Genomic DNA, 57,671 nt, shown 5'->3' on the forward strand with positions numbered 1-57,671 from the left:
CTTTTGACGGTGTTCGTCGACACGAACAGGTCCTTGGCGATGCGCGTGTGCCCCTGCCCGGCAGCGAGCGCCACGAGCACTATTCCCTCTCGCTCGGTCAGCTCCACGTAGCGAACCGATTCGGGGAACACCGAACCCGATCCACTCGAACAGACCCGCCGGAAGGACGTTGAGCGACCTGGAACCAACGACGTCAGGGCTTCGACATCCCTGCTCGCCAGGTAGGTCAAGCTGCGGGGAAGCTCGAGATGATCGATCAGAGTGATCGCACGGGTCCACGCGGCCGCTGCCGTTCGGAGTTCGCCGAGGTGTAGTGCGCTCGATGCCTCGATCAAGAGCGAATCGATCAACAGACGTGGACTGACGTCGGCCGACTGAGACAGTGAACGACTCAGCGACACCGCTTGCGAATCCCTTCCGGTCAGACTGTAGACACGAGCACGCAGGATCATCGCCCAGTCTTCGTCTCCAGCCCGCCCCGCGGCGGCGTCTGCTTGATTGCCCAGACCACACGCGAGTAGCAGTTCGATTTCGCTGGTGAGCAACAATCGTGTCGCCAAACCTGCGGGCTGTACGCTTCGGACATTGTTGGCCTTGGCACGGCGAAGCTGATCGAGGGCCAGTGCCGGTCGTGTGTTGAGGAGTTCGAATCCCGCTCGCACGTGGGCGATCACAGGCCACATCTCGGAACGCTCACTGAGCGTGTTCAGCTGCTCGACGATCCACCTGGCGTAGTCCAGATCGAGCGAATCGAGCGCCCCGAGACCCCGAGCTGCGAGACCGGCCGTACGCACGATTGGCTCCAGCCAGGAATCCGGAAGCCCCTGCTGCACTTTACGTTCCAGCCACTGATTGGCCCGCGCATGCTCCCCGATCAGCGCCCAGTTCAATGCTGAGGTGCCCGCCGAACCGCGTGCCACGAAACTCAGTTCGTCGACGCTGGACCCGCGATATGCCACCGCAGCCTCGATGCCGGACTCTTGCAGGCTTCCAGCAAGTTGATGACTCACGCTCCACTGGTAATGCAACAGTGCCACCGAATCGATCTGGACTTCGGGGGAGGTGTCGTGCATGAATCTGCGCAGTATTGCGAGCCTCCGACACAGCTCAGCCGATCCGGTGAAGTCCCCAGCCAGGCGTATCAATACGGCATGTACGGTTCCCGCCAGCAATGCCTCGGACCCCTGCGGCGACGACGCAAGCGCGCGCAGTGCATCCATCGTGGCAGGGATCAGCGATTCGGAGGTGGTGGATGCCGAGTCGGCACCGGTCAGCAGTTGTCTCGCCGCCAGCATCGCTGGACGTGCCGAGATGCGACTGCCAGGGATTGCGACGAGCGCTGCCCTGAACATCGAGACATCCTGGCTCAGCAGCGTGATCCAGTGCGAGTCGATGATGTCGATGACCAGTGGCCATTCCTGCGCCTGCACGGCGTGTAGAAGTGCATCGCGCTGATGGCCGTGGTCACGATGCCAGCGCGCGACGAAGATCAAACGCGGAGTTGGATCGTGTCCCTCGTCGCGCTGACGTTTGAGGATGGCCTCCCGCAACGCCGGCGGGAACAGCCATCTGCCCGGCCGGGTCGTGTTTCTGTCGACCAGAAGAAGCCCATGGTCGACGAGCTCGGCAACGGCCTGGTCGGTGCCCGCCCGACCGGTCAGCGCCCGAGCTAGTTCCGAGTCCACCGACTCGGCCGCAGCGATGGCGTCGATGAACTCGTGCAGGTGTCGAATTGCGTCGTCGCGGTAGATCCGTGCTTCGACATACACGTCCAAGGATCTCGACACGGTCCTGAGGTAGTGATCGCCGCGAGGTGCCGTAGGAAGCAGATTACGAAAAGCCGCCGTCGCATATTTCATCAAGCCGGGAAGGCCCGAGGTTACCGTGCGTGCAATCTCGGCGTCCCCGTGACTGTGCGCGATGTTCCGCTCGGACAACGCCTGCTCGGCGTCCTCCGTGGTGAACAGCAGATCCTGTTCGCCGATGACCTCGTGCGAAAACCGCAGAGACGCAATCGTGTCGAGCCAACGTCTGTCCGTCGTGAGTAGCACGATGTCGACGTGCTGACAGAGGTCCAGTAGTTGCTCGACCTCGCCCTCAAGGACCCCCGTCGTACCGGCGGAATCTCCAACGTCCTCGATGACGAGCACGATCGGCCGGTCCATTCGGTTGAGCAGTACGATCGTCGATTCGAAGGAACTGTACGTCCCGCCGGTGTCCTCGCGTGACACCCCGGCGACGAAGCCACGCATGTACAGCTGGCGGATCAGCTGGGACCACGGATCGGACCCGACGATGGAAGCGCTGCGGGACGGCACCCGCAGGGCCGTCCGAGCGCGGTCCGAATTCGATCTGGTCCAGGCATCGACCAAGGGAGACTTCCCGAAACCGACGGGAGCGCACACCAGGTGGAGCCGGACCGGGACGTCCAACCAGGAAAGCAGCTGGTGCCGCCCGTGGACGACACCATCACCTGCAGGTCGCCCCGAACTCCGAGTGGACATCATGGTGTGTGGGACTGCCTTTTCAGAGTCTCGATGTGCCCGCGTAATTAAAATATCAAGCATTTCTATCCTGAAGCAGCGCGCGAACAAAGCCGGGACCACACGAGACACCCGAATTCACCATCGCATTCACCCACCCCGCACGTCATCACCCCGACGTTCACCCTCGACGCTCTCCGTGAGCGCGCTCGGTCGGTGGTTGGCTTCGGACCAACCGACGGTGAAGGGCACCCCCATGAAAACGTGTATCGGAATATCGACGTGCTGCGACAGTGCACTCCGAGGTGTGTTGATCGACGCAGACGTTCCCACGGCCGAACCCCTCGACAGACTGACGATCCCACGCCACACGCCCGACGACGACACCGTCGACGCGCTCGTCGACGCGCTCGTCGACGCCCTGCACAGTCGCGCCGAGTCGGAGGGCATCGAGGTCTTGGCAGTGGCAGTGGCGTCATCAGGGTGGTCGAACCGCAGTGTGCCGAAGACGGCACGAAGCGACGGAATCGACGTCCAGTCGGTCCGCACGGGCAAAGCTCTCGCCGCCTACCTTGCAACGCACGAGCTCTTACCGCACGCGCATCACCACATCGTGGTGGAATCGAACGACACCGGGTGCACAGCGCTCCTGATCGAGTCGTCGATCTCGCTGATGCTCGGTAAGGCACGCATGCCGAGCTCGGGACCGACCGTGTCCCAGTTGAGTTCCGCGATCCGGCAACTCTGCGCTCACAGCGACGTCGATGGTGTCGAATACATCGTGGCGTCGAACATGCCGACAGGGACAGTCCCGGTGGTGACGGCAGTGGCCGCTCGCGAGTCGTCTGAGCTGATCCTGCTCGACGACGCGATCGACGACCACCATGCAGTCGGTGCAGCGCTCTACGCAGCCACGCGTCCGCGGCACAACAACACCAGGCTCACGAAGAACATCGGCCCTGTGAACGTCGGGCCCGGAGCCGCCGAGCGCCTGTCCGGAATCGGTATGCCCCGCCGGCTTGCACTCGCGTGGGGCGCGGCCGTCGCGGCCCTGGTAGCAATCGGTGTTGTTGCGGCACTGGCGGGTGCCCAGGGCCAACGGACGTCGGTTCGCGCTCCCGCGACGTCACCGACGTCGGAAAACTGCGTTTCGTATCGAGTCGACAGTTCAGCTATCGCGAACCGTCGATCCGATCCCGATCGGTCGCCACCCTCGACACCGGCGGTACTGCCGAGCCTCGATGTCCAATCGACCGGATCCTGCTGAAGAGCGGCTACATCACTCCGCAATGCTGGACGAATCGGGCATCGTGGGTATGGTCGGAATCGCACGGCGTACCCGACGAGTAGGAGCAGGCATGACCGACGACGCGGACAAGCTGTTTCACCGCTACGACGAGTGGTGGACAACGCTGTCACCCGAGGACCGAGCTCATGTCGAGAAGTGTTGCGAATCCGGCCGCACCGACGAGCGACTCTGCGCACTGATCCTCGAGAACGACGGCCCGTCGAAGGCGGCGTTCGAGGCAGGCAGCAAGTTGTCCGTAGGCAACAGCAAGTACTGCGCCATCCCCAGCGCGCTGCTCGAGTTTCTCGAGGCGAAGCGCGCACACCCACCTCTCAGCTAGCGGGACGCCACAGCTCCAACTCGGGGATTCCGGGCGGTGTGAATCCCATGACCTGGCCGTAGAAGGACAGTTCGGACTCTCGTGCGTTCACCTGAGTTTCGAGTTTGCGGAATCCGTGCGACTCACCCGCGTAGGCGAGGTATGCGTGCGGAATTCCCTTCTGCACCATGGCGTCTCGGAATCGCTCGGCCTGTGACGGGGGCACGATCGGATCGTCCAGTCCTTGCAACAACAGCACCGGGCACGAGAGTCCGTCGACGTTGTTGACCGGTGCGCGGGTGCGGTACAGATCGATGGCCTCGGGCAAGGGTCCGATGAGCCCGTCGATGTAGCGCGACTCGAAGTCGTGGGTCTCGGCGACGAACAGCTCGAGCTCGGCGACTCCGAAGTACGAAGCTCCGCAAGCGAATACGTCCGAGGACGTCAGTGCTGCCAGCACCGTCCAACCGCCTGCGGAGCCACCTTCGATGGCCAACCGGCGCGGGTCGGCAAGACCGCTGTCGGCGAGCCCCTGCACGGCCGCAATAGTGTCTTCCACATCGACGACGCCCCACTGCCCGCGCAGGCGATTTCGGTACTCGCGGCCGTACCCGCTCGACCCTCCGTAGTTCACGTCGACGACGCCGATGCCGCGGCTGGTGAAGTACGCGAACAGCGGATTCAGCGCGGGTGCCACGTGCGCCGTCGGACCGCCGTGGACAAACGCGACGTAGGGCGGGAGTTCGCCGTCGAGCCCTTCGTAGGACGGGTTGCGCGGCGCATAGGCGATGGCGTGCACCTCACGATTCGGTCCGTGGAACGTCACCTGACGTCCCTCCGGCAGATACCCAGCGTCGGGGACGGACTCGAAACCCGAACGTACAGCGGTGAGTTCACGAGTGTCGAGATCGAGAGCGAACAGTCCGCTCGCCACCTGCGCTCCGCCGCCCTTGATCAACACGGTCGATCCTCTGCGCCCACCGAGGCCTACCGACGTCACACCGTCGAGCGCGATATCGTCCAGAGCGCCGGATACAGGGTCGAGGACTGCGAGAGTGTCGGTACCGAAGGTCCGCACGGTCAGTAGCTTTCCCTCGTCGAGCACCTCGTACGAACTAGAACCCAAGCGCCACAGCGGGGCGCCGAAATCGGCATCGAGGGACAGCAACGGTGTGACAGCGCCATCGAGAGTCACCGAATACAGGTTCCACCAACCACTTCGGTCGCTGACGACATACAACCGTTCGTCGTCTATCCACTCCGGCTGCATCACCGACTCCTCGGTCGAACCCAGCAGCACCGTCCAGGACGACGGATCGGCCAGCGAAGCCACGCGCAGTTCCGTTCCGTCCCAGGGCATCTGCGGATGGTTCCACGCTATCCAGGCCATGCGGGTGCCGTCGGGCGACAGCCGCGGGAACGCGAGAAAGTCCGAGCCCGCCACCAACGACCGCACCCCGCCGCCGCTCAGGTCGATCGCCACGATGTCTCTCGATACCGCGCCGGCGTCGTGCATCTCGCGGACTGCGATGACGTCGTGACCGACCACCGACAGTTCGGCGTACCGGATGCTCGACGCCACAGCCGGTTTCGGAGTCAGCGGCACGGGTGCCCCGCCTGGGGTGAGTCGGTAGACACGTTGATCGGAGAACTCGGCGAACACCAGGTCGCCGTCTTCCGTCGCAGTCCATGCCCCACCGCCGTATTCGTGGACTCGGGTGCGGGCGTTGAATGGTGCGGGCAGAATCGGCTGCACTTCTCCGTCGACGTGGCGACAGATCGCCGTCCGCCCTTGTTCGGCAGGTCGCAATTCCGACCACCAGATCTCGTCGCCGACGTAGCGACCGCCCTCGACGGGGTGGCCCGCGGACGACAGGTCCGCTGCAGTGATGGGCGAAGGCCAGGATCCGAAGGCGAGTGCAGTCACGAGCTCCACCCTAGTGAACTGACGTGGCCGTAACGCGTTGTTCACGAGCCCTTCAACAGTGACCCGGATGATGGAGGACAAGCAGCAGTAGGGGGAACACCATGCGCCGGACCACTACCCAATCGGTGGACCACGAGATTCTGACATTCGGCCGAACCTGGCAGGGATACGGCGGCGGCAGCGACGAGGACATCTACGTCGCATTCGGCGTCGACGGGCGCACCTATTTCCAGCGCTTGCGTCGAATTCTCGATTCGCCGGTGGCCGGGGATCTGTCGCCGGACGAGCGGTCCGCGATTCTCGACATCTGCCGGACCAGACTGACCTGACCCACCGTCACACCGGCGTCAACAGTTCCGGGCTGTTGTTCTTCACGCTGTTCACTGCGGTACTCACCTCGTAGGGCGCGAGCCGGGGTTCCGGGATGGCAGCCAACATGTCCTGTACCGCCCCCAGATCGGTCACGGTGGGATCGAGCCAGCTCGCGCGGAGATCCGGTGGGAGCACGACCGGCGAGCGATCGTGAATGTGGCCGAGTGCATCGGCTGCCGGCGAGGTGAGCACCGTGACCGACCAGACCCACCTGTCCTCGTCGTCGTCGGCCTTGGTTGGGTCTCGCCACAATTCGTACAGGCCTGCCATCGCGAGCACGCCTTCCGTATGCAGGAAGTACGGCACCTTGCCTCCGTCGCGCTTCTCCCACTCGTAGTACCCGTCGGCGGGCACGATGCAGCGTCGACGGCTTGCGGCCTTCTTGAACGACGGCTTCTCGGTGATGGTCTCCGACCTGGCGTTGATCAGCCGGGAACCGATTTTCGCGTCCTTCGCCCAGGACGGGATCAGACCCCAGCGCACCGAACGCAGTTGCCGCACAGCGTCGGACTCCGGTTCGTCCTTGTGGGCGCGTTCGAGCACCGTCCGCACCGTCTGCGTCGGGGCCACGTTGTACGACGGCGGCACCTCCTCGCCCACTGTTTCGGCGATGTCGAACACCGCCTGGAGGTCGGTGTCACTCCGGGTACTGGCATACCGTCCGCACATGAGTCGATTGTTCCACTCGCCACCGACAACCCGGCCGAAACAACCTTGTGGAAACCGAGACCGCTCGCCTGGCACGATGTGACGGGTGACCACTCCACAGATCAACTCCCAGCCGCGTTACCGCACGTTGCAGCAGTCGACCAAGCTGCAGAACGTGCTGTACGAGATCCGTGGACCGGTACACGCCCATGCCGCCCGACTCGAAGCCGAGGGGCATCGCATCCTCAAGCTCAACATCGGTAATCCGGCTCCGTTCGGTTTCGAAGCCCCCGATGTGATCGTGCGAGACATGATCGCCGCCCTGCCCGTCGCCCAGGGTTACTCGGAGTCGAAGGGCATTCTGTCGGCGCGACGTGCCATCGTCACGCGCTACGAGCTCGAACCGGGCTTCCCCGAGCTCGATGTCGACGACATCTACCTCGGTAACGGGGTGTCCGAGCTCATCACGATGACGATGCAGGCGTTGCTCGACGACGGCGACGAGGTGCTGATCCCGGCCCCGGACTACCCGCTGTGGACGGCGATGACGACACTGTCCGGCGGCAAGGCCGTGCACTACATCTGCGACGAGGAGAACGGGTGGAATCCCGATCTGGCCGACATCGAGTCGAAGATCACTCCGAAGACCGTCGCGCTGCTGGTGATCAACCCCAACAACCCGACCGGCGCGGTGTACTCGAAGGAAGTTCTGCAGGGCATCGTCGATCTGGCGCGCAAGCACCAGCTGTTGTTGCTCGCGGACGAGATCTACGACCGGATTCTCTACGACGACGCCCAGCACACCTCGCTGGCCAGCCTGGCTCCCGATCTGCTGTGCCTGACCTATAACGGGCTGTCCAAGGCGTATCGCGTGGCCGGGTACCGCGCGGGGTGGCTCGCGATCACCGGACCGAAGAAGCACGCAGCGGGGTTCATCGAAGGAATCGACCTTCTCGCGTCGACGCGACTGTGCCCCAATGTGCCTGCGCAGCATGCCATTCAGGTCGCACTCGGCGGCTATCAGAGCATCGAGGATCTGATCCTGCCCGGCGGACGCCTGCTCGAGCAGCGCGACGTCGCATGGGAGAAGCTCAACGCGATTCATGGCGTCTCGTGCGTGAAGCCTCGGGGAGCGCTGTACGCGTTTCCGCGACTCGATCCCGAAGTGCACGAAATCTACGACGACGAAAAACTGGTGCAGGATCTGCTGCTGCAGGAGAAAATCCTCGTGGTTCAGGGCACCGGTTTCAACTGGCCCGGCCACGATCACGTGCGCATCGTGACTCTGCCGTGGGCGAGAGATCTGGCCGTGGCGATCGAAAGATTCGGCAACTTTCTCGCCTCCTACAAGCAGTGACGGCGGAAGTTACGCTCGAGTAGTTGGAAGTGATGCAAAAAACTTCGGTGTGATCGCGCCCCGAGGCCGAATGATCTGTAGATTGGCGGACGGCACTTCGGTGCCCGCGAGCCCTGGTCGTCCCCTCCCCCCCGGGTCGGTCAGGTGGTGGCGGGGGACGCCCCCCCTGCTCCCCGCCACCGAGCTCCTCGCATCGGCCACCGACGTGGCCCTCGTACTAGCCTTGCACCGTGGAACCACACGGCAATCATCCCGACGGCACCAAGCCGGGCCTCGACTCCCATGTGGGCCACGGGCACGGACACGGGCACAGCGACACTCCGGCACCGCTGGGCCCGGTAGCGGCCAAAGTCGTCGTCGGACTGCTGCTCGCCATCGGCATCGCCGTCATCGCCGGGGCATTCGCGCTGTGGCCCAGCAAACAGAGCATCGACATTCCGCTGCCGTTCCAGACGGCCGGCGGAGGTGCGGTGTCCACCGAGGCGGGCACCATCACGTCGCAGAGCATCGGGCCCTGCGGAAGTCCCGACGCGGGCAGAGCGTTCACCGGCAATCCGACCCCCGCGGTCAACGACTCGTACGAATGTCAGCGCAGCATCGTCGACATCACCTCGGGCCAGGACGCAGGTAAGCGGACGGTACTCGAGATCGCGCCAGGTCCCGGCCAACCGACGCTGAGCGCCGGTGAGGACATCCGACTGGTTCTGCAGTCAGATCCTGCCGGTGGAATCCGGTACTCCTTCAACGACTATTCCCGCGGGCTACCGCTGGGGTTGATCGTCGGCGTGTTCGCCGTGGTCATCTGCGTCGTCGCCCGCTGGCGGGGATTCCGTGCTCTGGTGGGCCTGCTCATTGCGTTTGCCGTGCTGGTGGTGTTCATGCTGCCGGCTCTGCTCGACGGCGCACCCGCCATTCCGGTCGCACTCGTCGCCGGTGCGGTGATCCTCTATGCCGTGCTGTACCTGGCGCACGGGGTGAATCTGCGCACCAGCTCGGCGCTCTTGGGCACGCTGACATCGATGGGCCTGGCCGCAGTCCTGTCCTACGTCGCAATCCGGATGACACACCTGACCGGGTTGTCGGAGGAACAGAACACCGCGGTGCAGACGTACATCGGCAACGTCAGCGTCACCGGTCTGCTGTTGGCCGGCTTCATCATCGGCTCGCTCGGAGTGTTGAACGACGTGACGATCACTCAGGCCTCGGCGGCCTTCGAGTTGGCATCGGTGGACGAGACGGCGTCGCGGCGCGAGATCTTCACCGCCGCGATGCGGGTGGGACGCGATCACATCGCCAGCACCGTCTACACCCTCGTCCTCGCCTACGCCGGTGGCGCGCTTCCGCTGCTGTTGCTGTTCAGCGTCGCCGATCGGTCGATCCAGGACGTGCTGACCGGCGACGCCGTGTCGATCGAAATAGTCAGATCCTCCGTGGGCGGTGTAGCCCTCGCACTGTCGGTGCCCCTCACCACCGCGATCGCTGTGCTGCTGGCCCGGCCGATCAACTCGTCCAAAAGAGGCGCGTCGTCGTCCCGGACGCCCAAGCCCGCTCGATCGCGGGGCTCGGGTCGCCACAGTGCGTAGAGCGGCTTCGCCGCATGTGAACGAGGTGCCTTCGGGTCGTTCCGCAGGCTTCACTCCCGCCTCGACCCCTGCTGCGAATTACCGCGCACGTGCGGCGGAGCCGCTCGTCAGCTCCTCAGGCGAATGCAGCTGCGACGGTTTCCGACAGCAGGGCCCCGTTGTGCGTGCTCAGTCCCGCCTTCAGACCCGGGTCCGCCTCACAGGCAGCTTCCCAGCCCTTGTCGGCGAGTGCGACGACGTACGGCAGCGTGGCATTGGTGAGCGCGTAGGTGGACGTGCGCGGAACGGCTCCGGGCATGTTGGCGACGCAGTAGAACACCGACTCGTGCACCTTGTACGTGGGATCGGCGTGGGTGGTGGCCACCGAATCCTCGAAGCAGCCGCCCTGGTCGATGGCGATGTCGACCAGAACCGAACCGGGCTTCATACGCTGAACCAGGCTGTTGGATATCAGTTTCGGAGCCTTGGCTCCGGGCACCAGCACTGCACCGATGACGAGATCCGCTGCGAGAACGGCCTGTTCGAGTTCGTACGCATTCGACACCAGGGTCTTGACGGCACCGCGGTACTGATCGTCGATGGCACGCAGCGCCTTCACGTCGAGATCGAGGACCGTGACGTCGGCGTGCATACCGAAAGCGATTGCGGTGGCGTTCTTTCCGGACACACCGGCTCCGATGACGACGACGTTGGCGGGACGCACTCCGGGCACTCCGCCCATGAGAACTCCACGTCCTCCTTCGCTGGACATCAGGTGGTAGGCACCGGCCTGCGGCGCGAGCCGTCCGGCAACTTCACTCATCGGTGCGAGCAACGGCAGCGAACCGTCTGGCGCAGTGACCGTTTCGTAGGCGATGGCTGTGGTACCCGAGTCCAGCAGCGCATCGGTGCAGGCCTTGGACGCTGCAAGATGCAGGTAGGTGAACAGCACCTGCCCCTTGCGCAGGCGTGAATACTCCTCGGCGATAGGTTCTTTGACCTTCAGCAGCAGCTCGGCGGTTTCCCAGACCTCGGCAGCATCGGTGAGGATCTGCGCACCGGCGGCCTTGTAGTCGGTGTCGGTGAACGACGATCCGGCTCCTGCCTCGGTCTCGATGATCACTTCGTGTCCTCGCGAGACCAGTTCGTGCACGCCTGCCGGGGTGATGGCCACCCGGTATTCGTGGTTCTTGATCTCGCGTGGAATTCCGATCTTCATGGCGGCCTCCTCGGTGGTGGGTGACGTGAAGCCGTGGCTCCATCCGTGTAGGCCAACTATGAATTATCTGCGGAATACCTGCAACGGAAGTGAATATAATTCTGTAGACTCCCGGAATGGTGAGCAATAGTTCGTTCGAGACGGGCGGTACGGGGTCCCAGCCGAACGATGTTCGGCCCATCCCACTGGACCGAATCGATCACATCCTGCTCGACGAGCTCCGCCGCGACGCCCGTACACCCAACAACGCACTCGCTGCTGCGGCCGGTGTCGCTCCGTCCACCGCACTGGCCCGGGTTCGCGCCCTCGTCGAACGCGGTGTCATTCGCGGCTTTCACGCCGACATCGACCCCGAAGCACTCGGCCAGGGCATCCAGGCAATGATCTCGGTGCGGCTGCAAGCAGATGCTCGACGACGGATCAGCGAATTCGGATCGAAGATCGCCTCACGAAAAGAGACGCTGAACATCTACTTCATCGCCGGTGCCGACGACTTCCTCGTACACGTGGCAACCGTCGATACCGCCACGCTCCGCGACTTCGTCGTCGAGAATCTCAGTGCGGACCCCGCCGTCGCGGCAACCGAGACGATCTTGATCTTCGAGCACATCAGACCGCGAAACACTCACGGCGAGAAATGAGTCGGGTCAGGGAGCAGGCGGAGCGATCGGCGGGAAACCGGGCAGCGTGAAGTCGGGGAATCCCGGAATCAGCGGCGGCGGCTGTTGCGTCGTCGGAGGAACGGACTCGACAGGCGGCGGCGGTGCAGGCTCGGCCGTGGTCGTCGTCGGCTCCGGCGTCCACGGCTCCTGGTAGACCTCGGTCTCCGACGGCTCGGTGGTCGGTGCGACGGTGGTTTCCGGCGCGGGAGGCGGCAACACCGGAGCAGGTATCTCCGACGTCGGCGCAACGGTCGTGACGGCCGGAGTCTGAGTTTGAGTGCGGCTCACCGAGGTGTCGACCACCTGCGGCGTGTTCTGGTGGGTGAGCATGAACCCGGATACGGCTACCACTGCGGCGAGGCAGAGCGCGAGCACACCACCGGTGCGAAGCCTGCGCCGAGCACGGGTCCGATCGTCCTCGCCGTCGTCGTCGTCGTAGTCGGCATCGAGCCAGTAGATGTTCTTCAGCTGGAACGGAACCGGCTTACCGTCGTCGTCGCCCGTCGCCTCGGGGTCGATCCGCTTCTCGGGTGCCTTCGTAACACTGTGCGCTACAGCAGTTTCAGCCACGTCCGAGTCGTCGACCGCGCCCTCGACTGTGCCCTCCCCGGCATTCGTGCTCAACGCAACGACCTCCCCGTCGACCCGCGCCCCCTGCACGTGGTCGTCGAGAACATCATCCGCTACAGCCGGAGACGATTCCGGCTCGACAGCAAGAGAATTGGAAGAATCGACAACGGAATCGGTGAATCTCGAGGATTCGAACCCGCCGGCCGTACTCGTGGGGTCGACCGGAGCCTCGGCCGTCGTGGTGTCGGCCGTCGTGGTCGCGGCCGTCGAGGTCGCGGCAGCAGCCGACGCGACCCAGGGACGGGCGGGAACCGGACGGGTTGCGGTGGGTGCCGGAGAAGGTACCTGCGGTGCGGCGTGCAGCGATTCGGTGCGAGCCGGGATCGGTCGGATCGGCGCTGCAGGCGGCGGAGGAGGTTGCGGGGGCCGAGGCTGCGCTGCGCGCGACTGGGGCGGACGCGGCGGCGCAGGTCGGTGTTGCGGCGCCGGCGCGGAGGTGAGTGCCGAGTCCACGCGAGTTGCGGGGTCGACCCGCACCGGGGGCTTCGGTTGCGTTGCATGCCTGTTCGCGTCGGACGTCGGTCGCGGTGCGGTTCGAGTGCGCGAGTGAGGTCGAGCGGCCAGCGCAGCTCCACGCGCTGCGACGGTCTCGGGCTCGGTCGGCACTATCGACGGCAGTTCCAGCAGCGGCCCGACGCGCTTCTGCACGATCGGCATGCGTGCACCTCCACCGATCAGCACGACGGCGTCGATGGGCACGTTTGCGCCGATCAACACCCCGCGCGCAAATTCGATGGCTTCGTCGAGCAGGTCGGTGATCAGCAGCTCGAAATTCTCGCGCGAGAGCAGAATCATTCCGCTCGCATCGGGCAGGCACACCGCGTCCTGTGTGGACAGGCGTTCCTTGGCGATTCGGCAGCGCTTTTCGAACAGTGCGATGTCGGGGTCCGTCGTCTTCTTGCCGAGACGCTGGAGCTGGTTGTTGCGTACGTAGGCGTCGAGCAGGTCTCCGCTGTACTCACCCGATCGCTGCGAGGCCGTGACGGTCCGCTGCACCAGATCGACGACGCTGACCGTCAGTCCGGAACTGCCGAGATCGAACAACGCGACCGATCTGTGGTCGCGGGCCTCGCCGGTGGCCGCGAGGTACTCGACAACGGCTTCCACCTCGTGCACCAGGTGGTAGTTGTGCAGGTGCGCACCGGCGAGCGCAGCATGCAGCGCATCGGCCTGTCGGGGGTCCCGGTAGGCGACACCGGTGGCGAGTTCGGGCTCGGTTTCGACGGCTGCACCGATCGACTCCGCGGCCAGATGCGGGAGGTCGCCGCCCACACTGTCGATGAGTTCGTTCCGGAAGAACAGTGGTCTCTCGATGTCGGTGACCAGGCCGGAAGCGTCGGCGACGGGAGCCTGGAACTGCTCCGCTCGGGGCTGCGCCGTGCGCACAGCCCGGGTCCCCATGGACACCCCAAGCAGCACAGTCACGGTTGTCGGCCTCACTTCGTTCGGCAGTTACGGCGGACGCGGTACACCTCGTCCAGAGCGCCAGGCTACCGCCTCGCGCGAAACTGCGGGACGCTCGGCCCCGGAGGGCATCGAGGCCCGGTGCAGCAAAACACGTCACGCGACCCGGTAAAGCGAGCAATTCCCTATCTGCGGTCTATTCCGGCGTCTCCGAACCGAAATCCGGTTGGTACAGCTCGCCTGCGTATGTGAAAGACGGCTCGTACAGATCGGCATCGGACAGACGAATCGGCCCCAGCACGGGCGGGTCGGCCACCGGTGTCGACAAGCCGGATCCCGCATCGGGGAGCGCGGGTGCAAGTAGCGGATCGTCGTAGATCGCGGAGGCGGCGATCGGTGGGGGCGGAGGCGTGTCGCTTCTGGTGTAGATCAGGCCCCACACGATCGAGACGACCGATAGGGCGCCGACCATCAGCGCCGCGTCGCGCACCGACCATCGGACACGGCCACGACGCGGAACCGCCGTCCGGACCTTCCGTGGAGACGGGTGGAGTCCGGGGTCGAGTGAGGGAATGCCGAAGCCGGTTCGGTCGAGAAGTTCCGGGTCGGACATCGGGGCGTCGAACACCTCGTCGAGGTCCGGCGAGACGAGAGCCGCATCACGGGCATCGATGTCGTCGAGTTCGATCGGCGCGTGGTCGACGGATCCGAAGACTGTCGAATCGACGGCCAAATCCTCGGCCGCGAACTGGTCGACCACCAACCCCTCGACAACCGAGGTGTCGAGAACACCTGCATCCGACGAGGTGGATTGCGGATCGAAGAGCCCCGACGCGTCGTCGGGAACAACCAGGGCTTCGAGGTGGTCGACCTGCGGGGACACATCGAGTGCAGCACCAGCGGCTACCGTCATCACGGGCGCATCGGGTACGTGGACCGGTACGTCCCACTTGTCTTCGATGACACTGCGGACCACGGGGATCGCTGCACCACCTCCGACGAGAAGGACCGCGTCCGGGGCCTGCTTGGACGCCCAGTCGAGGACGTCGGCAATCAGAGGCGTGACCTCCCGCTCGAACTCTTTGCGGGAGAGCAACATCGGCCCGCGGTTGGGCGCTCTGACGCCGGCCGAGGTGCTGACGAGTTCTTTCAGTTCTCGGAAGAATGCTTGATATTCCTCGTCGCCCTCCGGACCGACGGGGGGAGGAAGAATCCCCTTGGCCATCACGATGCCGCGGACGACTTCGTCGAAGCGATCGCCGCTGATGTCGACGGTACGTGCGGTCCACTCGACGTAGTCGCCTGCGACGTCGAGTGCGGTGGCCGACAGTCCCTTCTTGCCCAGGTCCACCACCAGCACGTAGTCCTTGTCGGCCAGTTCCGGAACCGTGCGCGCGTAGGCCATCAGGGCCTGAGATTCCTCGACCATGCGGGCCTTCGGGACCGTTCGGTCGCCCAGGGTGTCGAGCAGCGCCGTGACGGCCGCGGTGTCCCACCCGGCGAGCACGATGTCCTCGAACGGGCCGTGGTCGACCAGTTTGCCCGGCAGTAGGTCGTGTGCGCCCGCGGCGTCGATGGAGTCTTCGACGCGACGCCCGTCCGCGATGTACGCGATGCGCACGGCACCGGTACCCACGGACACCCCGCAGACTCCACTCATCGACCAGACAGTCCTTTACGCATTGCGATTCGGCGCCCGATCCGGCGCCCTCACGAGCCCCCGCTCCACTCGAAGTGTACGGCGGTCCAGAGGACCGATGCGGGCATCGAACTAACGCTACTAAACAATCTAGGATATTGTTTGAGCGGGTCTGGGGAGACTTTGGGTCGAATAGGCGCACAGCCAGCGGACCTGGAGACGACTACGAGGCCGTCCGGTCTCGTGATTAACGCGATCGGTGGAGGTTTTCGATGCAGACGCTCAATGCTCAGGACGTGGTTCGGGTGCGAACTGTTCTGGAGAAATTCGGAAAGCTGCCGGTCCCCGTCGAGGGCATCGACGACGCCGCTGACCTGTACGACAGTGGCCTCACCTCGCACGCGAGCGTCAACGTGATGATCGCCCTCGAGGACGAGTTCGACGTCGAGTTTCCCGACACCATGCTGCAGAAGTCGACGTTCGGCAGCATCAACGCGATCGCTGCGGCCATCGCCCAGCTGACGGACTGAGGCCATGACCACCGTCTACGAGAGCTCGATCGACCAGTCGATGACCGACGTGCTGGCCGTTCTGCGGACCTATGCCGACGAAGTCGATCGCGATGCCCGTTTTCCCACCGAATCGGTGGATGCGCTGCGCGACGCCGGGCTGCTCGGTGTCGGAATTCCGCGTGAGTTCGGCGGTGGCGGAGCAACCCTGACCGATATCGCCCGGATCTCGCGTGCCCTCGGCTCCGAGTGCGCATCGACGGCGATGATCTTCGTCATGCACCAGTCGCAGGTGCTCAGCATCGTCCGTCACGGCAAGTCCGACGCCATGGCAGACCTACAGCGACGCATTGTGACCGATCGCATCCTGGTGGCCTCTGCCACTACCGAGATCAACATCGGCGGCGACGTCCGCTCCAGTAGTTGTGCGGTGGAGTACGACGGTGAGCGGATCACTCTGAGCAAGAACGCACCTGTCATCTCGTACGGCGAGTACGCACAGATCGTGCTGGCGACGGCGCGACGCAGCGTCGACAGCCCACCGAGCGACCAGGTCCTCGTGGTGTGCGAGAAGCCCGACGTGACGCTCGAGAAGACCGGCACCTGGGACACCCTCGGATTCCGTGGAACCTGCAGCCCCGGCTTCATGCTGGCCGCGCGCACGACGACGTCGAACATACTGGGCGACAACTACGGCGACATCTCCGCGCAGACGATGCTTCCAGTGGCACACGTGCTGTGGGGATCGGCCTGGCTCGGTATCGCCGACGCCGCCGTGACCAAGGCGCGCAAGTCCGTACAGAAGGCCGCGCGCAAGACACCGGGAACGCCGCCGCCGAGCGCTCTGCGTCTGGCGGAGTTGATGGTGGTTCACGAGCAGCTGGTGGACACGGTGTTCGGTGCAGCCGCGAAGTTCGAGGCCGTCGCAGACAGTCCTGCCGAACTCGGAGCCATCGGTTTTGCGCTCAAGATCAACAACGTCAAGGTCACCGCATCGACGCTCGTCATCGACATCGTCGGCAAGGCCCTGCAGATCTGCGGCATCTCCGGCTACCGACAGGACGGCGAGCTCAGCATCGGCCGGCACCTTCGGGACGCGCACGGGTCCGCGATCATGGTCAGCAACGAACGCATCCTGGGCCACAACTCGCAGCTCTCCCTCGTCTACAAGGGAAAATGATGACCACCACTCACTCCGCGCCGGAGACCGAACTCAGCGAACTCGACTCTGCCCGAGCCGCTTTCCGTACCGAGCTCATCGATGCAGGACTTCTGATACCCAGCTCGATTCCCGGATTGTACGGGCGCAGCGGCGAATTCGAGGACATCATCGAATTCGTCGATGCTCGCGTCACCGAGGCCGGGGTAGTCGAGCACGGCCGTCAGGCCACCCGGTTCAGATTCGCTCCGGTCTTCCCTCGCGAGGCCTTCGAGCGCACCGACTACATCGCCTCGTTCCCCAACCTCACCGGTGCCATCAACACCTTCGAAGGTGACAACAAGGCACATGCGGCGCTGTTGGCAGAGAGATCCGACGGCAAGGACTGGGATCACTTCCTGCATTCCGCCGGAACCATGTTGGTCTCGGCCGCCTGCCACCCGTCGTACTCGATGCTCACCGGAACACTGCCCGCCGAGGGTGCCCTGATGGACATCTACGGCTTCTGCTTCCGCCACGAGCCCGCAGTGGATCCGGCCCGGATGCAGGCGTTTCGGATGCACGAGTTCGTCCGAGTCGGCACCCCCGACGAGGCGATCGCGCACCGTGAACGCTGGGTCCCGCGAGGCCTGCAGGTGCTGGCCGATCTGGGGCTCGAAGCCGAAGCGGTCATTGCCAACGATCCGTTCTTCGGTCGCGCCGGACGCATGCTCGCAGCGAACCAGCGCAACGAGAACCTCAAGACCGAACTGGTCGTCAAGCTCTACGGAGATCTGGACGAGGGCACCGCGGTCGTCTCGTGCAACTGCCACCGCGACCACTTCGGCCACACCTTCGACATCGCCACCGTCGACGGCGAACCGGCTCACAGTGCGTGCGTCGGGTTCGGTATGGAACGCATCGCGCTGGCGATGCTCCGCACCCACGGACTCGATCGCTCCGCGTGGCCGGCTGCACTGCGCCCCTGATCGATTCCGTTTCACCCGTGTACGTAGAAGGACCAATTGAAGTGAACAGTTCCCGCACCGCTCCTCGGCGCATCGGCTCCGTTCCCGCCGAGTCCTCCTCGCGTACCGCGGGTGGCAAGTACCCGACGTGGTTCGGCCCGTCCGACTCACCTCTGTTCGGCACCGTCCACGTGCCGTCCGGTGGCCGGGCTCGCGGTGGCGTCGTCCTGTGCCCGCCGCTGGGCAAGGAGCAGGTCGACTCGTACCGCGGCATGACTCTGTTGGCGCAGAAGCTATGTGCACAGGGCCTTCTCGTGTTGCGATTCGACTATCGCGGCACCGGAGATTCGTGGGGTGACCAGGATCAGCCCGGCGCAATCGGGCACTGGCAGCGCAGCATCCTCGACGCCGTCACCTACGTCCGCGGTTGCGGGGTGGGCGAGGTCGGACTGGTCGGCCTGCGAGTCGGTGCGCTCCTGGCGAGTTCCGTCGCCGCCGAGTGCGGTCCGCTCGCTGCGTTGACGCTGTGGGATCCGGTCGTAAGAGGCCGGTCGTACCTACACGAGCAACGCGCACTGTATTCGGTCAGCGTCACCACCGATTCCGACGCCGATCGACGAGTGTCGATCATCGGTGCTGTGCTGCACCCTGACTCGGCCGCAGACTTCGCCGCACTCGACGCCGCGAAGACGACGACCGACGCACCGGTGCTGGTCGCCACGCGCGCCGAGCGAGGTGACTCGAAGCCGGTACGCAAACTCGTCGACGCACTCGCGGCCGACGAGCACACGTTGTCCGCTCACGAGGATTTCCTCGAGCCCAGCGACTTCGAGGTCATCATCCCGGCCGCCGACATCACCCACCTCGCCGCCTGGACGGCGTCGAAGTTCCCGATGACGCCCGCCTACGATATCGACGTGCGGTGTCGACACCGCTTCGTAGTCGACGGAATTCACGAGGGCATCGAATTCCTCGGAGTGCAGCAACTTTTCGCGGTTCGTTCCTCCTCCGATCGATGCCTGCCCGGTGGTCCGACAGTGGTCTTCTACCCCACCGCGAACGAGCACCGCGTCGGTCCGGTGCGCATGTGGGTGGAATTGGCCCGGCTGCTCCCCAGGTTCGGGATCGCGACAGTGCGCTTCGATCGGCGCGGCACCGGCGAGAGTGGCGCAGTCGCAGACGACGAACTGACCAAGCTCTACAGTCCGGAGGGAAACGCAGACGCGCTCACCGCCGTCGAACACGCAGGTAGCGATCCAGCGAACATCGTGGTCACAGGAATGTGCTCGGGCTCATGGTATTCGAGCTTCGCTGCGCGCGAGAAGGGCACCAACAGCGCGATTCTGCTGAACACGCTGGACTGGACCACCCGCCGTCTCGAGTTCGTCAAGCGCTCGTCGATGACGAACACTCGACCGGACCGTACCGGTGCCGCGTTGGACCGCCTCCACGAGTGGGGCGTGAAGATCAAGGCGCGCATGCAGTCGCGGCTGCCGTACTCGGCCTGGCTGGCACTGGGGAAGCTGGGGCTCATTCAGGTCCCGGAGATCTCGCTTCGAGAGCTGGCCCGCAAGAACGTGAGCACCACGGTTCTGTTGTCTCCGTCCGATCTCGAGTGGTTCGTCGCCAACCGCGGCCCCGAGGGTATCGACAGAATGCGCAAGCGCGGAATCACCACCACCGTCAAAGCCTTCGCCGCCGGCGACCATTCCCTCTACGGGCGTGATCTTCGCGAAAACGTTCGTGCCGACCTCATTTCGACTGTGGCGGATGCCTTCGAGCTCGACCTCGTCGCACCACCACCTCCGACCGTGGTGGACCGAGTACTGCTGTGAAGCATCGCGCACCGAAACTGCCGCCGCCGAAGCACGAGCATCTCGATCGACTTCGGTGGTACCCGGTCGAACCTGCACGATTCGATGTGGGTTTGGTACAGGCGGGCCGCCTGACCCAGGGACTGATGCACAGTCCGACGACGCCCATCTCGATCGTCACCTCGCCGGGCCCGCCCGCGTCCGACCACGATCGGTCACCGCGTTCGGTCCCGAACCAGGACGGCGTCGGGAAGCAATCCGATCGCAACCTGGCTCTCAATTCGCTTGCGCTGATGGTCTCGACCGCCGTGACCGGCGTGCTGGGGCTGCTGTTCTGGGCGGCCGCCGGACGCCTCTACCCCGTCTCCGAGGTCGGTAGCGCGTCGGCTGTGATCACGTCTGCGGTGATGCTCTCGACGCTGTCCAACCTGAGCTTGGGGTCGATGTACGAGCGGTTCCTTCCCATATCGGGGCATCTGGCCAAATCCCTCGTCATCCGCGGATACCTACTCATCACGGCGTTCGCATTGATTCTCGGATGCGGCTTTCTGGTGGTCGCTCCCGTCGACAAGATGTTCACCAACACTGCAGAAGTGGTGTCGTTTCCGATCTTCGTGGCAATCCTGGCAGTGTTCGCGCTGCAGGATCAGACTTCCTCGGGTCTCGGCGTGGCGCGCTGGGCGGCAGCAAAGAACGTGTTCCACGCGGTCGTGAAATTCGGCTTGCTGTTGGCCCTGTTCGCGACGGAGAGAAGCACTTCGATCATTTCGGCGTGGGCGCTTCCCGCCGTGGTCGCCTCCGTCTTCGTCCTCCGAGCCATTCTGAAGAACATTCGTGAGGAACGGCGGTACGCGAACGAGCCGAACCTGCCGCCTCGTCGTGAGTTGTGGTCCTACTTCGGCTCGGCGTACGGAATCACTGCTCTCGGTTCGCTTGCGCCCCTGCTGGTCCCGATGATCGTCGTGACCACCCTCGGCACGGTCGAGAACGCATACTTCTCACTGACCTGGTCCATCGTGAGTGCGTTGTACATTCTCATCGGCGTCTTGATCGGGCCGTACGTCGCCGAGGTGGCTGCTCATCCGGAACAGTTCCACAATCTGACCAAGAGATTCATGACTCTCGTGTGCCTGGTTGCGCTGGGGGGCTCGTTCTTTCTCGCGTTCATCGCACCGTACGGTCTCGGAATCGTCGGGCAGGGCTACCGCGATCAAGGCACCATCATCGTCCAACTCGCCGCGCTGACAATTCCGCTGTCGGTCATCGGTTCGCTGTACGACGGCTTGGCGCGAGTGCGAAGGCGCATGCGTCTGGCAGTGATCGTGCAGGTGGTCGCCACCTCGATCATCATCGTCGGATCCCTTGCTCTGTCGTCGTCGCTCGGCATCGCTGCTGTCGGGTGGGCCTACCTCGCAGCAGAAGCGTTCGGGGCTGCGGTGCTGATCGTTCCGCTCGTGCGATGGATACGAGAGATGTCGAGAAACCGTCCGGCACAGCATGCGTCACCGTTTGCCGAGCACGCCGTCGTGCCGACCCACGTTCGAGTGTCCACGGGAGGGAAGTCGTGAACCCACTGTTGCTCTCCACCACTGTCGACCGCGTCAGGCGCCGAGACGACAGCCACGCCAGTTCCTTGGACATGCTGCGGTCGGAGACCAGAGTCATCGTCGCGCTCGGTCCGGCAGATTTCGGCGGTATCGGCCGTGTGAAGCAGAGGCTGCGCACGCTGGCCTCACTCGGCCCCGCCGCTCGACTCGGTCTGCGCGCAACTCCTCGATCACGCCGATGGGCGTACCGACCGGACCTGATCGACGAGGACGTGACGGAAATCCCGGCGTTCCCACTCTCCGAACTGAACCGCGTACTGACCGACCTCTCTCGCACGTGGTCGGCCGAAAACCCGTTCCGCGCTCGCCTGGCAGGCGACTACTTGCTTCTCGACATCTCGCATGGTCTCTGCGACGCGGTGCTCCCCCTCGAGATCCTGGGCTACCTTGCCGATCCGCGCCCGGATGTCCCCCTTCCGCAGTGGGCGTCGCAGACCGTGACGTCCCATCCCTTGTTGCCGACCTTGGCGTCGTGGGTCGTATCGCACCCCCGCAAGGTCCTCGACATGGTGTACGGGCGAATTCGCCCGCGTAAGGCCGGGGCCTTCGTCGCGCCTACCCCGCACGGGAACGTCGGCCCCGCACCCGAGGGCAACACGACGCCATGGCGAAGGTCACCGACCGTGGCGGTGTCCTCGTCGACGGCGGGCTTCGTAGATCGAATTCGACAGTGGCGCAACGAGGTCGGTGAGAGCGCTTCGGTCGCGGCCATCGTGTCGACCGCCGTGGCAACCTCGTTGACCAGATCGGGAATTCGGTTGGCGAAATCGGTGACGTTTCTCTTCGACTGCCGCCGCTACCTACCGACCGATGCCGTCGTTCTCGGCAACTTCGCTGCGGGTCTCGACTTTCCGTCGACCGACCCCACGTCACGGGCCCAGCTGCAGTTCGCGTTGACGTCGGCGATCGACAAGGGCAGACCGATCGCCGCAGCGACGCTGAGCTCGGTCAAGTATCGGCGCTCCGGGAACACACCGGGCACTGCCGTGGCAGACAGCGTCAGCACCGATCCGAGCGCCGAACTGATTTTCTCCGATCTCGGACGAGTGCAGAACCTCGAGAGAGTCTCGTGGTCCCCGGGTGAGGCGGATCGAGTCTTCTACGGTCTCAGCGAACCGGCCAGGCCGGAGTCCATCGTGATCACCACCCAGCAACTCGGCAGCGTCATGTACATTTCGGCGTCGTTCCACGACAACGTTTTCGATGCTGCAACCGTCGAAGCTGCACTCGATTCGTTCACCTCGAACCCCCTCGATCTATTGAATGCACAGGAGACCCCCTCATGACCGCATCGCCCCCGGAGTCGCCGCCTCGGCCGCCACAGTTGTGGGCGCGCATCGGACGGTGGGCAGGATTGTTCGTGGTGCAGTTTCTCGTCGTCGAGTGGGTCGTCTCGGCCACCTGGCGCGGCAATTACAGCTACCGCTTCAACTACATCAGCGAACTCGGCGTGCCGTTCTGCGGACCCAACGGGTACTTGCCGTGCAGCAGTATGTACGTGGCCGCCAACGTGTCCATCGTCGTACTCGGTGTCTCACTCGCGGTGGCGGCTGTGTCGTGGTTCGCGCTCGGTGTGCTCGATATTCGGAGCACAGCATTCTTCGTCGTTTCCGGGATCGGCGGCGTCACCGCGGGATCGATCAGTGAGGCAGTCAATTACCAACTCCACTCGTTCGGCGCGGCAGTACTGTTCGTCACCGCCAACGTTGCTCTCGTGTTCGCCGCGGGCGGGCGTCTGGTTCCGCGTCCACACCGGTACGCCGTGACCGCCCTCGGATCACTCGGCCTGCTTGCGTACTTCATGTACATGGGCGGCCACCAGTTCGGAATGGGTATCGGCGCGCTCGAGCGGATCGTCGCGTACTCGGTGATCGCCGGCATGGTGATCCTCACGGCTGCACTGTTTCAGGCGACGCGGGTACCGCGGCGCCGATCCGCCCGCGTCGCGGACAACGAGCAACTGCTCGGTGCGTCCGTCACCGGGCAGATCAGTTGAGTCAGCACAGCCGGCCTCGGCCACAGCAGAGATCCTCCTCCACGGTGGAGGTCGGCCGTATGCCCGGTACCTATGTCCAGTCGACGCCCCCGCGTCGCAGGTGGCCGGTCGCGGGGGCGGTGTTCGTTCTGGTGGGCGGGATCACCGTGGGTTTTGTTGCCTTCGCACAATCCAGAGTGGTCGACGCGCCCCGGATCGCCCCGATCGGAGTGGACGCAACCACCGTCTACGACGCGTTCACCGGGCCTGCCGGTCAGCGAGTGGATCCGAACCTGTGGTCCTCTCGACCGGACGATTCGAGCGTCGTCGACGACGGTGCCGCTCGGTACTCCACGTCGCAGGAGAACGCGTCGGTCGACGGCCAGGGGCGAATGTCCATCACGGCGTTGCGTACCGCCGACGGTGTCACCTCGGCAGAGGTGACGAGCACGAGTGCGTTCACCTTCGGACGTGTCGAGGCACGGATTCAATTGCCTGCCGGCGACCTGCTGTACCCGACGTTCCGTCTGATCAGCACCGAGCTCGGGGCGACGGGCGAGCCGGTAGGAACGATCGATGCCGTGGAGCCGACCGGCGACGGCGACTTCAGGTCGGGCATCAGCAGCGCCGCGGAGGCTCTGTCGTCCACGAGCATCATGCCGCTGCCGTCGTCGGACGGTTACCACGTCTACTGGATAGAGCGACGTCCCGGAGTCGTCACCACCGGAATCGACAGCACGGTCATTCATCGGTCCACCCCTGACGATCTCGGTGGCGGTGGCGAGAATTGGGTGTTCGACGCACCCTTCCGTATGCAGTTCGATCTCCGTGTGGGGTCGACGCAATCGGACTCGACCGAGTCGGTCGCGCTTCCTGCGACCATGTCGGTCGACTGGGTGAGAACACGGTCCGACTGACCATTTTCATTCTCGAACTTGTTGTCTGCGAAAGGATTTCCGTGCTCAACCCAGCACTTCCCCGGCTCGACCATCCCGAGTGGCAGGGCGCGCTGTGGATCGGCAGCATCGACCTCGCCCTCGAGCACCCCGATGCGCTTCCTCTGGCGGACGCCGACGGGTACGCACGGGCCCGACTGCTCGCGCGATACGGCCTCGATCCCATAGGTTTCGTGGAACTGGCCATCGAGAACGGAACCGTGAGCACCGCCGAGCTCCGTGCCTCGGCTGCCGAACTCCAGCCGCCCGCAGACGCGGTACCCCCGTCCGATCTACCCGCGGTGACGATCGTCATCTGCACACGCGATCGCGTCGACCATCTGCGCGGAGCACTGGCGTCGGTACTGGCCATCGACTATCCCGACTTCGAGGTGGTCGTCGTCGACAACGCGTCGACCACGGCAGACACCGTCACCTACGTCGAGGGCATCGACGATTCGAGGGTACGGATCGTCCGAGAGCCGATCCCCGGGCTCAGCCGGGCTCGAAACACCGGCATCCGCGCGGCTCACCACGAACACGTTGCGTTCACCGACGACGACGTCGCGGTCGATCCGTTCTGGCTTACCGCCCTCGTGCGTGGATTCGGGCGCGCGAACAAGGTCACGTGTGTCTCGGGAATCGTCCCCAGTGGCGAAATCAGAACTCGGGCACAGGCCTACTTCGATCGCCGGGTCGGTTGGGCGAGTTCGGTGACGCCCCGCGTCTACGATCTCGCCGAACCGCCTGCCGATGTCCCTCTGTTTCCATTCCAGGTAGGCATGTACGGCACCGGCGCGAACTTCGCGGTGCGGCGCAGCCGGATGTTCGATCTCGGCGGCTTCGACGAATCACTGGGAGTCGGTTCGCCCACCAACGGTGGTGAGGATCTGGACATCTTCTTCAGGATTCTGATGGCGGGTGATCAGTTGGTGTACGAGCCGGGTGCGATCGTCTGGCATCGCCACCGGGCAGATTCCGATGCACTGGCAGTCCAGGCCAGGGGCTACGGTCTCGGGCTCGGCGCATGGCTGGCCACCGTCGCTACCGACCGCCGCGCCGCCACGCTGGCCGCGAGAGTAGTCGTCGCGAAGGCAGGAAGCGCAGCACGGTTGTCGCTGAAAATGAGCAAGGTGGCGTCGCCTCCGAGCGATCTCGCCGACGACCTTCCGGCCGGTATCGGGCGGATGGAGCTACTGTCGATTTTCAGAGGGCCGATGGCACTACGAAGGAGCCGCCGTGGGGGCCGCATGCGTCGGCCACTGACAGGAGTGAATCGCGATGCTCGACCGACATAGGCCGCCCCGGGTCGAGCTCGACAGGGTCGGGACCGATCGTCCCCGACTCACGATGGCCGACGCCTCGGTACTCGCCGCGCTCGCGGGTGTGCTGTCGATGGTCGAACTACCGACCTTCCTCCGTGCGATCCTCGCTTCCGTCCTGCTGTTCTGCGGCCCCGGTGTAGCCATTCTGACCTGGGTCGATCTCCCCCGGGTCGCACGATTGTCCGCAGTGCCGACGTTGAGCATCGCTGTCATGACGGTGATGACCACCGGAGCCATGTGGAGCTACCGGTGGTCGCCACGGCGAATGACGTTGTTGCTGTGCATCCTGATGATCGGCTCGTCCATTCAGTGGTACCGCAAGAACGGGTTTCCGAGCCGGTCCGCATGGCTGCACCGCATCCGAACGAGCACCGGTAAGCAGCACGTTCGCCTCACCGTTCGAGCTGCCTTCGCCGTACTGAACGACCGCGCCACCCTCCGCAAGCATCTTCCGCTACTGCTGCTCGCGCTGGCCTTGGTCCTGTGGCTGCCCGCCCTTCCCGGGTTGCGCACTGCGCAGTATTCGCAGTTCGGGCTGCTCGTCTCGGGGACGGGTCCGGTTCTGGTGATCTGCATGGCGCTCACGCTCGCGGCATTCCTCATCGCCATTCGACGATGGCAGGTGACCAGTGCCGCACTGGCCGTAGCAATGGCGATGGCGGTTCAACGTCTGACCGTGACGCTGGTGACCGATGTGCCGATCTACGAGTGGACGTACAAGCATGTCGGAGTCACCGAATACATCCTGAAGTTCTCCGCACTGCCCCCCAACGGCGTCAGCATCTACAGCGAGTGGCCGAGTTTCTTCGTCGTGTCGGCGTGGTTCACCCACATCACCGGGTTCGGCACCCTGGGCATCGCACACGTGTTCGCGCCGATGATTCACGTCCTGATCGCGGTGACCATCTACGGTCTCGCGCGGGTGATGACGCTGAACCGCCGCACGGCGATCACCGCTGCGATGGTCGGCGAGTTGGTGAACTGGGTCGGCCAGGACTACTACTCGCCTCAGGCCTGGGGTCTCGTTCTCGCCTTCGGATTTCTCGGTTTGTTGATGACATCCACGGTGGACCGACGGGCCGCCTATCTGGCGCTGATCCCGTTCGCCGGGTGCGTGGCGACGCATCAGTTGACGCCGTACTGGTTGTTCGGCGTCGCGGGCGTGCTGTTGGTGACCAAGCGCGCGAAGCCGTGGTGGCTGATGATCCCTCTCGCGGTCATCCTTCTGGGGTATTTGTTCCCTCGACTCGCGATCGTTGCCCCGTACGGACTGTTCCAAGGATTCGATCCGGTTGCCAACGCCGAGAGCAACGTCCAGACAGTCGGGGTGTTCGGCTACAAAGTGACCACACTGGCCAGCCAAGCAACCTTCCTGGCCGTGTACATGATGTCCGGCCTCGCCGTCCTGTACGCATGGCGGAGGAGGACAACGTTCTGGGCACCGGCGGTGATGGCATTCGGCTCGATCGGACTTCTCGGCGGCCAGAGCTACGGCGGCGAGGCGATCTTCCGGGTGTATCTGTACGCCACAGCAGGGTGCGCAATTCTCATCGCCCCGGTGGTCGTCGACGCGTTGGACGGCCGGTTCACCCTCGCCCGCATTCCACATGCGCCGCGGGTCCGACAACCGCTGCTGCGATCGGCTCTCGTCGCACTGTCGACTCTCTTCGTCGTCGCGACCGGCTTGCTCAGTCTGCAGGGCTACTACGGCAGATGGCCGATCGTTCAGGAAACTGCGGCGCAGATAGAACAGACCGAGCGCATAATCTCAGCGGCCCCTGACGGAACCACCGTCATCACGATTTTTCCGGCCGGCTTCCCAACGCACATGACGGCCGATTACGTCCGACTGAACGAGACCAACAGCTACTTCCACATCTCCCTGGACTCCATCGGGCCGGGGTATCTGCTCGAGTTCCCCACGCGGGATCAGGTAGCCGAGCTCGACGCTCAGGCGCGCTCGAGCGCTGAACCGACGTACATCGTGCTCACCCGACAGTCGATGGAAACGGTCCACTACTACGGATACGCCGCCGACTCCGCTGCGGACAGATTTCAAGGCTGGCTGAGGGAGAACTCGGACTGGGCAGTCAAGTGGGAGGACGCTGACATCGTGGTCTTCGAGCACGACCCGACCTGAAAAATCCAAACTATGACGCACATCTCCAAACAATCTTCCAGTTGGTTTGTTTGCAGCTTGACAAACTCCTAGCTTCTTTTAAGCTTGCTATCAGTCAAAGGAAACAGGTTCTCACCGTCGACAACGGACGTTCGGAAGCTGTTCTGTGGATGCGGCGGGGGTCGTTTCACGGAGTTCGGAGACATCTGCCCATCGCACTCGACCCATGTGGAATGGATATGTTGAATCGTCAGAATCCCCGCGTCAGTGTCGTCATCCCGACGCTCAACGAGGCCGCGAACCTTCGCCATGTCCTCCCCCTGCTCTCGCACGACTACGAGCTCGTGCTCGTCGACGGCGGGTCCGTCGACGGCACCATCGATGCCGCCCGCGAGATCCGCGGCGACATCCGCATCATCAAGCAGACCCGCAAGGGCAAGGGGAATGCGCTCGCCTGTGGCTTCGAAGCTGCCACCGGCGACATCATCGTCATGTTCGACGCCGACGGTTCGGCCGACGCCGCCGAAATCCCGCGGTTCGTCGATGCACTGATCGCCGGTGCCGACTTCGCCAAGGGCAGCCGGTTCTGCGAAGGTGGCGGCAGCCACGACATCACGCCGCTGCGTCGCGCCGGCAACGGTGGTCTGCACCTCGTCGCCAACACACTCTTCGGAACCCGCTTCTCCGATCTCTGCTACGGATACAACGCCTTCTGGCGCGACCTGGTGCCGGTCCTGGATCTGCCCACCGTCGACCAGCCGGGTGCCGAGGGCATGATGCTCTGGGGCGACGGGTTCGAGATCGAGACCATCATCAACTGCCGCTTCGCCGAGGCCTCCGTGCGTATCGAAGAGGTGCCGAGTGTCGAGCTTGCTCGTATCTACGGTCAGAGCAACCTACGCACCTTCTCCGACGGCTTCCGAGTGCTGCGCACCCTGATGACCGAGCGCATGCGGGCACGACGGATCAAGCGCAAGTCCATCGTCCGTCCGCTGCGTGAGTCGATCGACGCCCGTACCGACATGGATCTCGAGTTCGAGGCCCTGGAGTCGTACAACGAGGTTCTCGAACTTCGCGAGAGAACGGCGTGAGTCTGCCGACTTCCTCGGTCGTCATCTGCGCATACACGTTGGCTCGGTGGTCCGAGCTTCGGGCCGCCGTGCGCGCCGTCCTCGATCAGGTCGTCCCGGCCGACGAATTGATCGTCGTCATCGATCACAACGCACAACTGGCCGATCGCGCACGCGAGGAGTTCTTGCCGCTGCACGACACCGTGAACGTGGTGGAGAACAACCACCCGCGCGGCTTGTCCGGTGCGCGCAACACCTCGCTGGATCTCGCTACCGGCGACATCGTCGTCTTCCTGGACGACGACGCGTCACCGCGCACCACAGGGTGGCTCGGTGCCATTCTGTCCCATTACTCGGACGATGCCGTGTACGCCGTTGGGGGCTCTGCATACCCGGTATGGCCGGACAAACGTCCGGCCTTCTTACCGGCCGAGGTAGTGGGTGAACCCGGCGAACTCGATTGGGTCGTCGGGTGCACCTACCGCGGGCAGCCGACGGAAACCGCTCAGGTCCGCAATCTCATGGGCGCGAACATGTCGTTCCGCCGTGAACCGGTCGTTGCACTCGGCGGATTCGTCTCCGGCATCGGCCGAATCGGTCGGGTTCCGCTCGGCTGCGAAGAAACGGAACTGTGTATCCGTCTCCGTCAGACGCATCCCGACGCACAGATCGTGTTCGATCCCTCGATCGTCGTCGATCACACGGTCAGCGCAGACCGCACTCGTCCGCGCTACCTCATCACGCGCAGCTACGCCGAGGGTGTCTCGAAGGCAGCCATCGCCCGTTTGATCGGGTCCGAGGACGCCCTGTCCTCGGAGCGTGCCTACACCGCAAAGATCCTGCCTCGCGCAGTCGGCCGGGAGACCAGTGCCGCTGCCCGCGGCAATCCCATGCGCGCCTGGGGTGCGATGGCCGTGGTGGCAAGTGTCGGCGCGGCCGGAATCGGCTATGCCCGAGGGAAACTCAGCACGAGCCGCTAGCGGCACGTGCGCGGCTTGGGCCATGGACTGAATTCGTAGCCCACTACGAGTTTCCGCTCACGACCCAGGAATCACCGAGGCCCGCTCCACCGAATTCAGCGCACGCACATGCCCACGCGGTGCACTCGCTCCACTACCGACGAGAGTCAACGTACGGGGTTCGTTCGGTGCCAGGTGGAACCACGAGTCGGATACCCGGAAATTGTCGATATCCACGCAGACATACTGCGCCGCCCACTCGGATCGCACCGTCAATTCCCATGTTCCGGAATGTGACTCGACAACCTCGGCAGACAGCCCCACAGAGTTCTGACGGGTCTGCGGGCCGACGAGGACGGTGGTTCGCGCCAGCTCCACCCCACTGGCGTCCAGGAATGCGGCGGTGACGGCGGAGTAGGTTCGACGGCCGAAGCGGTAAGCATGATTGACGTCGGTGAACGTGCCGACGATGGAGTCCACCGTCAGCGCGACCGAGGAGTTCGTGCCCACCTTCACCGGCTGCTCGAATTCGTGACTGCCCCGAAAAGCGTGTAGCACCACTCGAATCGTCCCCGTGCACGCCGGGCCGTCGTTGACCAATTCCACCGAGTAACCGTCGAGTCCGTTGTCGGACAGCAGTAGTGCCATCGGCGCGCTCGCCCGCGCCAAGGCGTAGAACGGTGCTTTCGGCACACCGGCGGTATCGACTATGCCCCAGCCTGCACCGGGAACCGTATCCCGCAACGTGAGCACCAGCGCACCGGCGCACCCCGAGGATGCCCGACGCCAGTGGCCGAACGCTTCGGTGAACGCTTCGACCGTCGCGGCCCTGCCGTAATCCAGATACAACTCGGCGTCGTCCCGGCGAACGAGATGCGGATCGACTCCGAAAATGCTGCGCACGTAATGATCTCGCACATCCTCGAAATCCCAGGACGAGCCCCGATCGCGTGGAACGGCAGCTTTCCACTCCGGGTGGTGGCCGGCCACTGCTGCGGACCCGAAGAACCTGTCCACCGACCCTCGTTCCGGGGGCACGGCAAACGCGAGACATTCTGCCGCGAAACGTACACCGGCAGTTCGGATATCGGACAGCGGGCGGAGATACCCGCCGACACCGAAGTAGTGGGCGATACCGTCACCCACATGAGTGTGCAATTGGCCCTGCGCACTGGACGGGCTCGATGTCACATACGCCACCGCGGGCAGGCGATCTGCCAGAAAACCTGGAACTACGCTGTCCAACATATCCATTCGCTGGCCCTCGGAGGCAAGCCCCAGCATCGTCGGTTGCTGCTGAGTCTCGCTTCCGCCGCTGACGACCATCAGCGCGGGGTTCGCCGATACGGTATCGGCCAAGGCATCGAGCTCGCGGGTGACAGACGCTGTGAAGGTCTCGTCCGTGGGCGGGTCGACGGTGCCGAACATGATGTCCTGCCACACCATGATGCCCAGTTCTGCACACAGCGACCAGAATTCGGGCTGCTCGTACACCAAGGTGCCCACCACGCGGACCATGTTCAGACCCGCGGTTCGGAGCTGTTCGAGCGCGGCACGCAGGTCTGCCTCCGAGGACCACAACCGCACCGGATTCAAGGGCGTCCACGTTCCACCTCGGCAGAACACGTCCTCACCGTTCACCACGAGTTGCGCGCCGCCCGCAGTGCGGTCCAGCTCCACCGTACGAAACCCGACGACCCCCATGGGATGAACGGTGCCGTCGATCTCGACCGCGACCCGGTACGTTCGCGGTCGGCCGTGTGTGTGCGGCCACCACAGTTCGACCTTGGGCAGCGTGAGAGTCGAATCGATGTGCGCCACCGTGCCGAGCTCGACTGTGTGAACCGAAGACACGGTGTCGTCGATCAGAATTCGAGCGTCTCGCGGCGAATCCAGCTCGGCGCGCAGAACCACCATGCCGTCGGAGCCGGAAACCGCCGTCGACAGTTCGATGCGACGAACGTCGGGAATCGGCGTCATCGACACCGGACGCCACGGTCCGACGGCGATCGGCAGCGGACCGTACACGGGCGCCCGGCCGAGCATCGTGGTGCGCTCGTGACGAAGACCCTGGGCTGCGATCAACGACGATCGCCATCGCCCTCGCGGACGTCGGGACTTCAGCTGCGCAGCAAGCGATTCGACGTGCAGGGCAATACGGACTGTGGGGCCGCACTCGGTCAGATCGACGATCTCGGGAACGAACATCGACGTCACCGTTCGGTGGTGGTTGCCGTCGATCCAGATCTGGGCCCGAGTTGCGATGCCCCCGAACGTCACTCGCACCCGGCGGTGGTCGGCGGTGGAGACGTCGGCGACGAACCACCAGTCGTGATCATCCGGGTTCACTGCAGCACGCGACGCGCCGAGGGCCGACGCCACCGTGCCGGGCACCTCCGCGTCGGTCCAGTCGAGATCGGCGGGTAGGTCATCGGGGTCGAGAACGGAACCGGCGTCGGTTCGGGCCAGCCGCCACCGAACGCCGTCGAGCAGATCGATCACGTGCCCACGGCACCTGCAACGAGATCCATGGCCGCCATCCAATTCTTGCTCATCTCGATCAGAGGCTCGTCGAGCACGACGTCCCGGCCACGTGCAGCGCGTGCCATGCGGAATTGCACGGCTTTGGCACCGGAGGCAGCATCGCGGAAGTGTGGCGCGGCTGCAGCAGCACCCGTCGCACCGCGGCCCTCGAGGTATTCCGCGTAGTTCGCCGCGAGCTCTGCGGTGGCTCCGAACTGACGAAGCAGTCCGAACGACCACAGGTGGAATGCATCGGGCCCGGCGGTTTGGACGAGAGGAATATCGGCCACGATGCGCCGCGCCAATGCATCGACCGGATTCCCCGGTGCCCGACGTGCCAGGTGCGCCCGAGCGACGTCGAGGTCTCGATCACCGAATCCGGCATCGAGTACCGCGGAGTCCACTCGGACTTGCTCGACGTAGGGCAACAACACCTCGGCATGTGGTTCGGGGGCGAGGTTGAATATCCCGTCGAAGTCGGCCCCGGTGAGGTCGAAGTAGCCGCGGTTGTGGAAGTACCCCATCACCTTGTCCTCGCGGTTGACGAGGTTCGGCACGATGGTGGTCTTGGTGTGCTGGTTTCGGTAGCTCGTGCCCGCGGTGTCGGGCAGCCAGAAACCGTCGACTTCGACGGTCACGTGGATGCCGTCGTCCAGGCCCTCGACCACATGCTCGAGCACGGGCCGCCACACGTTCATCTCGGCCACATCGATGCCGTACAGGGTGCGCAGGTCCTCGGGGATGATCTTCACGAAGTCCCATTGCCGGCCGTCGCACCCGGCACTGAGCACGAACGCCAGAGCGGGAGTGGGATCCGCGCCGAGAGAATGCAGGACTTCGATCCAGAGATCGACGTAACAGTTGGTTTCGGTCCAGATGCGGTCGTGGTTGTGAATCGGGTGCGGTCGGTACGTGATGGGGTCGAGCTCGAGGACCCGCAGTCCAGTTCCGAGCCTGTCCAGCACTGCATCGTTCGACATGAAGCCTCTCCTACCGGATCGAATGTCGGACGGTCCCCGAGCCGCATTTGTCCGTATTGCCTGTATCCAGGCCCCTAATCCTATCGACTGGATTTATTTTTCGCACAGGATCGGACGGTAGGATTGTTTTCGCTCGGCGTATTACCTTCTGGGCCACCATCTCGACAGAAGCGGTATCGGCCCCCGGAAACGCTGGCAATCGCACAGCGAACAGTCGGTTCCACGCCGGTAATGACGGTGCGCAGCTTGTTCGTGACGGCACTTGCATATCGGCTCTGAGCTGGGCACATGCCGAGTGTAGACAACACAGGACACATCCATGCCCAACTCGGGCACGCAATAGGAGGCACCACGGCGATGCGCCGGTTCATTCGCACCGCAGCGCAGGTCGTCGGCTGGGCTCTGGTCGCCGTCGCCCTCGGAATGTTCCTCGTCCGGCAAATCGGAGTGACCGAGATCACCTTTGTCGCGTTGGTGGTCGGGGCTCCATATCTGGGCGCGGCCTCGCTCGCCGCAGTGATCCTGTTCGCCGCTGCCCGCGCCCGCGTCGGGTCGGCAGTCGCCGTGGTGCTCAGCATCGCGGTCGTCGGAGTGCAGGTCCCGATGTTCCTGGCCGACGGGCCGAACAACTCCGGCCCCGAGCTGTCGGTGTTGACCGTCAACGTGGCACACGGGGACGCAGACGCTGCGGCCATCGTCGATGCCGTACGTGACAACGACGTCGACATCCTGGCCGTCCAGGAACTGACGCCCGAGGAAGTGACCGATCTGCAGTCGGCGGGTATCGACGAACTACTCCCATTCTCCTTCACCGCGGCTCTGCCGGTGGCCGACGGCACCGGCCTGTGGAGTCGCACCCCACTGACCGCGGGCACCCGTCTCGACAACTTCGGCTTCGTGCCGGTTCAGGCACGAACAACTGTCGACGGGCAGGATCTGACCCTCGTCTCGTTCCATGCGATGTCGCCGGCAACGCCCCGGCACACCGCCGAATGGGATGCCGACCTGGCCAGGATGCGGTCGATCATGGAGACCTACCAGGACACCACAATCGTTGCCGGCGACTTCAACGCCACCGACGATCACCGGCAGTTCCGAACGTTGGCGGCGTCCCCGTTCTCCGACGCGGCCGACGCAGCGGGCGCGGGCCTGTTCCGCACGTTTCCATCTGAGCGACCGCTGGCACGCCTGGATCATGTGGTGACGAGCGAGAACGTTCGTGCCCAGTCGGTCCAGCCGCTCGCGATCCCCGAGAGCGATCACCTGGCGGTTCTCGCCGTCTTACAGCTGCCCTGAGCCGGGCCACCGCCGACGGCAGGCTAGAAGCGCGGCAACTGGAATACCGGCGGCGGCGGCAACTGGATCTGTGGCAGCTGAATCTGCGGCAGGCCGGGGATCAGCGGCGGCGGGGCGGGTGCGGGTGCAGCGGGCGGAACGTATTCCGGCTCGGAGTAGGTGCGCGCCGGGGCCTGCGCGGCCTCGGTCGTGGGCGGCACTGTGGTGGTGGGCGGCGCACTGGTGGGCGGGACCGTCGTTCTCGGCGTGGTGGGCACCGCGGTGATCGGAGCAGTCGTTTCCGCTGGAGCGCTCGTCGGCTGCGTCGAACCGCCGCCGTACCCGAGAGACAACCCGAGCGCGGCGACGGCAACGAGACCGCCCGCGACGAGTACCGCGCCGCGGACCTTTCGCTTGGAGTCGGTCGGCTTGTCGGTCACGGGTTCGGGGCTCAACCAATCCGGAGCTCCGGACAACGATGAGGGCTCGGACGCCGACTGCCGAACTCCTGGGGCCGGAGTGGCCTGACGCGGCGTGTCGGCAACCGGAGTCGCCAGCAGTGCCGCACCGCGGGCGGCGACGGATTCCGGGTCTGCGGGGGTGATGACCGGAAGGCCGATCCACGCGCTCAGAATCGACTCCACCAGCGGAATACGTGCTCCGCCGCCGATGAGGACGAGAGCGTCGACGTGTTTGGGCGACCGTCCGATGACGTCGCGCACCAATCGCGCCGAGTACTCGATCGGAACGGTCACCAGCGACTCGAACGCCTCGCGTGAGATCAGAATGACGCCACCGTCGCCCGGCAGGCACACCGCGCCACTGGTCGACAGCTGCTCCTTCGCCACGCGGCACCGCGCGGTGAACTGGCTCAGTTCCTGGTTGTCGGCAATGTCGACACCTTGCTTGGCGAGCTGGTTGTCCGAGATCAGCCGATCGAAGTCGTCACCGCTGATGTCGATGGTGCGCTCGGCGAGCAGTACCTGGCCGGTGCCGCGGTCGATGACGCTGATCGTCAACCCGGAGCTGCCGAGGTCGTAGAGCCCGATCGTGCCGAAGTGGCCCAGTTCGCCCGACGCCTCCAGGTACTGCAACGCTGCACGCGCCTCGGGCACCAGCCGATAGTTGTAGAGCCGCTGACTCGCCATCGCCTGCTGGATCTCACCGAACTGCTGCTGGTCGCGGTACGCGACTCCGGTCGCCTGCACGGGACCGCCGTCGCCCGATTGCGACAGCACGACCCCGATCGACTCGGCCGCCAACTCCTCGGCGCGATCCCAGTAGGCGTCGACGGTGTCGTGGTGAAAGCCCAGACGACCCGAATTCTGCGGGCGCACGTCAGGGCGAGCCATGCGCACCGCGCTGGCCCCCACCGACACACCGAGAACTTCGGTCATTACCCGCCTCTTGTCGATTTCCCCGTGAACACACGCCGAGACCCGATGTCACGAACCAGTCTCGATCCCCCCAAAGGCACACTGTAGCGCGTCCCGCGACCGGGCCCCAGTGGACGCGACATCTCGCGTCGACGACACCATTACAGTTGCCGCATGCGCGTTCTGTTCGTCTGCACCGGGAACATCTGCCGATCTCCGACGGCCGAGCGACTCGCTGCCGCATTCGCCCACGAAGGCGGGTTCGACCTGACCGCGAGCAGCGCCGGAACCCAGGGTTTGACCGGTCACGCGATGGACCCGACGGCCGCGATGGTGCTCACTCAGCTCGGCGGCGATCCCGACGGTTTTGTTGCCCGACGCCTCACACCCGCGATCGCGGCCGACGCGGACCTGGTCCTGACGATGACGGCGGCCCATCGCGATACCGTTCTGGCCCTGGCACCGCGGCAGATGCGTCGTACGTTCACCCTCCTCGAAGCATCCGGCCTGGCCGCTGCGTCGGGCGCGCAGTCGATCGCGGCTCTCGCGGATGCGCGGGCGGTGCATCGGGTCGACACTCTGGACGTCGGAGATCCATACCGCCGCGAGGCCTCGGAGTACGAGCTGGCCGGAGAACTGATCGCGGAGGCGTTGCCCGCGGTACTGCGGTTGACGCCGTAACGAACGTCCATCCCTCACTGCCTCGCACGCTGAGGTAACGTTCTCGCATCATTGCCGACCATCCGGGTTCGGCCACGGCGTTAGGGTCTGTGCATGCGCGACAAGGTCATCGCGTTGGCAGCAGTGGCGAGCGCGGGTGTGGCCATCGCCGTCGGATTGACCATCGGTGCTCTGGGCGGCGCGTTCGACGACACGAATCAGACGGTGCGTCCGCCCGCACTGAAGTCGGACAACCTGAGCTCGGTCGTGGCGTCGCCGAGCTCGACCATCGTCGTTGTGCCCCCGTCCCCAACGTGGCAGGTTGCGGTGCCCACCACCGCTCGTCCCACGACGACCACTCCGAGCCGTTCCGAGACGACGACGCGGAGCTCGCGTCGTACGACCGGTGCCGACCGAACGACCACGACGTCCGAGGAAGAGTCGGACGACGAGACCACCACCACGGAATCCGGTTCCGGACGCTAGCTGCTCAGCTCGGGGTCGGCAGCGCGGTGGAGTCGCCGATTCGCAACGCCGCCACCAGTTCTCGGTACAGCGAATCGGAGTTCATCAGTTCCTCGTGAGTGCCCCGAGCGCGGACAACTCCGTCCTCCATCACCAGGATCGTGTCGGCATCGAGCACGGTGGAGAGCCGGTGCGCGATGGTGACCACGGCGGCCTCGGACGCAATGGCCCGGATGACCTCGTGAATGGCCGCCTCGGTGCGACCGTCCACCTGCGCGGTGGCCTCGTCGAGCAGAAGAATCTCGGGCCGGCGAACGATGGCGCGCGCCAACGCAATTCGTTGACGCTGACCGCCGGAAACGGTCGAGCCAATCAGGTCGGTGTCCAAACCGTCGTCCAGCGCACGGATGGTCGAACCCAGGTGTACCGACTCGAGTGCCGTCCAGATGTCGGCCTCGCTGGCCTCGGGATGGCTGAACAGCAGGTTGTCTCGGATCGAACCGGGGATCACCGGCGTCTCCTGCTCCACGTAGGACAGTCGGGATCGCACCTCGTCGATGGTCAGGTGTTCGTACGAGGTACCACCGAGCCGGATCTCACCGCTCTCGGGCGTCAGGAAACGCAGGATCAACGAGAACACACTCGTCTTGCCTGCACCGGATGGGCCGACGATCGCCGTGTGCCCACGTGCCGGCACCTCGAGGTCGATACCGTGCACGGCGGGTTCTCGACCGGGTGCGTATCGCGCTGTGACGCTACGAAATTCGAGTGCGGGTGCTACGGAGTCGGTGCTCGCCGAGTGCGCCGAACCTTCCACGCCCACCTCGGTGACCAGATCGTCTATCTGGCGGATACGCGCAGCCGCCGCCATTCCGGCCTGCAACGCGGTGATGTTGGTGGCCAAGGTCTGGACCGGGCCCATCACCTGAAATGCGTACAGCAGGAACGCAATCAGACTCGACACCGCGAGCGCTCCGGTGCTGACTCGATAGCCGCCGAGACCGAGGATCCCGATGATGGCCAGTTGAACACCGCCGCCGGCGAAAGTCCACGCCAGTGCCGAGATCTTCACCGCTCGCACACTGTGCTGAGCGGAGGTGCGTGCCTCGGAGATCACCCGCTCCGATTCGCGGGTCTCGGCCCGGCTCGACTTGACGGTGCGGATTGCCCGCAACGTGCCGTCCAGAATTCCGCCCAGACGACCCACCGCTTCTTGAGACTGCCGCTGCGCCACGGCAATCGGCGGCATCAAACGTGAGAACAGGACCGCGATCGCGATGATGGCCGTCGCGATCGCACCGAGCAGAACCAGATCGAGAACTGCCATCAGAATCAGTGCGCCCACCAAACCCACGACACTGTTGACGATGTTCACCAGAGCATGCGACGTTGCCTCACGCAGCAATACGGTGTCGGACGTGACTCTGGTGACGAGCTCTCCGGTGGGCCGCGTGCCGAGACTGCCGACAGTGGCTCCGAAATATTTGCGGACGATGGACTTGCGGGCGTCGAGAACTATCCGTTCGGCCAGCACCCCCAGCACGATCCACTGGAGATACAGCACCACCGACCCCACGACGAGCAAACCCACGAGCAACAGAATCGGCTCGATCAGCGAGGCATCCATGCCGAGGCCGTCGAGCACTCCCTTCGCGACCAGGGGCGTCGCCAGAGCGGCACCTGTTCCGATCAGACCGAGGGTCATCCCGAGCGCAAGGGTGCGACTGTGCGGTCGAACGAAGTGCCACAGCACGCGAAGGTTGGGGAGAGTGATCTTCTTCTTCTCCGCTGTAGCAAGCTGAATGTCGACCATGCCACCAGTGTGCCGGAGACATCAGGTAGTTCGGGCTGCGTCCCAGATCATGTGTACCGTCGTGCCGTTCTGATCCGAGGTGACCGCCGCACTGTCGGCCAGGGCCCGCATCAGCGGGACTCCACGTCCTCGATTGGGGTCGGAGTTGTGCGACGCCCAATCCCCGCGGTCGATCACCTTCACGTCGATCCGACCTTCCGCGGCCCACAGCACGCGGATGTCGAGAGTTCCACGGTCGGCATGATCCCGATACGCGTGCTCGACGCTGTTCGCTATTGCCTCGTAGGTCGCCAACACCACGTCGTAAGCCCGATCCGGATCGACGCCCACGCTGTCCAACCACTCACCGAGCTCACGACGAATTGCCGACGCACGATCAGCGTCAGCAGGCTCGCCGGTGAACACCAGTTCTTTCATTCGCGTGCCTGCCGTCGAGATCGAACTGTCGGAACGTGAGTCGTCACCTCCGGAGAGTGTCGCCATCATGAGTCCCGTCTACCCAAAAGTTCAGGATCTACCCTTACGAAGTGCAACGAAAGCTTCGTCAACCGTTGCATAGATACCGAAGACCTCGTCCAGACCGACCAGCGTGAGTGGCCGACCGGTGGCCGGACCCTCTGCGACCACCGCGAACCCCGCCTCGCTGCCGAGTTGCTGATGGGTGGACGCCAGCAGAGACATGCCGGCGGACGCGAGAAATCCCACGTTGCTGAGATCGATCACCACCGCCGTCGGCGACTTCTCGAGCACGAGAGCAACCGACTCGGACAAGTCGGGAGCAGTCACCAGATCCAGTTCACCGGACACGGCCAGAACCACATCCCGATCACGCCATTCCACGATCACATCGAAGTGCTGGGGCCCGAGGCCCATGTCGTCCACAGTCACACGGCGACTTTACCCTGGCACACCCCGGCCCACTTTCTTCCGATCGGCCGAGTGGCTCGACTCCCATTAGGCTCGCTTCGGTGATCGAGGGACTGCAGGGATCGGACCGTCGTCGATCGATCGGTGAGTACCTCGCGGTCACCGTCGGCGGTGCGGTCGGTGCGGCCATGCGGTACGAGGTCTGGACGTGGCGAGTCACGCCGCGATGGCTGTTGATGAGCACGTTCGGCGTCGATGTGTTCGGCTGCCTCGTCGTCGGGGCCGCCCTGGGTTATCTGTCGGGACGATCGGCCCCGATTGCCCGCGCGGGAGTGTTCGGGCTGGCATGCGGGTTCACCACATTCAGCCTGTACGCGCTGCAGGCGGTGACGCACCGCGGTGCATGGAACTCGGTGGTGTACCTCGTGGCCACACCTGTCATTGCGTTGATCGCCATGGCCATCGGTGCCGCTGTAACAAGACCGAGCAGCCGATGACAACCATCCTTCTCGTGGCCGTCGGGGGCGCGCTGGCGGCACTTCTCCAGTTCGTGTTCTCGTTCGCGATCACATCTCGCCGCAGGTTGTCCGCGCTGAATCTCATGGCGTGCGCAGCGCTGGGGTTGGTGTTCGCAATCGATCCACCGGACGCTCTCCGATCTGTGGTCGGTGTCGGCTTCCTGGCCTCGGTGGCTCCGATGGCGGCATTGGCATCGGTCACGATCGGACTCGCCCGACAGCGGCGGTATCGGAGCGCGGCAACCTTTTTCGCCGCCAATGTCGTGGGAGGGATTGCAGCGGCGATGTTCGGATTCCTGGCCTGGAAGTCGGGCGTCACGCTCTACTACAAGATCGTCTGAGCCCCCCCGGGGTCAGTCGCTCGCCGCGTCCTGGCACGACCCCTGCACACCGGCCTTGACGAATCCTGCAATTTGGTAGAGGTACGTGAACTCCCACTCGACGAGGGAGAAGTCGTAGGCGCGTGGCGTCGGACGCATCGTGACGGTGCCGTCGAAGCACTGGTCGAAGATGTACCGGGCGCGGGGCAGGTGGTAGCGCCACGTGACGACGATGACGTGGTTCCACCCGCGCTCGCGGGCAAGCTCCTCGGTGAACATCGCTTCTCCGCGCGTGGTCGACGGAGTCGGCGGAATGCACAGCACCTCGAACTCGGTCGTGGATGCCGCGCAGGCCTTCTTCATGGTCGGGTCGGCGGATCCGTACGGGTCCGAGAGCACCACCGTCTTCGCCAGACCCTGCTGGGCAAGAGAAATGCCGTAGGCCTCGCGGCCGTCGTGCTCGCCGCCGAGTACCACGATGGCATCGGCGGTGGTCAGCGGATCGACGCGGGCTTTGGTGAACGCGACGTATCCGCCGACGCCCACCAGCGATACCAGGACAACCGGGATCGCGAAGGCGAGAAGCATCGACAAGCGGCCACGGAACACCTCACCAGGTTAGGGAAGGTGCTCCGTGTGCGCGCGGTCAGAGACTCGAATCACTCACTCGGCTGCGGGACGGTCACGTTGCAATCGGTGACCTCGGGGTTGACCCCGAAGTAGTTGAGCGGTCCCGCGACAACGGTCAGGGCGATGGTGCCCGCGCCTGCGCAGTTGTCGGGTGCGCTCTCGAAATCTCCACGCTGGTACGACGCGAATGCGCCGATGATCAGCCAGACGAGAACGATCAACGTTACGAACCTCATGGTGCCCCCTTAGGCGGTCAGCCGCCGTTCGGCTGTCGGGAGCCAGGTATGTCCGATTGTCGCAGTCTTCAAACCATTCACTCTTTCTGCTTGGACAGCGTCTGTGACAGATAGTCGCCCAGCGCTTGTTCCTGAACACGATCCAGGGCGCGAGCCAGTTCTGCCTGCGCAGATTTCATCGCCAGGCTGCGCATCTTCTCGAACATCTCGGTCGTCTCGGCCACCTCCCCCGACTTGGGGAGCCAACCCGGCCCGTATTTCGCGGCCAGGTGGTCGGTCACGCTCCGCACCATCGACTCCGCAATGGCGTTCATCTTCGAGGCAGTCCGCTCGTGCTGGTCGAGTAGTTGTTCGAGGGTAAAACCGTACTGGCTCAGATCGACGAACACCTCGAGGAGGGTGGGGTCGAGGATCTCGGCCTGATCCCCGTCGATCCTGATCAGCTTCGCCTCGATCAGTCGGGCAACGATGTTGTCGTTGTCCTCGCCGAGAAATTGAGCGATCAAGTCGACGGGAATGATCGTGGTCTCGGCCGACGACCACTTGCGAGTCACGATTTCCTGCAGGCCCAGGATTTCTTCCAGGTCCTTGCCCTGCTCCCAGCCCGAGAGGAAGTCGGCGATGTGCGCCGAGGTGAAACCCCGCTGGAGCAGCGAGTCGATGACCTTCAACCGCGTCAGGTGATCGTCACCGTAGATACCGACTCGTCCTCGGAGGGTGGGCGGCGGCAGCAGTCCGCGTTCCTGATACGCCCGCACGTTGCGAGTGGTCGTCTTGGCCTCTCGAGCCAAGTCGTCGATTCGATATTCCACCGAGCTCCCTACCTCCGCCGCGCGTCGACCCTCAGGATATACGTCGACCACGCGGCGGAAGGAAGATCCGAATCCGAACGTCATCGCATCGACAAGCATGCTGTCGATGCGATTCAGGAGTGGGCGACGGCCCGGGCCGGTTCCCGCGGCAGGTCGACGCGGCGCGGGACCATGGTGAAGTCGCCCTGTTCGACACCTCGGAGTTGGTTGACGTACTGGGTGGCGAAACCCGGGAACATGGTGGCGTTGAAGCCGTCCTCAGTGAGATACCAACTGCTGCAACCGGAATTCCAGGTTGTCTTGGCCAGTTTGCGCTGCATATCCTCGTTGTAGGCATCCTGGACGTCCTGGCGCACATCGGCGCTGTGCAGATCTCCGTCGAGTACCAGAGAGATCGCCTCGACTATGTAGTCGATCTGCGCCTCCATGTACACCAGTGCAGAGCTGTGTCCAGGCCCCGAGTTGGGACCGAAAGTGAAGTACATGTTCGGATACCCCGATACTGCAATGCTTTTGTACGCCTTGGCCCCTGCGCTCCATTCGTCGGCCAGCACGCGGCTGTCGCGTCCGGTGATCGGAATGGGGGTCCCGGTGTTGGACACGTCGAACCCGGTAGCGAAGACGATGGCGTCGAACTGATGCTCGATGCCTTCCACGGTTCGAATGCCCTTGGGCGAGAGCGTCGCGATCGGCCACGTCACCAACGTGCAGTTGGGCTTCTGCAGGGCCGGGTAGTAGTCGCTGGTCATCAGCAGCCGCTTGCAGCCGGCCCGGAACCGGGGTGTCAGCTGTCGCCGCAGCCACGGATCGCGAACCTGCTGACGCAGATGCGCGCGTCCGACCAGCTCGACGATACGCGTCAACGGGGTCTTCCACACGACACCGAGGGCAACGGACTCGTGCCCCCAGAACCACAGCGAACGCGCCAGGGTCTGCGTCTGCGGGTACCGGGCGTATCGACGCTTGGTGCCTGCCTGCACCTTTCGATTGATTCTGGGCAGCGTCCAACCCGGCGTGCGTTGGAATACCTTGACCGTATCGGCGATCTTCACCAGTTCGGGAACGATCTGCACCGCGCTCGCCCCGGTTCCCACGACCGCGATCTTCTTACCCTCGAAGTCGTAGTCGTGATCCCACCGAGCACTGTGGATCTTGTGCCCCTCGTAGGTGTCGATGCCGCGAATGTTCGGCAGGCTCGCATTGGCAAGTGGACCCGACGCCATCACCACCGTGCGCGCCCGAACATCGGCACGCCCGTCGATGCTCACGTGCCAATGCCCGGCCGCCTCGTTCCAAATGATGTCGACGACGTTGTGTCCGAATCGAATACGCGATTCTATGTCGAACTCACCCACCATCGTGTGGATGTAGTCGAGAATCTCACCGCTACCGGAGTAGGTGTGCGACCAGTTGGGATTGGGCGCGAAACTGTACGAATACAACCGCGACGGTATGTCGCAGGCTGCGCCCGGGTAAGTATTGTCGCGCCAGGTTCCGCCGACGGCGCTGCCGCGTTCGAGGATGGCGAAGTTCTCGATTCCACTGTTGCGCAGTCGAATAGCGGTACCGATTCCAGCGAATCCCGCACCGACGATCACGGCGTCGAGTACACCTTCGCGCACATCGAACTCGCTCATGCGACGGGCTCGTAGGTCAGTTCCTTGGCCCAGGTGGGCTCGGAATTGAGAGTCTTGGTCGGGTACCGGCGAGTGAGCTTCACCAGACCGTCTGCAAGGCGGTGGTATGGATGTTTGCGGTTGATGACGATGCTGCTGTGCCACTGCACAAATCGATACATCGGCACGCGGAGCGCCTCGGGGCTACGCTCCCCCACACTGCGGAATCGCTTCATCGCGGTGTAGAGCCGCTCCTCGTCGACACCCATCTCGACGATGTTGTCGCGCATCTTGTTCAGCAGGGGGATGTATCGCAGCAATCCGACGATGAGGGCCGGGTTCATCCAAGCACCGATGGTCTCGACCACGAGCTTGCGCATCCGGGAATGCCCGAGCAATTCGATGACCGCGAAATCGACCGCCAGATGGCGAGATTCGTCGGAGTTGATCTTCTTGAACACGGCCTGACACACCGGATCGTCGATCTCGTCCATGATGAACTTCACCAGCGCGCCGTCCAGCGCCACCTCGAGCATCGGTATGACGGTGCCCAGCACGGTCAGAGACAGCCCGTCGGAATGCTTGTCCAGCCAGTCGATGACGAGCTTGACGTTGACGTTCGGCTCGGGCATCTGGTCACCGTCGAGCATGCCCCAACGCCGCATGAGCGCGAGCTCGGCGTTGGCGTGCTTCTGCTCTTCCGCGTGGAAGTAGCGATAGATCTCTGCCAGCGTCTCGTTCGGAGCCTTGAGCGCCATCGCCGCGAAGCCGCGAGCGCCCACGTTCTCGATCCACATCAGATCGGACATGAAGGGCTTGAGCTTGGCGTGCAGTTCGGGGCTGATGGTCTCGGCTCCAGGGCCGTCCCAATCGATGTCCGCCAATGCCCACTGACGGTCCTTGATCTTGGTCAACATGTCTTCGAAATCCATTGCCATGTCAGGCTCCTGTTGTTGTCGAGGTGAGGGATTCGTTCTTCGCCTGCTGCTGCTCGGCGGGCATCACACGATTGAGCAATCCGAGAAAGCGCACATACACCGCCGGCAGCAGTCTCTTGAATCGCCAGACGGCTTTGGCGTCGAACTGGGGCACGACGTAGAGCCGGCCCCGGTCGAAGGCATCGAGCGTTCGGGCAGCGATCTTGTCGGGCGACCGTCCGGTCCAGCGCATCGCGAACTCGGCCAGTCGGGACGAACTCGCGGTGATCCGGCCGTCGACGGCGACGTTGGTCTTGACGAACGTGGGACACAGGACCGACACCCGCACACCGGTACCCGAAAATTCCGCCGCCATCGTTTCCGACAGGCTCATCACTGCAGCCTTGCCGACGTTGTACGGACCCATCAGCGGCGCAGCGGCAAAGCCGGCGGCGGACGCGACGTTGATGATTCCGCCCTCACCGGCGGCTCGAAGAGCAGGCGTGAACACCTCGCAGCCGTGGATCACGCCCCAGAGGTTGATTCCCAGGGCCCAGTTCCAGTCTTCGAAACCGATGTTGCCGACGGGCTTTCCGCCGATTCCGACGCCTGCGTTGTTGATGAGCACCGTAGTGGGTCCGTCGAATTCGATGCCGGCACGCAGCGCCAGTTCCTCGACGTTCTCGCGTACCGACACATCGCACTCGACGGCGTATCCGGTGCCGCCGAGAGCGTTCACCATCGCGACGGTCTCCTGCGCTCGCGGCAACGAGATGTCGGCGCACATGACGGCTCCTCCACGTCGAGCCAGTTCGAGTGCGAACGCCCGGCCGATGCCACTGCCGGCGCCGGTCACTACCGCTCTCGACCCGTACGAGGGTTTCCCGTTCTTGCTTCTCATCGACTTACCTGTTCCTTCGGCTCGTGTTGTACAACAGTGGTTTCGAGCGCACGGTCGATGAACTCGGCTGCATGCTCGAGTGCATGCTCGGCCTCGGGTATCAACCTCGGGAGAGCCTGGAACACGTGCATCTGATCGGGCCAGATTTCGAGTTCGCTCTGTCCGCCGGCCGCCTCGATCATGGAGTGCAGGTGCCGCGCGTCGCCCCGGAGCATCTCGGCTCCGCCCACCTGGATGAGGGTGGGTGGCAGGTCGCGGACCAGTGCGAGATCGAGCCGCAGACGCGGGAGATTCACATCGTGGCCGTCGGTGTACAGCGCCACGAGTCCTCGCGCTGCCTTCGCCGAAATCATCGGATCCTTGCGCGTGCGCTCCATCCGCGCCGAGAGCTCGAAGTCGAGATCGATCAACGGCGAGAACAGCACCATCGCTCCCGGTTGCGGGGTCCCGGTTCGGTCGTTCTCGATGATCAGGTCGGCAGCCAGGTGTCCGCCGGCGGAGTCCCCGGCGATGACGATGTTCGCTGCGTCGTACCCCTGGCCCAGTAGCCAGCGGTACGCGGCTTCGAGGTCGTCGGCTGCGGCGGGAAACGGGTGTTCCGGGGCGAGCCGGTAGTCGACCGTGAACACCGGCAGGCTCGTGGACCTGGACAATCGTGCGGCCAGACCACGATGCGTCCGCGCCGAGCAGATGACGTATGCACTGCCGTGGATGTAGAGAATCACGCGTGGCCCCGTCGACAGGCCGGGTGCTCGCACCCACTCACCGCGCACCGGGCCTTCGGCCACGAGGTCCACTGCCGTTCCCTTCGGGACCGGACCGCACAGGTTCATCGAGGTGGCGACGAGGCGTCGGGAGAACTCGATGCCGCCGCGGGAGGTCGGCAGCAGGTTCGTCACCGGACGCAGAATCAGCCGAGTCATCAAGGCAGCGAGACGAGTTCGCCGGGAGCCGGCGCTGAATGCGCCGTACGGCAGGTGGTCGTCGTTGGTGGTCGAGGTCACGTCATCACTGTCACCCGCTATTCGCCATTTGTCAATGGCCTATTAATTAGTGGCAGAGTGTGTAACAGTGACGACCAGCACCATGAGCGCAGAGGAGCGAGTACACGTGACGATGTTCAGGAGCGCACCATCGGCGGACCCCGATACGTCTGCCGCCGGTCCCGAGGACAGGATCTTCGAGTTGGAGATCGCCGAGGTGACCTACGAAATCGACGACGCTGTCTCTCTCGGTTTCGCGGTCCCCGAGCACCGCGAAGCCCAGTTTCGGTACGAGCCGGGGCAATTTCTCACCCTGGAGATCCCATGCACCGACGGCGGCTCGGTCGCCCGTTGCTACTCCTTCTCCAGTTCCCCGGCCCGTGACGCACTTCCCACGGTGACCGTGAAGCGAATCCAGGGCGGTCGTGCATCACACTGGTTGCACGACAATGCCGTTCGCGGTATGCGACTGAAGGCCCTGAAGCCGTCGGGCATGTTCGGACCCGAGAGCTGGGACGTGGACTTTGTCCTCATGGCCGCCGGCAGCGGGATCACCCCGATCATGTCGATCATCAAAACCGCCCTGTTCCGGCACGACAATCGGATCACCCTCCTCTACGCCAACCAGAACCGCGACTCGGTGATCTTCGGGGAGCAACTGACCGAATTACAGTCTCGTTTTCCCGATCGTCTCGAGGTGCACCACTGGTACGCGTCGGACTCGGGTCTACCCACCGCTGCCGGACTGGCATCGATGGGTGCAACGGTTCCGGCCGAATGCGAAGCCTTCTTGTGCGGCCCTCCGCAGTACATGAACGTCGCCGAGGAGTGGCTCACCCGCACCGGCACGACGGCGCGCCGAACTCATCGAGAGGTGTTCTCCTCCTTCGACTCCAATCCGTTTCGGACCGCCGACACCGCGTTGCCTCACGAGACGGATACGAATTCCGTCACCGCTCAGGTCGAGATCGACGGAATCGACACCGAGTTCACCTGGAACGCGGACACGAAGCTGCTCGACCGGCTCCTCGAGCTCGGTCTCGATCCGCCGTACGTGTGCCGCGAAGGAACCTGCGGCGGGTGTGCCTACACGCTCACCGAAGGCACCGTGACGATGCTCGCGAACGAGACTCTCGATGAGCACGAACTGAAGCACGGCGTCCGATTGGCCTGCCAGTCCGTGCCCGATTCGACGACGGTTCGAGCGGTGTTCGACCGCTGATGCCGGAGGGGGACGCTCAGCCCTCGAGCGTCAACGAGTGGGGTTTCGACGTGAACGTTGCTGCGGATCCCGCCGCGCGCGCTATGCCCGCAATTCCGCCCCAGACCATCATGGTGAGGTAGTCGACGAGTTCGTCGGCCGTCATGGTTCGTTCGAAGATCCACCAGTGTGATGCCAACCTGACCGCACCGATCATGGCGAAGGCGATGGGTATCGAGCCGGCCGTCGAGAACTCGCGCTCTCGAAATCTGTCGGCGATGACGGTCCCCAGCAAGTCTGCGATCAGTTCCTCCGCCGCGGTGACGATGTCCTGGTTACCGCCAACGGCATTGTTGGCGTGGACGTAGATGTAGATATCGGGATCGGTGGCGACCGTCGTGACGTAGGCAGCGATCACTGCGCGGGTGAGGTGATATTCGTCGAGATCTTCGGAGATCGCGTCCCGGATCCGCGGCACCAGCGCGGTCTCGACGTATCGAGCCATCGCAGCGTCGGCGAGACCCTTCTTGTCCGCGAAGTGTTTGTACAGAACGGTTTTCGAGACGCCGTTCGCTGCGGCGATGGCATCCATGCCCACGTCGTGGCCATGCTCACGAATCGCTGCCAGCGTTCGATCGAGCAGTTCACGTCGCCGGGTGATTCTGTGATCGCGCCACCGGTCGCTTCGCCCGTCGACCTTGACCGCCGTGCTCATGCCGTCTGGGGTACCGCTCGTGATCCCCTCAGCAGAATCGACGCCACCAGCTCGGGATCGTCCGACATCGGGACGTGCCCGAGCCCCGGGTAGGTCGTCACGTCGGCCTGCGGAAAGGTTCGACGAACCAGGGGTGCCTGATACACCGGCAGAACCAAGTCACGACGGCCCCAGGCTACGGTGACGGGAACGGTCTCATCGACCGGAATACTGAAGCGCGGCACTGCATTTCCGGCTGCGTCGATCGCGCGGTTGGTGGTGATGCTGAGTGCGTCGATCGTGGCCGTCGCCGCGGGAACTCGCCACGGCTTGGCATAGAACACGCCGTTGGCGATCGTGCGTCCGACCACCGAACGCATGATTGTGGGCGCGATCGGATTGATGACTCGCGACAGGGCCCGCAGCAGACGAAACACCAGCAGCGCCCGCGTCTGATCCCAGCGGCCGCGGAAGAAGCCGGCCGGCGAGAGTGCGGTGGCCGAGGCAACCGACCCGCGGGCGGCGAGTTCGAGTGCGAAGTATCCGCCCAACGAATTCCCGGCCACGTGCGGCTTCTCTCCATCCACCGCCACGTACTCGAGGAACCGCTCCAGTTCGGCCACGATCCACGGCCCGAGGTCGAACTCTTCGGTGGGGAGCTCCGGTGAATCGCCGTGGCCGGGCAGATCCACCGTCACCACTCGCCGGTGCCGTGCCAATGTGTCGACGACGCTGTCCCATGCATGTTGCCGGTGCACGATGCCGTGAATGAGTACCAACGTGGGGCCCTCACCCCGGATCGTGTGAGCCAGGGTCAGTCCATCGATGTCCGAAGTCACTGCATACCAATCTTTCTCGGCCGGATGCTGCGGACGTTCGTGACATGCGATCCCACAACACCCGTGTTCGTCGCTCGGCCGAACGTCATCGATTCCGTCAGATCGTCGAAACGTGCGTCGATTCTGTCCAGAATATAGTTCTGGCGCACCGACCACGGGCGTTCGGTCCCCGATTTCGGTAGCTCGTTCAGAGACCGCGTGACGTAACCGGCGGCCAGATCGACGACCGGACGGGAGTCGACAGCCTTGCCCTGCCGGTCCGGGATCGCATGGGTGTAGCCGTGAGAGCGCATGTACACGAGCAGTTTTGCCACTGCCTGGGCCGTCATGTCGGCCTTGAGCGTCCACGATGCATTCGTGTAGCCGATGCACCAGGCGACGTTGGGCACGTCTTCGAGCATGTGGCCCTTGTAGACGAACTTGTCGTGCGCCTCGAACGGCTTTCCGTCCAGCGAGAGCTCGATGCCGCCGAATGCCTGCAGGTTCAAGCCCGTTGCGGTGACGATGATGTCGGCGGGGATTTCGTCGCCCGATTCCAGCAGGATGCCGTCGGCGGTCACCCTGGCGATTCGGTCGGTCACCACGGTCGCGCGACCGGAGCGGATGGCCTTGAAGAGATCACCGTCCGGCACCACGCACAGACGCTGATCCCACGGGGCGTAGGTCGGGTTGAAGTGCTTGTCGACGTCGTACCCCTGCGGCAGCTGAGCCTTCGTCATCGCGCGGAAGACCCTGCGGGCAGTTTTCGGCGCGCGTCGACACAGTTGATACGAGCCGACCATCAACAGCGCATTGCGCCACCGCAGCGCACTGTGCGCAAGAGCGTCCGGTAGCACGCGCTGAGTGATCGTGGTGAACGGATCGGTCATAGGTAGTGATGCGATATAGGTCGGCGAACGCTGCAGCATCGTCACCGACGCGGCGTCGGCCGCAAGTGTCGGCACCAATGTGATTGCGGTTGCGCCACTCCCGATCACGACGACCCGTTTGCCGGAGTGGTCGAGATCCTCGGGCCACTGCTGCGGGTGCACCACCCGGCCGGTGAACTCGTCCACCCCGGGAAAGTCGGGGGTGTACCCACCCGAGTAGTCGAAATAGCCGGTGCACAGGAATACGAAACGGCTGCGGTAGGTCTTCGGAACGCCGTCCGACACCGTCTCGACAGTCCACAGATCCGTCGACGAATCCCAGTTCGCTGACCTGACCGAAGTCGAGAAGTGTGTGTGTTCGTCGATTCCGTTTCCGTAGACGGTATCGGCGATGTAGTTGCGGATGTCCTCACCATGAGCGAGCAGCGTGTCTCCCCGCCAAGGCGTGTGCGGGAAAGAAAAGGTGAAAATATCGCTGTCCGAACGTATTCCGGGGTACCGGAACAGATCCCAGGTTCCGCCTGGTCGCTCACGACCTTCGAGGATCGCATAGCTCAGCTCCGGTGCCATCTCCTGCAGTCGATACGCCGCGCCGACGCCCGATATGCCGGCACCGATGATGAGAACGTCCTCGAAATTTTCGGTCGAACCGTCGACCTCTGGCCATCGACCCGGACTTGCCGTCACGTCACGCCTCGCTGTCTCCCCGAGCACCTTCGCGATTCGACCGATCGAGCAGACAACCGCGACCTACATCACACAATGTGCCATTGACGGATGGCTATGTCAATGGCACTGTTCACGACAACCCGAAGACAGGAACTGCCATGAACCACATGCCCAACCGCGGACGCACCGCCATCGCGCTCGGAACCAGTACCCGATGACTCCCGTGGTGGTCGGGGCCGCAGGAGTCATCGCCCTGATCTTGCTCACCTCGCGCGGTTCCGGCTTGGACTTCGACCGACGTTCGGTCTCGATGGCCTACACGTCGGGAACAGCGCGCGCGCCCCGCCGAACGCGCTGGCTCCGCTCGAAGACATAGACGTCCGTCGGCCACCTGGGATGCCCACGAGCAGGGGAAGCGAAGTCGGCCTCGATTCTGCCCGCCGATAGTGACCCGAAACACGCCCCGTCGGACGTATGTTTCGGAGCGTCGATTTCGACTCATACCTATCGGCGTCGTCCGCGACGCCCCAGCTCCGGGTTTGCCGGAGATCACCGACACGAAAGAGGTACGCACCGATGGCCGACTTCATCGACAAGGCTCAGCACAAGGCAGAAGAACTGGCCGGGACTGCGAAGGAGAAGGTCGGCGAGGCCACCGGTGACGACAGCCTCCGCGCCGAGGGTGCAACGGATCAGGCCAAGGCCAACACCCACCAGGCTGCAGACTCCGTGTCCGACGCAGCCGAGAACGTTGCCGACACCGCAGCCGACGCCGCCAAGGAAGCCAAGCACGCAGCCTCCGATGCGGCAGACAAAGCCGCCGACGTGGCAGAAGATGTCAAGAACACCGTCAAGGACAAGGTTCAGAACGTCGATGTCGACGACGTGAAGGAGAAGGCGTCCCAGGTCGCCGACAAGGCAGCCGACAAGGCCTCCGCCGTCGCCGACGACGTGAAGAACACGGTTCGCAACATCGACAGCGACGATGTCGCCCAGGCCGCGAAGGTCGGCACTCCGGTCATCGCCGCCATCGCAGCCACAGCGGGTGCCGTCGCGTTCGTACTGATCCGTCGTCGCAACCGTCGCCGCAGCGCCGCGCACCTGTTCGTTCCGTCGAAGCGCACCACCCGCAAGCTTGCCAAGAAGGCACGTAAGCACAGCTTCTGAAGGTAATTGCGTACAAGCCCCGCCTCGTTCGAGGCGGGGCTTTTCGCGTCACTAGAGCGGCTTGAGCGCCCGGCTGGGCACCCAATGCGTGACGGTTTCACTGCGGTCGCGTGACATCAGCTCGTACGTGACTCGGCCCAGCCAGTCGCCGTCGACGGTGATGGACCATTCGACCAGATCGCCGGGCACCACGCGTCGAACATCGAATCCTTCGGGGTTGAACTTCGACGCGTGGTGTGGCGGTAGTGGGTAGAGGATGTTCAGGTCGATCCACACCTTCAGTGGTGGTCGGAGCAACTTGAAGGGGCGCACGGCGGACGCCGGTCGAGGTTGTGCGCGCCGTGCCATCGTTCGATCATACGTTCGATTACCGCCACGATCCACACGCCCGGAAACGAACTACGGCCCCTCGCACATGATGTGCGAGGGGCCGTTGTCCTGCTCTACGAGGATCAGATGCCGAGCGATCCCGCCAGGAACGGCCAGGACTTGTGCAGGTCGTCCTGCCAGTAGCCCCAGGAGTGATTGCCCACCGGACGGAAGTCGACGGTTGCCGGAATTCCGAGCTGGTCCAGACGCTTCGCCAGGTTGGACGTGCAGAAGTTGGTGGCCACCTCGATACCGCCACCGACGATGACCTGGTTGGCGAGAGTCGCCGGGTCGTTGTCCAAGCGCGGGTTGGCGTAGGTGTCGTTCGGAATGCCGGGCAGTCCGCTGCCGGTGCTCATGTAGATCTGCGTGCCGCGGAGCTTCTCTGCGTTGAGCAGTGGGTCGTTCTCGCGCCACACCGGCCCGTCGAGCGGTCCCCACATGTTCTCGACGTTGCCGCCGCCGTACGTCTCGACGACGAGCTTGACGAACTGCTGTCCGATCGGGTCCGACGTCTGTGCGCAGCCACTGTATGCCGCGACGCCGGTGAACTTGCCCGGGTACTTGATCGCGATGTTGAGGACCGAGGTACCCGTCATGGACAGCGCAGCAAGCGACTGGCGACCGTTGGTGTCGAACTGCGCGTCGATCAGTGGGGGAAGTTCCTCACCGAGGAAGGTGCTCCACTTGTTGCTGCCGAGCTTCGGATCGTCCTGCAGCCAGTCGGTGTAGTACGACCACTTGCCCTTCTGCGGGGTCACGATGTACGCGTTCTTGTCCGAGAAGAAAGCCTCGGCGTCGGTCTGTGACTGCCACGAAGCGGCATCCTCGCCGCCGCCTGCACCGTTGAGCAGGTACAGCACCGGACGCGACACACTCTCGTCGGCAGGCCGCTGCACCGTGACGGGAATGGTGCGGTTCATCGACGCGGAGAACACCTGCAACTGAACCTGGCGGTTGTCGAGGGTGTTCACCGACTCGATGCGGGATCCGTTGCTCGACTGGGTCGTCGCGGCGGGCAGCTCGTCCGCGGACGCGACGGGCGTCATCAGCGCGGTCGGAAGAATCGCCACTGCGAGAGCGACGGCCGTAGCCGAACCGATTCGCCGGAAGCCGTGTCGTCGAGATCGTGGCACGCTGTTTCACCTTTTCGTCGAGTTACACCGGTCGAGTTTCTACATCGGCCGAAGATGAGGTGACGTTACCTCGAGCAAACGGCACAAGCGTTATGGACCGGACGAATCCGAGACTCGATCGTGATGCTCGCGGTGTCGGACGGCGACGAGGCAACCCACGACAACGAGCACCGCGACCACCACGCCGACCGGTAGCGGCGAGTACAACCAGACGATGGGCCGCACGTAATCGTCGGGTGTCCCGTCCGACCAACCGAATACGCGCGGCGGTACCGGAGCCGACACCGAGAACAACGTCACCGCGAACGGAACCAGCGGCGTGATGGTCGACGCCACCGTGCGCGACGGTTGCATCGACCCCACGATCAGACCGAGGGCGACGGGGTAGAGCGCACAATAGGCAACCGTTCCAACGATATTGACCGCATCGTCGCCGGCCGGAATCAGACCGGTCGCAGTCACTGCGGCCAGCATCCCGAGCGCTACCGTCGACGAGGCGCGCCGCAAGCCCAACCACACTGACGCGACGAACAGCACCACGGCGAGCGCAAACACCCACCAGGACGCGTCGGACCATCCCAGGGCACTCACGCCCGACGCTGCAATCGCCAACCCGGACAGCAGGTATCGACCGTCTCGACCGTCGAGGCTGCGTGCTGTTCCGTAGGCCAGGAAGACGACGATCGAGACGGCGAAGATCCACATTCCTACCGTCGACGTCGTATTGCCCGAGTAGGTGTAGACAACCAGGCAGGCGAACGCGAGCACGAGGACGGCCACGGCGTCCGACCCCTCGAAATCGTGCAGTGGTGTCCGTCGAGCAGCGACGGCCAGCAGCAACGTCAGGACGACAAGAACGAGCAGGGGGACGGTGGATTCCACGTACATCGGCCCCAGGCTCTCCATCCACCTTCCTTCACGCGGTGCGCGTAGAGCCGAGATCGCGTAGTAGAACTGCATCGAACACAGCAGTCCGACGGCGAGACCAGCGGCCGGGATCCGTCTCCCTGCCGCGATGTGCCCGCACACCCCCACCAGAACACCTGCGCCGATCGCGTTGGTGGTGACCGCTTGATTGGCGGCGATCGGCGCGAACGACGGCAGCGCGACGATCACCGAACCGAGCACGATCGTCACCACGGTCGAGATCCGGGAGCGTCGAGAGTGCAGAACGGCCAGCGCGATCACGGCCGACATGACGGCGATCGTTCCTGCCCACTGCGGGGTGACGAATGCCGCGTACCAGTACCCTGTCGACTCGATGTGGGACGAGTCGTGGCCGAGGGACTCGCGAATCGAAAAACCGGCCACGAATCCGCCACTTGTTGTGGCCGATACGGGCCAGACACGATCCATCGCAGTCATGATTGTCAATGTAGAGGTGCTTTCTCGATGCACGTATCTGTGGTCTATTGGGTGCCCGCCCCGCGAAGGAGTCGATCGAGATGTTTCGTCGCACAGCCGTTGTTGCTTGCGTCATTGCAGGTGCCGCCGCCCTCGGAATGGGTACCGCCAACGCCGACGAGTGGCCGACTCCGCCGTCGTATCCGAGCCCGACGGCTCCGCAGGACGTCACCGGATTCCTCACGCCTCAGGATCCGGACTACTGGAATCCGTTCGTCAGCAAGAACCGATTGACGTCCCCGTACGGAAACAGCACCCGCATCGTGTGCACCGGATTCCACGGGGTGCTGCTCGAATGCTGGCAAGCCGACTCGAACGGCAACCCACACAAGCTGATTCCGCTGAACATGAACTACCCGGGTTCGACGGGCCAGCTGCTCCCCGGCGGCGGTCCCAGGCACTTCGTCTATCCAGGATTCATCCCCGGCATCGGCTGACCCGAGCGACACTGGCAGCAACTGATCTGAGCGTCCACTATTCGCCCTCGAAAGCGGGATTCCGTGTGAGGGTGAAAATAGTGGACGCTCAGGTCAGTTGTACGGCTTGCGCGCCGTTGCCGGGTCGCCGTAGGTGATGGCGCGTTCACGTCTGGTTCCGGTGGCCAGGGTTGCGGCCCAGTTGATCAGCGTCCCGACGCGATTGCGGTTGCCGGCCAGGAACGCGATGTGGATGACGCCCCACGACACCCAGCCCAGGAATCCCGACATCTTCAGCGGGCCGGCCTGCACCAGCGCATGTCCGCGCGCGATGTAGGCCGCGGTTCCGAGGTCTCGATACTTGAAATCCGAACGCGCAGAACCGGATACGTCGGATGCGATTGCCGCGCCCGCAGCCTTACCGCCTTGCATCGCCACTTCTGCCACTCCGGCGAGCTTGTTCAGCGACATGATGTCTCCGACGACGAAGACGTTGCGGTGTCCCGGGATCGACAGGTCGGGCTCCACAGCGATGCGTCCCGATCGATCCTGCTCCACGCCCATCGCGTCGGCGAGTTTCTTCACGAACGGAACAGCTTCGACGCCTGCGGTCCACAGCACCGTGTGAGTGTCGTAGCGAGTGACCGTCTTCGGTTCGGCCTTGGCCGTCACTTCGACGTCGGTGGCCGTGACATCGGTGACGTGAACCCCGAGATGTGTTTCCACACCGACGGTGTCCAGGGTTCGCTGCGCCTTTTTCGTCAGCGAGTCGGGGAACGATTCGAGTACGCGGTCGCCGCCGTGAAAGAGGAGCACCCGAGCTTCGGACGGGTGGATCGAATCGAACTCCTTCGCCAGCGCCCTGGTGGCAAGTTCCCGTATCTGGCCGGCAAGTTCGACGCCCGTCGGGCCTCCCCCGGCGACGGCGAACGTGAGCCACGGCCGACGCTCCTCGGCGGTGGGGAGGGATTCTGCCATCTCGAAGGCGGAGATCAACTTTCGCCGAATTGCGAGGGCGTCGTCGAGGGTCTTCATGCCCGGTGCCCACTGCACGTATTCGTCGTGTCCGTGATAGGCCTGCTGCATTCCGACCGCGACGACGAGGTAGTCGTAGGGCAGCTCGAAGGTCGACCCGTCGAATCGACTGGCCGTCACCACTCCGCCGTCGCCGACTGCGGTCACGGACGTCGCTTCGCCCAGTGCCACATAGACGTTCTTCTGTTTGCGGAGCAGGTGTCGTAGCGGACTGGCGATCGAGCCCTCGGACACCAGTCCGGTGGCGCACTGGTAGAGCAACGGCTGAAAGACGTGGGAGGTACCGCGCTCGAGCACGGTGACATCGACGTCCTCGTTACGCAGACGTCGCGCAGCGTGAAGTCCGCCGAATCCGCCGCCGAGCACCAAAACCCGTGGACGTGCCATCTGAACGTTCTCCCTCGAACCGACCTGCGGAGATGGATTCCCCGAGTGTCGAGCGTACTCGAGGCCACGCCCGCCGAAGGCAGGGACTTCCGCTGCCATCGGAGGGACTTCCGCCTCTGTCTGCGATGGGTCCGATCCAGCCATGCTCGAGGCGTATCGGCACACGAGAAGTCAACGGACGGGAACACATCATGAATGCATCGAGCCGAGTCGTCGTCGGAGTCGACGGATCTGCGACATCGCTGGACGCGGTCCGCTGGGCAACACGCGAGGCCGTACGACGCCACGCCCCGCTCGAGTTGGTCACGTCGTCACTGTTCGCGCCCGGAACTTACGGCGATGCCATCAGCCTCCGTATCGGGGCCTTCGCAGATCCGGATGTCGAGGCCAAGCGGGTGTTGACCGCTGCGGTCGACGTTGCGCACAAGACCGCGGCAGGCAATTCGCTGATACTCGACACTCGTCTCGAGCATGGCTCGGCTGCGCGCAATCTGACGCACTTCGACGTCGCGCCGGCGCTGATCGTCGTCGGTTCACGGGGCCTCGGTGAGTTCACGGGCGGATTGATCGGGTCCGTCAGTACCGCTGTCGTGTCGCACGCCACATGCCCTGTTGCAGTGATCAAGTCGAACATCGTCAGCGACGGCCCGGTCGTGGTGGGAGT

54 protein-coding genes (2 of these 54 only partly in view) are annotated in these 57,671 nt (G+C 64.2%); 28 read left to right on the plus strand and 26 right to left on the minus strand.

Features of this window, described 5'->3' with window-relative positions; translation table 11 throughout:
- Positions 1–2,372, minus strand: the 5' portion of a protein-coding gene (locus O4220_RS05060; RefSeq protein ID WP_269602549.1) for a helix-turn-helix transcriptional regulator. It extends 88 nt beyond the left edge of the window; the window shows 2,372 of its 2,460 coding nt (coding positions 1–2,372); its start codon is at positions 2,370–2,372; the stop codon falls past the left edge of the window.
- A gap of 418 nt (positions 2,373–2,790) precedes the next feature.
- On the opposite strand from O4220_RS05060, the gene O4220_RS05065 reads away from it, so the two are divergent.
- Together O4220_RS05065 and O4220_RS05070 are read left to right on the plus strand one after the other, a co-directional pair.
- The gene (locus O4220_RS05065; protein WP_269602550.1) at positions 2,791–3,750 is read left to right on the plus strand and encodes a hypothetical protein; all 960 of its coding nucleotides are present in this window, start codon (positions 2,791–2,793) and stop codon (positions 3,748–3,750) included.
- Positions 3,751–3,841: 91 nt separating this feature from the next.
- On the plus strand, positions 3,842–4,111 hold the full coding sequence (locus tag O4220_RS05070; RefSeq protein ID WP_269602551.1) for a hypothetical protein: 270 nt from the start codon (positions 3,842–3,844) through the stop codon (positions 4,109–4,111).
- Here the strand turns inward: O4220_RS05070 and O4220_RS05075 are convergent.
- Positions 4,104–6,017 (minus strand): prolyl oligopeptidase family serine peptidase, encoded by a 1,914-nt coding sequence (locus O4220_RS05075; protein WP_269602552.1) that lies wholly within the window; start codon positions 6,015–6,017, stop codon positions 4,104–4,106. The two genes, O4220_RS05070 and O4220_RS05075, sit on opposite strands and share 8 nt — an antisense overlap.
- 101 nt (positions 6,018–6,118) lie before the next feature.
- Between O4220_RS05075 and O4220_RS05080 the strand changes: the two genes are divergently transcribed.
- On the plus strand, positions 6,119–6,346 hold the full coding sequence (locus O4220_RS05080; protein ID WP_269602553.1) for a DUF3263 domain-containing protein: 228 nt from the start codon (positions 6,119–6,121) through the stop codon (positions 6,344–6,346).
- A gap of 7 nt (positions 6,347–6,353) precedes the next feature.
- Here the strand turns inward: O4220_RS05080 and O4220_RS05085 are convergent, their stop codons facing one another.
- Complete coding sequence (locus O4220_RS05085) at positions 6,354–7,058, minus strand: SOS response-associated peptidase (RefSeq protein WP_269602554.1); 705 nt, start codon at positions 7,056–7,058, stop codon at positions 6,354–6,356.
- An 85-nt stretch (positions 7,059–7,143) separates the two neighbouring features.
- Here O4220_RS05085 and O4220_RS05090 point away from each other — a divergent pair, with 85 nt between their 5' ends.
- Complete coding sequence (locus O4220_RS05090) at positions 7,144–8,394, plus strand: pyridoxal phosphate-dependent aminotransferase (RefSeq protein WP_269602555.1); 1,251 nt, start codon at positions 7,144–7,146, stop codon at positions 8,392–8,394.
- A 230-nt stretch (positions 8,395–8,624) separates the two neighbouring features.
- Positions 8,625–9,977, plus strand: a complete 1,353-nt coding sequence (locus O4220_RS05095; RefSeq protein WP_269602556.1) for a YibE/F family protein — start codon at positions 8,625–8,627, stop codon at positions 9,975–9,977.
- Between the two features lie 115 nt (positions 9,978–10,092).
- On the opposite strand, the gene ald is transcribed toward O4220_RS05095, so the two are convergent.
- Entirely contained in the window at positions 10,093–11,175 is a 1,083-nt protein-coding gene (gene ald / locus O4220_RS05100; RefSeq protein WP_269602557.1) for an alanine dehydrogenase, read from the minus strand.
- A gap of 116 nt (positions 11,176–11,291) precedes the next feature.
- Here ald and O4220_RS05105 point away from each other — a divergent pair, with 116 nt between their 5' ends.
- Entirely contained in the window at positions 11,292–11,816 is a 525-nt protein-coding gene (locus tag O4220_RS05105) for an Lrp/AsnC family transcriptional regulator (protein WP_269602558.1), read from the plus strand.
- Between the two features lie 6 nt (positions 11,817–11,822).
- On the opposite strand, the gene O4220_RS05110 is transcribed toward O4220_RS05105, so the two are convergent.
- Positions 11,823–13,892 carry an Hsp70 family protein gene (locus O4220_RS05110; protein WP_269602559.1) on the minus strand — a complete coding sequence of 690 codons (2,070 nt, stop codon included), beginning with the start codon at positions 13,890–13,892 and terminating at the stop codon, positions 11,823–11,825.
- Positions 13,893–14,067: 175 nt separating this feature from the next.
- Positions 14,068–15,531 carry a hypothetical protein gene (locus tag O4220_RS05115; RefSeq protein ID WP_269602560.1) on the minus strand — a complete coding sequence of 488 codons (1,464 nt, stop codon included), beginning with the start codon at positions 15,529–15,531 and terminating at the stop codon, positions 14,068–14,070.
- A gap of 251 nt (positions 15,532–15,782) precedes the next feature.
- Between O4220_RS05115 and O4220_RS05120 the strand changes: the two genes are divergently transcribed.
- The 12 genes from O4220_RS05120 to O4220_RS05175 all read left to right on the plus strand — a co-directional run bounded on the left by O4220_RS05120 (position 15,783) and on the right by O4220_RS05175 (position 29,950).
- Positions 15,783–16,040, plus strand: coding sequence for an acyl carrier protein (locus tag O4220_RS05120; RefSeq protein ID WP_269602561.1), 258 nt, complete (start codon positions 15,783–15,785; stop codon positions 16,038–16,040).
- A 4-nt stretch (positions 16,041–16,044) separates the two neighbouring features.
- On the plus strand, positions 16,045–17,199 hold the full coding sequence (locus O4220_RS05125; protein WP_032405520.1) for an acyl-CoA dehydrogenase family protein: 1,155 nt from the start codon (positions 16,045–16,047) through the stop codon (positions 17,197–17,199).
- Complete coding sequence (locus tag O4220_RS05130) at positions 17,196–18,146, plus strand: amino acid--[acyl-carrier-protein] ligase (protein ID WP_420030313.1); 951 nt, start codon at positions 17,196–17,198, stop codon at positions 18,144–18,146. The genes O4220_RS05125 and O4220_RS05130 overlap by 4 nt, the downstream gene beginning before the upstream one ends.
- 41 nt (positions 18,147–18,187) lie before the next feature.
- A complete protein-coding gene (locus O4220_RS05135; RefSeq protein WP_269602563.1) occupies positions 18,188–19,960 on the plus strand; it encodes a hypothetical protein in 1,773 nt (590 codons plus the stop codon).
- Positions 19,957–21,507 carry a lipopolysaccharide biosynthesis protein gene (locus O4220_RS05140; RefSeq protein WP_269602564.1) on the plus strand — a complete coding sequence of 517 codons (1,551 nt, stop codon included), beginning with the start codon at positions 19,957–19,959 and terminating at the stop codon, positions 21,505–21,507. Before O4220_RS05135 ends, O4220_RS05140 begins: the two co-directional genes overlap by 4 nt.
- Positions 21,504–22,832, plus strand: a complete 1,329-nt coding sequence (locus tag O4220_RS05145; protein WP_269602565.1) for a hypothetical protein — start codon at positions 21,504–21,506, stop codon at positions 22,830–22,832. Before O4220_RS05140 ends, O4220_RS05145 begins: the two co-directional genes overlap by 4 nt.
- The gene (locus tag O4220_RS05150; RefSeq protein ID WP_269602566.1) at positions 22,829–23,542 is read left to right on the plus strand and encodes a DUF998 domain-containing protein; all 714 of its coding nucleotides are present in this window, start codon (positions 22,829–22,831) and stop codon (positions 23,540–23,542) included. The genes O4220_RS05145 and O4220_RS05150 overlap by 4 nt, the downstream gene beginning before the upstream one ends.
- 59 nt (positions 23,543–23,601) lie before the next feature.
- Complete coding sequence (locus O4220_RS05155; protein WP_269602567.1) at positions 23,602–24,438, plus strand: glycoside hydrolase family 16 protein; 837 nt, start codon at positions 23,602–23,604, stop codon at positions 24,436–24,438.
- Positions 24,439–24,479: 41 nt separating this feature from the next.
- Positions 24,480–25,754 (plus strand): glycosyltransferase family 2 protein, encoded by a 1,275-nt coding sequence (locus O4220_RS05160; RefSeq protein WP_269602568.1) that lies wholly within the window; start codon positions 24,480–24,482, stop codon positions 25,752–25,754.
- The gene (locus O4220_RS05165) at positions 25,738–27,921 is read left to right on the plus strand and encodes a hypothetical protein (protein WP_269602569.1); all 2,184 of its coding nucleotides are present in this window, start codon (positions 25,738–25,740) and stop codon (positions 27,919–27,921) included. Before O4220_RS05160 ends, O4220_RS05165 begins: the two co-directional genes overlap by 17 nt.
- 212 nt (positions 27,922–28,133) lie before the next feature.
- Positions 28,134–28,991, plus strand: coding sequence for a glycosyltransferase family 2 protein (locus O4220_RS05170; RefSeq protein WP_269602570.1), 858 nt, complete (start codon positions 28,134–28,136; stop codon positions 28,989–28,991).
- The gene (locus tag O4220_RS05175) at positions 28,988–29,950 is read left to right on the plus strand and encodes a glycosyltransferase family 2 protein (RefSeq protein ID WP_269602571.1); all 963 of its coding nucleotides are present in this window, start codon (positions 28,988–28,990) and stop codon (positions 29,948–29,950) included. Before O4220_RS05170 ends, O4220_RS05175 begins: the two co-directional genes overlap by 4 nt.
- A 57-nt stretch (positions 29,951–30,007) precedes the next feature.
- Here O4220_RS05175 and O4220_RS05180 read toward each other — a convergent pair whose 3' ends face one another.
- Positions 30,008–32,431: a glycoside hydrolase family 2 protein gene (locus O4220_RS05180; RefSeq protein WP_269602572.1), complete on the minus strand. Its 2,424-nt coding sequence runs from the start codon at positions 32,429–32,431 to the stop codon at positions 30,008–30,010.
- Complete coding sequence (locus O4220_RS05185; protein WP_269602574.1) at positions 32,428–33,432, minus strand: DUF1839 family protein; 1,005 nt, start codon at positions 33,430–33,432, stop codon at positions 32,428–32,430. The genes O4220_RS05180 and O4220_RS05185 overlap by 4 nt, the downstream gene beginning before the upstream one ends.
- A gap of 357 nt (positions 33,433–33,789) precedes the next feature.
- Between O4220_RS05185 and O4220_RS05190 the strand changes: the two genes are divergently transcribed.
- Positions 33,790–34,728: an endonuclease/exonuclease/phosphatase family protein gene (locus tag O4220_RS05190; protein ID WP_269602575.1), complete on the plus strand. Its 939-nt coding sequence runs from the start codon at positions 33,790–33,792 to the stop codon at positions 34,726–34,728.
- A 23-nt stretch (positions 34,729–34,751) separates the two neighbouring features.
- On the opposite strand, the gene O4220_RS05195 is transcribed toward O4220_RS05190, so the two are convergent.
- Positions 34,752–36,104 (minus strand): Hsp70 family protein, encoded by a 1,353-nt coding sequence (locus O4220_RS05195; protein ID WP_269602576.1) that lies wholly within the window; start codon positions 36,102–36,104, stop codon positions 34,752–34,754.
- Positions 36,105–36,257: 153 nt separating this feature from the next.
- On the opposite strand from O4220_RS05195, the gene O4220_RS05200 reads away from it, so the two are divergent.
- Positions 36,258–36,764 (plus strand): low molecular weight phosphatase family protein, encoded by a 507-nt coding sequence (locus O4220_RS05200; RefSeq protein WP_269602577.1) that lies wholly within the window; start codon positions 36,258–36,260, stop codon positions 36,762–36,764.
- Between the two features lie 93 nt (positions 36,765–36,857).
- Entirely contained in the window at positions 36,858–37,229 is a 372-nt protein-coding gene (locus tag O4220_RS05205) for a hypothetical protein (protein WP_269602579.1), read from the plus strand.
- A 4-nt stretch (positions 37,230–37,233) separates the two neighbouring features.
- On the opposite strand, the gene O4220_RS05210 is transcribed toward O4220_RS05205, so the two are convergent.
- The 3 genes from O4220_RS05210 to O4220_RS05220 are packed head-to-tail and all read right to left on the minus strand — an operon-like array spanning position 37,234 to position 39,864.
- Positions 37,234–39,021: an ABC transporter ATP-binding protein gene (locus O4220_RS05210; protein ID WP_269602580.1), complete on the minus strand. Its 1,788-nt coding sequence runs from the start codon at positions 39,019–39,021 to the stop codon at positions 37,234–37,236.
- Positions 39,022–39,042: 21 nt separating this feature from the next.
- The gene (locus O4220_RS05215) at positions 39,043–39,507 is read right to left on the minus strand and encodes an ATP-binding protein (protein ID WP_269602581.1); all 465 of its coding nucleotides are present in this window, start codon (positions 39,505–39,507) and stop codon (positions 39,043–39,045) included.
- 21 nt (positions 39,508–39,528) lie between these two features.
- A complete protein-coding gene (locus O4220_RS05220; RefSeq protein ID WP_420030329.1) occupies positions 39,529–39,864 on the minus strand; it encodes an STAS domain-containing protein in 336 nt (111 codons plus the stop codon).
- Positions 39,865–39,989: 125 nt separating this feature from the next.
- Here O4220_RS05220 and O4220_RS05225 point away from each other — a divergent pair, with 125 nt between their 5' ends.
- A complete protein-coding gene (locus O4220_RS05225) occupies positions 39,990–40,385 on the plus strand; it encodes a fluoride efflux transporter FluC (protein ID WP_269602582.1) in 396 nt (131 codons plus the stop codon).
- Complete coding sequence (locus O4220_RS05230) at positions 40,382–40,747, plus strand: CrcB family protein (RefSeq protein ID WP_269602583.1); 366 nt, start codon at positions 40,382–40,384, stop codon at positions 40,745–40,747. Before O4220_RS05225 ends, O4220_RS05230 begins: the two co-directional genes overlap by 4 nt.
- Positions 40,748–40,759: 12 nt before the next feature.
- Here the strand turns inward: O4220_RS05230 and O4220_RS05235 are convergent, their stop codons facing one another.
- The 7 genes from O4220_RS05235 to O4220_RS05265 all read right to left on the minus strand — a co-directional run bounded on the left by O4220_RS05235 (position 40,760) and on the right by O4220_RS05265 (position 46,842).
- Positions 40,760–41,335, minus strand: coding sequence for a YdcF family protein (locus O4220_RS05235; RefSeq protein WP_420030314.1), 576 nt, complete (start codon positions 41,333–41,335; stop codon positions 40,760–40,762).
- A gap of 50 nt (positions 41,336–41,385) precedes the next feature.
- Entirely contained in the window at positions 41,386–41,592 is a 207-nt protein-coding gene (locus O4220_RS05240; protein WP_032376182.1) for a hypothetical protein, read from the minus strand.
- A 77-nt stretch (positions 41,593–41,669) separates the two neighbouring features.
- Positions 41,670–42,404 carry a MerR family transcriptional regulator gene (locus O4220_RS05245; RefSeq protein WP_269602584.1) on the minus strand — a complete coding sequence of 245 codons (735 nt, stop codon included), beginning with the start codon at positions 42,402–42,404 and terminating at the stop codon, positions 41,670–41,672.
- Positions 42,405–42,517: 113 nt separating this feature from the next.
- The gene (locus O4220_RS05250) at positions 42,518–44,041 is read right to left on the minus strand and encodes a flavin-containing monooxygenase (protein WP_269602585.1); all 1,524 of its coding nucleotides are present in this window, start codon (positions 44,039–44,041) and stop codon (positions 42,518–42,520) included.
- Positions 44,038–44,958 (minus strand): hypothetical protein, encoded by a 921-nt coding sequence (locus tag O4220_RS05255; RefSeq protein ID WP_027495608.1) that lies wholly within the window; start codon positions 44,956–44,958, stop codon positions 44,038–44,040. The genes O4220_RS05250 and O4220_RS05255 overlap by 4 nt, the downstream gene beginning before the upstream one ends.
- A 1-nt stretch (position 44,959) precedes the next feature.
- On the minus strand, positions 44,960–45,838 hold the full coding sequence (locus tag O4220_RS05260) for an SDR family NAD(P)-dependent oxidoreductase (protein WP_269602588.1): 879 nt from the start codon (positions 45,836–45,838) through the stop codon (positions 44,960–44,962).
- Complete coding sequence (locus O4220_RS05265) at positions 45,835–46,842, minus strand: alpha/beta hydrolase (protein ID WP_269602589.1); 1,008 nt, start codon at positions 46,840–46,842, stop codon at positions 45,835–45,837. Before O4220_RS05265 ends, O4220_RS05260 begins: the two co-directional genes overlap by 4 nt.
- A 67-nt stretch (positions 46,843–46,909) precedes the next feature.
- Between O4220_RS05265 and O4220_RS05270 the strand changes: the two genes are divergently transcribed.
- A complete protein-coding gene (locus tag O4220_RS05270) occupies positions 46,910–48,043 on the plus strand; it encodes a ferredoxin--NADP reductase (RefSeq protein ID WP_269602591.1) in 1,134 nt (377 codons plus the stop codon).
- Positions 48,044–48,059: 16 nt separating this feature from the next.
- Here O4220_RS05270 and O4220_RS05275 read toward each other — a convergent pair whose 3' ends face one another.
- Genes O4220_RS05275 through O4220_RS05285 form a run of 3 tightly spaced genes read right to left on the minus strand, consistent with a single transcriptional unit; the run spans position 48,060 to position 51,111 of the window.
- On the minus strand, positions 48,060–48,737 hold the full coding sequence (locus O4220_RS05275) for a TetR/AcrR family transcriptional regulator (protein WP_269602593.1): 678 nt from the start codon (positions 48,735–48,737) through the stop codon (positions 48,060–48,062).
- Complete coding sequence (locus tag O4220_RS05280) at positions 48,734–49,534, minus strand: alpha/beta fold hydrolase (protein ID WP_269602975.1); 801 nt, start codon at positions 49,532–49,534, stop codon at positions 48,734–48,736. The genes O4220_RS05275 and O4220_RS05280 overlap by 4 nt, the downstream gene beginning before the upstream one ends.
- Positions 49,535–49,551: 17 nt before the next feature.
- Positions 49,552–51,111 (minus strand): flavin-containing monooxygenase, encoded by a 1,560-nt coding sequence (locus O4220_RS05285; protein WP_269602594.1) that lies wholly within the window; start codon positions 51,109–51,111, stop codon positions 49,552–49,554.
- A 196-nt stretch (positions 51,112–51,307) separates the two neighbouring features.
- On the opposite strand from O4220_RS05285, the gene O4220_RS05290 reads away from it, so the two are divergent.
- Positions 51,308–51,469 carry a hypothetical protein gene (locus tag O4220_RS05290; protein WP_269602595.1) on the plus strand — a complete coding sequence of 54 codons (162 nt, stop codon included), beginning with the start codon at positions 51,308–51,310 and terminating at the stop codon, positions 51,467–51,469.
- A 200-nt stretch (positions 51,470–51,669) separates the two neighbouring features.
- Complete coding sequence (locus tag O4220_RS05295) at positions 51,670–52,260, plus strand: CsbD family protein (RefSeq protein ID WP_269602596.1); 591 nt, start codon at positions 51,670–51,672, stop codon at positions 52,258–52,260.
- 51 nt (positions 52,261–52,311) lie between these two features.
- On the opposite strand, the gene O4220_RS05300 is transcribed toward O4220_RS05295, so the two are convergent.
- From O4220_RS05300 to O4220_RS05310, 3 genes are all read right to left on the minus strand, one after another.
- Positions 52,312–52,608 carry a hypothetical protein gene (locus O4220_RS05300; RefSeq protein WP_032376174.1) on the minus strand — a complete coding sequence of 99 codons (297 nt, stop codon included), beginning with the start codon at positions 52,606–52,608 and terminating at the stop codon, positions 52,312–52,314.
- Between the two features lie 104 nt (positions 52,609–52,712).
- Positions 52,713–53,678 (minus strand): alpha/beta hydrolase, encoded by a 966-nt coding sequence (locus tag O4220_RS05305; RefSeq protein ID WP_420030330.1) that lies wholly within the window; start codon positions 53,676–53,678, stop codon positions 52,713–52,715.
- A gap of 177 nt (positions 53,679–53,855) precedes the next feature.
- On the minus strand, positions 53,856–55,130 hold the full coding sequence (locus tag O4220_RS05310; protein WP_269602598.1) for a hypothetical protein: 1,275 nt from the start codon (positions 55,128–55,130) through the stop codon (positions 53,856–53,858).
- Positions 55,131–55,210: 80 nt separating this feature from the next.
- On the opposite strand from O4220_RS05310, the gene O4220_RS05315 reads away from it, so the two are divergent.
- Positions 55,211–55,606, plus strand: a complete 396-nt coding sequence (locus O4220_RS05315; protein WP_269602599.1) for a hypothetical protein — start codon at positions 55,211–55,213, stop codon at positions 55,604–55,606.
- Positions 55,607–55,699: 93 nt separating this feature from the next.
- Here O4220_RS05315 and O4220_RS05320 read toward each other — a convergent pair whose 3' ends face one another.
- Positions 55,700–57,007 (minus strand): NAD(P)/FAD-dependent oxidoreductase, encoded by a 1,308-nt coding sequence (locus tag O4220_RS05320; RefSeq protein WP_269602600.1) that lies wholly within the window; start codon positions 57,005–57,007, stop codon positions 55,700–55,702.
- A gap of 191 nt (positions 57,008–57,198) precedes the next feature.
- Here O4220_RS05320 and O4220_RS05325 point away from each other — a divergent pair, with 191 nt between their 5' ends.
- A protein-coding gene (locus O4220_RS05325) for a universal stress protein (protein ID WP_269602601.1) crosses the window boundary here: on the plus strand, positions 57,199–57,671 show its 5' portion. Its footprint extends 406 nt past the window's final position; the window shows 473 of its 879 coding nt (coding positions 1–473); it begins with the start codon at positions 57,199–57,201; the stop codon falls past the right edge of the window.

It is taken from the genome of Rhodococcus ruber (genome assembly GCF_027270735.1).
In the GTDB taxonomy this organism is placed as follows: domain Bacteria; phylum Actinomycetota; class Actinomycetes; order Mycobacteriales; family Mycobacteriaceae; genus Rhodococcoides; species Rhodococcoides rubrum_A.

Coding starts and splice junctions, on each gene's coding strand:
- O4220_RS05070 (WP_269602551.1), top strand. CDS start 3,842: ATGACCGACGACGCGGACAAGCTGTTTCACCGCTACGACGAGTGGTGG.
- O4220_RS05080 (WP_269602553.1), top strand. CDS start 6,119: ATGCGCCGGACCACTACCCAATCGGTGGACCACGAGATTCTGACATTC.
- O4220_RS05085 (WP_269602554.1), bottom strand. CDS start 7,058: ATGTGCGGACGGTATGCCAGTACCCGGAGTGACACCGACCTCCAGGCG.
- ald (WP_269602557.1), bottom strand. CDS start 11,175: ATGAAGATCGGAATTCCACGCGAGATCAAGAACCACGAATACCGGGTG.
- O4220_RS05105 (WP_269602558.1), top strand. CDS start 11,292: ATGGTGAGCAATAGTTCGTTCGAGACGGGCGGTACGGGGTCCCAGCCG.
- O4220_RS05115 (WP_269602560.1), bottom strand. CDS start 15,531: ATGAGTGGAGTCTGCGGGGTGTCCGTGGGTACCGGTGCCGTGCGCATC.
- O4220_RS05120 (WP_269602561.1), top strand. CDS start 15,783: ATGCAGACGCTCAATGCTCAGGACGTGGTTCGGGTGCGAACTGTTCTG.
- O4220_RS05125 (WP_032405520.1), top strand. CDS start 16,045: ATGACCACCGTCTACGAGAGCTCGATCGACCAGTCGATGACCGACGTG.
- O4220_RS05130 (WP_420030313.1), top strand. CDS start 17,196: ATGATGACCACCACTCACTCCGCGCCGGAGACCGAACTCAGCGAACTC.
- O4220_RS05150 (WP_269602566.1), top strand. CDS start 22,829: ATGACCGCATCGCCCCCGGAGTCGCCGCCTCGGCCGCCACAGTTGTGG.
- O4220_RS05155 (WP_269602567.1), top strand. CDS start 23,602: ATGCCCGGTACCTATGTCCAGTCGACGCCCCCGCGTCGCAGGTGGCCG.
- O4220_RS05165 (WP_269602569.1), top strand. CDS start 25,738: ATGCTCGACCGACATAGGCCGCCCCGGGTCGAGCTCGACAGGGTCGGG.
- O4220_RS05170 (WP_269602570.1), top strand. CDS start 28,134: ATGGATATGTTGAATCGTCAGAATCCCCGCGTCAGTGTCGTCATCCCG.
- O4220_RS05185 (WP_269602574.1), bottom strand. CDS start 33,432: ATGTCGAACGATGCAGTGCTGGACAGGCTCGGAACTGGACTGCGGGTC.
- O4220_RS05190 (WP_269602575.1), top strand. CDS start 33,790: ATGCGCCGGTTCATTCGCACCGCAGCGCAGGTCGTCGGCTGGGCTCTG.
- O4220_RS05195 (WP_269602576.1), bottom strand. CDS start 36,104: ATGACCGAAGTTCTCGGTGTGTCGGTGGGGGCCAGCGCGGTGCGCATG.
- O4220_RS05200 (WP_269602577.1), top strand. CDS start 36,258: ATGCGCGTTCTGTTCGTCTGCACCGGGAACATCTGCCGATCTCCGACG.
- O4220_RS05205 (WP_269602579.1), top strand. CDS start 36,858: ATGCGCGACAAGGTCATCGCGTTGGCAGCAGTGGCGAGCGCGGGTGTG.
- O4220_RS05210 (WP_269602580.1), bottom strand. CDS start 39,021: ATGGTCGACATTCAGCTTGCTACAGCGGAGAAGAAGAAGATCACTCTC.
- O4220_RS05215 (WP_269602581.1), bottom strand. CDS start 39,507: ATGATGGCGACACTCTCCGGAGGTGACGACTCACGTTCCGACAGTTCG.
- O4220_RS05230 (WP_269602583.1), top strand. CDS start 40,382: ATGACAACCATCCTTCTCGTGGCCGTCGGGGGCGCGCTGGCGGCACTT.
- O4220_RS05240 (WP_032376182.1), bottom strand. CDS start 41,592: ATGAGGTTCGTAACGTTGATCGTTCTCGTCTGGCTGATCATCGGCGCA.
- O4220_RS05250 (WP_269602585.1), bottom strand. CDS start 44,041: ATGAGCGAGTTCGATGTGCGCGAAGGTGTACTCGACGCCGTGATCGTC.
- O4220_RS05255 (WP_027495608.1), bottom strand. CDS start 44,958: ATGGCAATGGATTTCGAAGACATGTTGACCAAGATCAAGGACCGTCAG.
- O4220_RS05260 (WP_269602588.1), bottom strand. CDS start 45,838: ATGAGAAGCAAGAACGGGAAACCCTCGTACGGGTCGAGAGCGGTAGTG.
- O4220_RS05275 (WP_269602593.1), bottom strand. CDS start 48,737: ATGAGCACGGCGGTCAAGGTCGACGGGCGAAGCGACCGGTGGCGCGAT.
- O4220_RS05290 (WP_269602595.1), top strand. CDS start 51,308: ATGACTCCCGTGGTGGTCGGGGCCGCAGGAGTCATCGCCCTGATCTTG.
- O4220_RS05295 (WP_269602596.1), top strand. CDS start 51,670: ATGGCCGACTTCATCGACAAGGCTCAGCACAAGGCAGAAGAACTGGCC.
- O4220_RS05300 (WP_032376174.1), bottom strand. CDS start 52,608: ATGGCACGGCGCGCACAACCTCGACCGGCGTCCGCCGTGCGCCCCTTC.
- O4220_RS05305 (WP_420030330.1), bottom strand. CDS start 53,678: ATGACGCCCGTCGCGTCCGCGGACGAGCTGCCCGCCGCGACGACCCAG.
- O4220_RS05310 (WP_269602598.1), bottom strand. CDS start 55,130: ATGACTGCGATGGATCGTGTCTGGCCCGTATCGGCCACAACAAGTGGC.
- O4220_RS05315 (WP_269602599.1), top strand. CDS start 55,211: ATGTTTCGTCGCACAGCCGTTGTTGCTTGCGTCATTGCAGGTGCCGCC.
- O4220_RS05320 (WP_269602600.1), bottom strand. CDS start 57,007: ATGGCACGTCCACGGGTTTTGGTGCTCGGCGGCGGATTCGGCGGACTT.